This is a genomic window from Streptomyces sp. NPDC050263, from assembly GCF_040655955.1.
GTDB lineage: Bacteria > Actinomycetota > Actinomycetes > Streptomycetales > Streptomycetaceae > Streptomyces.
This window is the reverse complement of sequence record NZ_JBFAKW010000084.1, coordinates 1-40,508: the sequence shown is the minus strand read 5'-3', so window position 1 is coordinate 40,508 and position 40,508 is coordinate 1. Positions and strand designations below refer to the sequence as shown.

The window sequence follows — 40,508 nt, the reverse complement described above, 5'->3', positions numbered from 1 at the left end:
TACGTCCAGTACGAGGACTTCCGGCCGGCACACCGAGAGCACGCACCGGACGCCGCTCCTTGACGGGCAAACGTTGCCTGCCGCGGCACTAGCGGGCGAGGAGGACGGTTGCCTTGGGATCGGCGCGGTTGTACGCGGCCGTCGCGGCGGGGGGTTTCAGAAGGTACGCGACGTATCGGGTGGCCACGGCCGCAGGGGTGTTCACGAACACCGTTTTCGGCCTGATCCTCGTCTACACATACCTGGCGTTGTGGGACGAGCGGCCGCACCTCGGGGGCTACGACCAGGCGCAGGCGGTCACCTATGTGTGGCTGGGGCAGGCGCTGTACGCGACGCTGGCGATACAGGGCGGCGGCTTCGAGACCGACCTCATGGAGCGCATTCGCACGGGTGAGATCGCCATCGACCTGTACCGGCCCGCCGATCTTCAGGCGTGGTGGCTGGCGAGCGACATGGGGCGGGCGCTGTTCCAGTTGCTGGGGCGCGGGGTGATCCCGTTCGCGTTCGGGGCGCTGTTCTTCCCCACCGCGTTGCCGGACGATCCGGTGACCTGGCTGGCGTTCCTGGTGGCGGTCGCCCTTGCGATGCTGGTCAGTTACGGGATCCGGTTCCTGGTGGCGCTCAGCGGGTTCTGGCTGCTGGACGGCACGGGCGCGTTGCAGGTGCTGATGGTGACCGGCATGTTCTGTTCGGGGATGGCGCTGCCGCTGAACGCGTTTCCGCAGCCGTACGGGGACGTCGTGGCGGCGCTGCCGTGGGCGGCGCTGTTGCAGATGCCGGCCGACGTGCTGATGGGCGAGGTCGATCCGCTGCCCGCGTTCGCGTTCCAGGCGGTGTGGGCGGTGGTGCTGCTGGCGGTGGGGCGGCTGGTGCAGGGGGCGGCGACGCGGCGGGTGGTGGTCCAGGGTGGGTGAGCGGGACGAGAGCGGGCGGCTCGCGGAGGGGCTGCGGGCCTATCGGCTGATCGCCGGGATGTGGATCCGGTCGACGATGACCTACCGGGTGTCCTTCGTGATGACCGTGGTGGGCGGGCTGCTGGTGACCGGTCTGGACTTTGTCGCGATCTTGCTGATGTTCTCGCAGGTCGACTCGCTCGGCGGGTACACGCTGCCCGAGATCGCGTTCCTCTACGGGCTGTCGGCGATGTCGTTCGGGCTCGCGGACCTGGTGATCGGGTCGGCGGGCCGGCTGGGCACGCGCGTGCGTGACGGCACGCTGGACACGCTGCTGGTGCGGCCCGCGCCGCTGCTGGCGCAGGTCGCCGCGGACCGGTTCGCGTTGCGCCGTGTCAGCCGGATCATGCAGGGCGCGCTGGTGCTGGGCTATGCGCTGGTGACGATGGACGTGGCGTGGACGCCGGTGAAGGCGCTGCTGGTGCCGGTGACGCTGGTCTGCGGCGGGGTGATCTTCGCCGCGGTGCTGGTGGTGGGCGCGGCCTTCCAGTTCGTGGCGCAGGACGCGTCGGAGGTGCAGTCGGCGTTCACCTACGGCGGCCAGACGCTGTTGCAGTACCCACCGACGGTGTTCGGCAAGGAGCTGGTGCGGGGGGTGACCTTCGTGGTTCCGCTGGCCTTCGTCAACTGGGTGCCCGCCACCTATGTGTTGGGGCGGCCCTGTCCGCTGGGGCTGCCGGAGGGGGCGGCGTTCGCTGCGCCGCTGGTGGCGGCCGCGTGCTGTGCGGTGGCGGGGCTGGCATGGCGGACGGGGCTCAGGTCGTATCGGAGTACGGGGAGTTAGCGACAATGGGCAGCAGGGACACCATGGACGCCTTCATCGAGCTGGATCGCGTCGAGAAGGTCTTCGACGTGCGCAGGAAGACCGGCTTCCTGAAGCGGGAGCTGCGGCAGGTGCGGGCGGTCGACGCGATCTCCTTCACCGTGGCGCGCGGTGAGATGGTCGGCTACATCGGGCCGAACGGCGCCGGGAAGTCGACGACGATCAAGATGCTGACGGGGATCCTGACCCCGAGCGGCGGCCGGCTGCGGGTGGCCGGCATCGACCCGTCCCGCGAGCGGACGCGTCTGGCGCACCGCATCGGGGTGGTGTTCGGACAGCGCACGACCCTGTGGTGGGACCTGCCGCTGATCGACTCCTACCGGCTGATGCACCGCATGTACCGCATCCCTGACGCCCGTTACCGGGAGAACCTCGACAGTCTGGTCGAACTCCTCGACCTCGGCGCCCTGTTGGACGTTCCGGTCCGTCAGCTCTCGCTCGGCCAGCGGATGCGCGGCGACATCGCGGCGGCCCTGCTGCACGATCCCGAGGTGCTCTACCTCGACGAGCCGACGATCGGTCTGGACGTCGTCTCCAAGGCGCGGGTGCGGGAGTTCCTGCGCGAGCTGAACGCCGAGCGCGGCACGACGGTGCTGCTCACCACGCACGACCTCCAGGACATCGAGCAGCTCTGCTCCCGGGTGATGGTCATCGACCACGGCCGGCTGGTCTACGACGGCGCGCTGGCCGGGCTGCACGAGGCGGGCGACAGCGAGCGGACGCTGGTGGTGGACCTGGAGCGGGAGCTGCCGCCGATCGACGTGGGGGAGGCGGCGCGGGTGGTGAAGGTGGACGGTCCGCGGCAGTGGCTGGCGTTCCCGGCGTCGGATTCGGCGGCGCCGCTCGTCGCCCGGATCGCGGCCGAGTATCCCCTGGTGGACCTGTCGGTGCGGGAGCCGGACATCGAGGCCGTGATCGCGAAGATGTACGCGGAGCGGCAGCACGACGGACCGGCGGCCGGCCGGTCCGCCGTAGTGCCGGGGCCCGGGAAATCGTAGGCTGCTGACATGAGTGACGACGCGGTCCCGGGTCCTGCGGAACTCCGTGCCTCCGACGCCGATCGTGAGCGGGTCTCGGAGGTTCTGCGGGATGCCCTCGCGGAGGGCCGTCTCGACATGGCGGAGTTCGAGGAACGACTGGAGCAGACGTACAAGGCGCGCACCTACGGGGAGTTGGCGCCGATCACCCGGGACCTGCCGGTCGCCGGGGTCACGCCTCCGCCGGTCCTGTCGCTGCGCAAGGAGCCGGTACCGGACGGGAGTTGGGACGGGCGGGTGGTGGGCGGCGAGGGTTCGTCGACCTGGGGCGTGGCCGTGCTGTCCGGTTTCCAGCGCAAGGGCCGCTGGACGGTCCCGCGGCGCTTCGACTGCTTCGCCTTCTGGGGCGGCGGCGAGATCGACCTGCGCGAGGCGGACTTCGCCGCCGACGAGGTCGTGATCAACTGCGTCGCGATCATGGGCGGGGTGCAGCTCACCGTGCCGCCGGGCGTCGAGGTGGTGGTCCGCGGCATCGGCGTGATGGGCGGCTTCGACCAGCGGGAGAGCGGGGTCGTGGGGGATCCGGGGGCCCCGCGGGTGATCGTCACGGGGTTCGCCTTCTGGGGCGGGGTCGGCGTCGAGCGCAAGAAGACGCGGGCCGCGCGGCGGCAGGAGAAGCTGGAGCGCAAGGCGGCGAAGCGCGAACTGCGGTCCGGCGAGGACTGAGTCCCCTCCAGCCCTACAGCCGGGCGGGCGCGGATCCCTTCAGCTCGGCCAGGTCGACGGTCTGCGCCATCTTCCGGTAGCCGCGGTCGCTGGGGTGCAGACGGTCTCCGGAGTCGTACTCGGCGCGGAGGCTGCGCGGGTCGTACGGGTCGCGCAGGGCCTTGTCGAAGTCGACGACCTCGTCGAACAGAGTGCCCGTCCGGATCGCCCGGTTGATCTGCTGCCGGACGTCCTCCCGGGCGGCGGTGTAGCGGGCGTGGCCGCGGAACGGCGTGAGGGTGGCGCCGACGACCTTGACGCCGCGGGCGTGGGCGCGGTCGACGAGGGTGCGCAGCCCGGCCACGATCGCCTGCGGGTCGGCGAGGGCCCGGTTGCGCAGGATGTCGTTGACGCCGAGGTCGATGACGACGACCTTCACGTTCGCCCGGTCGAGGACGTCGCGTTCGAAGCGGTGCAGGCCGCGGGCGTCGTCGTCGACGAGGACCTGGTTGCCGCTGATGCCGGCGTTGACGACGCCGTAGCGGGGCGCGTCGCCCTGGGCGTCGGCGGTGGTGCGCAGCCGGTCGGCGAGGACGTCCGGCCAGCGGCGGTTCCGGCCGACGGTGGAGGTGACGCCGGCGGTGATGGAGTCGCCGAACGCGACGACGGTGCCGTCGGCCTCGTCGCCGAGGACGTCCAGCGCGGTCAGATAGCGCCAGCGTGTGCCGGCCGCGGTGAACGCGGCGCCGGTGACGTCCTCGGTGGACTCGCCGACGGCGACATAGCCGGTCTGCCGGGTGTTCGGGTGGTAGGTGACCGGTCCGGCGGAGGTGGGGGAGTAGACGCTGACCAGGACGTCGGCGTCGGCCGGGACGGCGAGGGCCACGGCGTCGCTGACGGCCTGCTCGCCGGCCGGGACGACGACGGTCGTGGCGCCGCCGAAGGTCAGCCGGCGCAGGCGGCCGGGGTCGGCCGCCGCGCTGTTCTCGGCGGCCGCGACGGCGAGCGTGGCGTGGGTGACGGTGAGCGGGCGGGCGCCGTAGAGGTTCGACAGGGTGACACGGGCGCTCGTCCCGCCGACGCTGGTGTGCACGACGTTGCGGACCGTGCGGTCCGCCAGGCCGGCCTCGGTGCCCGGCTCGGCGCCGACGGGCGCGGCGGCCCAGCTGCCGACCCACACACCGGTCGAGACGGGCGCGGCGCGGCCGGAGCCCCCGGCGGCGATGTCCACGCTCCGGCGGTGCCCCGGGCCACGATCGGCGGCGGCCCCGACGTAGTCGGCCCCGACGTATATGGCCGCGGACAGGGCCACGACAAGTGCGACGATCGCCGACAGGAGGGCATAGCCCTGGTGCTTGACGGTCACCACCTGACAGACGTCGGGAACTCTTGATTCGTTCCGGGAGTCGGTCAGGAAGGGACAATGTGCGCGGGATCACCGAACGGGTGGAGCAAATGGAACCTACCGAAGCGGCAGCGGCAGCGGCGGCGGACAGGATGCCGGACGGGGCGCCGGACCGGGGGCCGGGCGGCGCGCCGGGCGGGAAGACGTCCTACAAAGCCATGACCTCCTTCACCCCCGCCGACGAGGAGAAGCAGCGCGGGGTGCGCCGGATGAAACTCACCGCGGCCGGGCTGCTGCTCTTCGTCGCCGTGGTGTACGTGCTCGCCGAGCTGGCCTCCCACCACGGCGCGGGCGCCTGGGCGGGCTATGTGGCGGCGGCCGCGGAGGCGGGCATGGTCGGCGCGCTCGCCGACTGGTTCGCGGTCACCGCGCTGTTCCGTCACCCGCTCGGCCTGCCCATCCCGCACACGGCGATCATCCCGAACAAGAAGGACCAGCTGGGCGTCTCGCTGGGCGAGTTCGTCGGGGAGAACTTCCTCTCCGAGGACGTCGTACGGCAGCGGCTGCGCGCGGTCGGCATCGGCACCCGGCTGGGCGCCTGGCTGGCGGAGCCGGAGCACGCCGACCGGGTGACGGCGGAGCTGGCGACCGCGGTGCGGGGCGCGCTGACGGTGCTGCGCGACTCGGACGTCCAGGCGGTCGTCGGGGAGGCCATCACGCGGCGCGCCGACGCCCAGGAGATCGCGCCGGGCATCGGGAAGCTGCTGGAGCGGATCGTCGCGGACGGCGGTCATCGGCGGGCGGTGGACCTGGTGGTGACGCGCGCCCACGACTGGCTGGTGCTGCACGGCGACTCGGTGATGGACGCGGTGCAGGGCGGCGCGCCCGGCTGGACCCCGCGGTTCGTCGACAAGAAGGTCGGCGAGCGCGTCTACAAGGAGTTGGTGCGCTTCTGCGCGGAGATGCGGGACATGCCCACCCACCCGGCCCGCGGCTCCCTCGACCGCTTCCTCACCGACTTCGCCTCCGACCTGCAGTCCGACACGGAGACCCGCGCGCGGGTGGAGCGGCTCAAGGGCGAGGTGCTGGGCCGGGGCGAGGTCCAGGACCTGATCGCGTCCGTCTGGACCGCCGTCCGCTCCATGATCGTCGCGGCGGCGGAGGACGAGCGCAGTGAGCTGCGCCTGCGTGCGCGGGCCTCCCTGCTGTCGCTGGGCGCGCGGATGGCGACCGAGCGCAAGGTCCAGGACAAGGTCGACAGCTGGGTCGAGGGCGCGGCGGTGCACGTCGTGACGACGTACCGGAAGGAGATCACCTCCCTGATCACCGACACGGTCGCGAGCTGGGACGCGGAGCACACCACCCGCAAGATCGAGGCCAACATCGGCCGTGACCTGCAGTTCATCCGGATCAACGGCACGGTGGTGGGCTCGCTGGCGGGGCTGGTGATCTATACGGTGGCGCGGTGGCTGGGGGCGTAGGGGCGGGCGGAGGGGGGCGGGCTGAGGAGGGCTCCCTGGGCGCTTACTCGGCCGCGTCCCGGGTCCGTCCGCGGCGGCGCAGCAACAGCAGGCCGCCGGCCAGGGCGGTGAGGCCGGTGGTCGCGGTCCAGGCGACGAGGTCGGTGGAGCCGGTGGAGGCGAGATCGCCGGTCTTTCCGGCGGGGGACGGGCCGGTGGCGGGACTTGAGGTGGGGGAGGGTGCGGCGGAGGCGTCAGAGGCGTTCGAGCCGTCCGTGGCCGGGGAGGCGGAGGCGGTGGGCGTCGTGGGGACGGCCGTCGTCGCCCTGCTCTGCGCGTCCCGGGTGAACGCCAGGGTGCCCAAGCCGAGTTGGTCGAAGCCGCCGCTGTTGGGGCCGTAGTCCCCGCCGCCGCCCTCGGGCGCGGCCTTGGCGGCGATGCGGGTGAGGTAGGGCGCGGAGAGCCCCCGGCGCTTGGTGTAGTGGTTGGAGATCATCGCCCAGATGGGCCGGGTCATCGTGGGGTCGACGGCGGCCGCGTCGGAAGCGGTCTCCTTGCCCGACCAGCCTCCGATCGCGCCCTTCCTGCGCGTGTTGGCGGTGTAGGCGACGTCGCCGCCGAGACTCCACTTGGCCACGTACTGGGCGCCCTTGAGGAAGCGGTTGTCGTCGTAGCCGTAGAGGTCGATGCCCTGGTTCCAGGCCATCTCGCAGAAGGTGCCCATGAGGCCGACGCCGAGCAGCGCGTGGCCCTGGTCGCGGCCGGCCTCCAGCCACTCGGCGAGACCGTCGTCGTGCACGACGGGGATGGCGTTCCTGACGGCGCCCAGCCCGGAGCCGCTCTTGAAGTACTCGACGGCCTGTTCCACCTTGGCGCTGTCGTCGCAGAAGACGCCGGTGGCGAGGACGCAGGCCATGGCGGTCAGGTCCCAGTTGGGCCAGTAGTTCGTGACCACGGCGTTGTTGTGGCTGACGAGGAAGCTCTCGCTGAGCGGGGAGAAGACCGTGCTCAGCAGCTTCTGGAAGCGTTCGAGCTCGAAGTCGGGCCGGTCGCGCACGAGTTCGGCGGCGTTGGCGGCCTGGTAGCCGTACAGCCCGGCGGCCAGGAACCGGTCGGCCGACCCCGCGAGCGAAGTGAGCTTCGCCGACCAGGCGTTGAGGATCGCGACGGCCGTGTCGGCGTACCGGCTCTCGCCGCTGACGTGGAAGCGCAGGCCGTTCTGGTAGGCGGCGTGGAGGTCGTTGTAGAGGATCGTGTAGTTCTGGGGCGAGCCCGAGCCCCGGTACACGGTCGCCTGCGGGTTGGCCGTCCAGCCGCTCTGCGCATGCCGGTTGGCGGTCAGCTTGGCGTACCCGGCGGTGTAGGGCGCGGCGCCGGCCTTCACCTTGGCGGCCATCCGGGCCAGATCGGCGCGGGTGTGCAGGAGGCCGGGGTGGGCGTAGCCGGCGGCGGTGGCGGTCGGTGCCGCGGCGTAACCGAGGGCGGTGGCCCCGGCCGCGACGCCCGCGGCCTTCAGCATGCTCCGGCGGCTGACGCCCGTGCTGACGCCCGTGCTGACGCTGTTCTGTCGAGGTCGAGTCAGGTGCATGACCGGGAGACGGGCGCGGGGCGCGCGGATAACGAAAAGTCCGCCCGCGAGTGGGCGCGTCCCGGACAGGCCCTGCGCGCCGGTGGTCGCCCCCGGCCGGACGATCATCAGGATCGTCTCCGTCGCCCACGGCAGGTTGAACACCCTGGTGGACATGGCGATTTGGACGGTCGTCGATCTGTCCGCCTCGACGCCTTCGGCCGGGCGCGGATGCCCGACGGCCGTCCCGCGTACCGGGTCTGCTCGCCGTCCGCCTCCGGGGAGGTGAGCGCGGGGGCGTTCACCGTGCGGGCGCCGTGCGGGCGTCGTACGGGCGTCGTACGGGCGTCGTACGGGCGTCGACGGGCTGGAGGCGTCGGTCAGGGGTACCGGCGGGCGTTCCGGTCGGGGCAGGAACCGGGAACGGAGATCGGGGGAGGCCGCCGGTAAAGATCGGATAAGGTGACCCGTCGTGGCACGTGCGAACACGTGAACCACCGTCACGTACTCGGGGGAGACGTCGCAGTGAACACCAGGCGCACAGGACTGTCGGCCGCGCTGCCCTCCTCGCTCAACCCGTTCAGAGCCGCCGTCGCGATCGCCGCCGCGTCCCGTCCCGACCGCGTCGGCGACCCGGTCGTCCAGCGGCTCCAGTCCGGTCGTACCTGGGCGGGGGTCGTGGCGTCGGTGTGGATGCTGTTCGCCTACCCGCTGGCCGAGAGCGGCCAGGACATCCTGCTGGGCAAGTTGCTGGACGTGCTGATCGGCTGCGGGATCGCCCTCGTCGCCGGGGTGATCACCCTGAGCGTCTTCATCGGCATGGCCGACCCCACGCTCCGCGCCGTCTACGTCCGGCGCCTCACCGGCCCGGGCACGGCGCTCGGCGCCATTCTGCTCGGCGCGGGCGTGTGCGCCGGCGGTGCCCTGCTGATGACGAAGCTGTTGCGAGCGGAGATCATCCCGTGGGCCGACATCCGGGCGGCGGGCACCCTCGCCTGGCTGCTGTCCTTCTTCGTGTTCGTCATCGCCATGCTCATCGCCGCGCTCGTCCTGGGCGTGGTGGCGCTGTTCACCCTGGTCGCCGCGGCGCACGCGCTCAACTGCTGCTTCCGGGTCGGCGACGTCCACGAGCTGCTGCCCGCGCTGATCTCACCGTTCCTGGTGTGGTCCCTGTTCGTCCTGAGCCTGTTCGACGGCCCCGACGTGGCCGCACCCCCGCTGGTCCTCTACAGCTTCCTGCTGGGCGGCCCGCTCTCGGTGACGGCCCTGTCGGTGTGGGAGATCCGGCGGCTGAACGGCCGGTACGGGGTGACGCTGAGGTCGGCCCTCGGACGCGACCCGGAGGACCAGCGGCAGCCCGAGCCGCTGTGGGGCCCGGGTGCGGGGCCGGTCCCGGTCCCGGAGGGAGAACCGGCGCCTCTGACACCGGGCCAGACTCCCGGTTACGGGGTACCGGGCCAGCCCCCCGGTTACGGGGTTCCCGGCCAGACCCCGGGTTACGGGGTTCCGGGCCCGACTCCCGGTTACGGGGCTCCCGGCCATACCCCGGGTTACGGAGTCCCGGCGCAGTCCCCCGGCTATGGGGCAGCCCCGTCCCCGTACGGCGCCTACCCGCCGCACTCCTCCTGAGGCCGTCGGCCGATCAGGCGCCCTTCCGGTCCGCGACCGCCCACGACGCGACCGCCACCGCACCCGCGACCCCGAAGACGGCCGGCCACGCGCCCACCTTCTTCGCCAGCGGATGCGACCCCGCGAAGGCGACGACGTACGCGGCGGTCAGCGCCCCGGCGGCCTTCCCGCCGGCCCGCTGCTGCCACCGCCGCGCCGCAGCGGCCCCCGCGACGGCGAGGACGGCCCCGCCCAGCGGCCGCTGCCTCGTCCACCGGGCCACGCCGTACCCGCCGACCAGTCCACCGGCGGCGATCACCGCACCGGGAACGTCCGCAATTTTCGCGACCTTCGCCATGCCTGTCTGCCTCCTGGTCGGTCCCGTATCGCTTACGCATGCGAGGCTAACGCGCAGGCATGACGCCCCCGGCTCGCGGGGGTGTTGTCCGCGAGCCCCCTACCGTTACACGAGGCGATGACGAACTTCCTGGACGCCACCTCAGAACCGTCCGAGCCATCTGAACGGTCCGAGCCGTCCGAGCCGTCTGAACGGTCCGAGCCGTCCCAGCCGTCTGAACGGTCCGAGCCGTCCGAACCCCCGGAACCCTTCGAGCCGTCCGAACCTCCGGAACACGCCAGGTTCGCCGAGCACCTGCGGGCCCTCGACGCGGCCCCATCGACAGAAGAGGCGCCGCTGATCCGCCGCATCCTCGCCGAGGACCCGGACCGCCAGATGGCCCGAGCGGCGGTGGTCCGACACCTGGACGGACGGGCGGCGAAACTGGCCGGCATCGACGACCGGACGTGGCACACCTGGACAGCCCCGCTGACGGAGGCCATCGGCGACGACCCCTTCCTGACCCTCCGCCTACAGGAGTGGACGCTCGTCCATCAGGCCACCGCCACCCACTCCTGGAGCCCGTCCACCCTGTCCGCCGCCTCCGACTGGCTGCAACGCAGACTCACCGAGACCCCGGGCGTCCCGGCCCCCGTACTGGCCTTCCTGGCGGAACACGGCCGCACGAAACGAGTCCGCGCGGCGGCGAGGCGTCCAAGAACGGAGCCGGACGCCCCCTGACTCCTCCCCGGCTAACTCCTCCCCGCCCGCCGCCGCTCGCCGGGCTCCAGCCCCCGCTTGCCGACGACGGCCCGCTCCAGCACCGCGCTGGTGAACAGGACCGTCCCCGCCTCGGCCCGCTCGGTGTCCCGGCTGAAGACGGTGCGTTCGCCGAGGTAGCCGAGGGTGGTGCGGTCGAAGATCCACTCCGTACGGGTCCCGTCCGCCGTGTCCTCACGGGCGATGGCGATTCCGTGCCGTCCCGCCGCGTCGACGGCGTCGGGCAACTCGGTCACACCGGGAATCCGCGCGGCGGCCCGATAGAAGGCGGCGGCGGTGGCGGGAGGCATGATCTGCTCCCTGATGAGGTTCCCGATCTCATTGAAGACGGCCTGGCCCCGGTCTTTACGGGTCTCGTCCAGGGGCGTCTCCGTGTAGAGCAGCTTCAGCAGCGCCTCGGGATCGGTGGGCAGGGAGGCGAGCCAGGCGTAGGTGGGCCGGTCGATCCCGGCGGGAATCCCGGCGTCCTTCGGATCGGTCCCGTCCACCACGCCCACCTCGATCGGCCAGTCCTGCCCGTCCTCGCGGATCAGCCCGACATCGATCGTGGCCCCCGCCTGCTGCGAGAACCACACCTGCCGCTCCTGCGGCTTCCCCGGCTCGACGGGCCCGTCGAAGACACCTTCGTTCCCGGCCGTCCTGCTCCGCACGTACACGAACTGGTCCTCGCCCACCGCTTCGACGTCGGTCCGCAGGGCGACGGCGGCGATCCGGTCGAGGGTGACGACGGCACTGCGACTGTCACTGCCACCCGTGCCGCTCGCGCCGGGCCGAGCCGCCGTACCCCCGCCGTCGTGCCGTCCCGAGCCGACCCCGACGGTGAGCCCGGCGGCCAACGCGACGGCGACGGCACCGGCGACGAGCGCGGGCCGGGACAACAGGCGAGGCCTGGGTCTGGGCACGGGCAGAGCGCGAACGCCGTTCGTCTCGCGTGCACGATCGCGGTCGATGAGCTGCATCAGAACGTCCTTGTGATGGGAGTGACGCCCGGACGGCAGCCCCCGCTCGACGGGACCGGCCGGCAACAGCCGCTCCAGTTCCCCGAGTTCGTCGAGTTCCTCCGGAGTGGAGTTCATCGGGCTTCCTCCTGAATGGGCAGGACCGCGAACGCGGTCTCACTCTGTACCTCTCCGCGACGCCCCCGGAGTTCCGTGCGCTGACCCGTGCGTTGCTCCTTGCGCTGACCCGTGCGCTGATCCTTGCGCAGATCCGAGCCCTGTTCCGTCGGCTGTTCCGTCCGCTGTTCCGTCCGCTGTTCCGTACGCTCGACGATCTCCCGAAGCCGCGCCCGAGCCCGCGACAGCCGCGACCGGACGGTCCCCACGGGCACCCCCAGAGCCTCGGCGGCCTGCGCGTAGTCGAGCCCGCCCCACACGCACAGGGCGATGACCTCCCGCTCATGCCGCCGCAACCGCTGCATCACCCGCCGCACTTCGGCGAGCCGCCGGGCGTCGTCCACCCGTCCGACGACGTCCTCGGCGAAGTCGTCCATCGTCTCGGCCTCGGTCCGCCGAGCAAGAAAGGCGAGCCGCCGCCGAAGCCCCCGATCGGCGTTCCGCGCCTTGTTGGTGGCGATCCCGAACAACCAGGGCCGCAACGACCCACCCTCGACGGCCACATCCCCCCGCCCCCGCCAGGCGGCAAGAAACGTCTCGGACATGACCTCCTCGGCCACCGACCAGTCACCGGTCAGCCGAAGGGCATGGTGATACACGGCCGTGGCGTACAGCTCGTACAGCTCGGAGAACGCCTCACGCTCCCCACCCCGCACCCGCGCCCGCAAGCGGCCGTCTTCGTCTCTGCCATCGCCAGCGTTGGAACTCACACATGTACCTCTCCGCGGTGGGGGAGGGGGTTCCCGTGGCGCTGGTCACACCCGGGAGGCGTCGGCCCTGACAACACGCCTGTCGGTTGCAGCGAGGAGCAAACAGAACGGTGCCGACTCGCTCGCAGGTGAGTCGGCGCCGAGCCTGTTCTCAGACGTCGATGCGGGCGACCTTGCGGCCCACCTTGAGGTACAGCTCGGATCCTTCGAGTGCCCCGATCTCGCTGACGACTTCGCCGAGGGTCTGCTGAACAGAAGCCTCCGTGAGCGGCATGGGCTGCTGGTCTCCGTTCGATTCGCGGATCAGACGGAGGCCCTTCTGCTGAGCCACGCGGCGCACGGCGGAGATGCTGGGAGCGAAGTCCAGCGTGCGGCTGATCAGCGCCCCGAGCGTGTCTTCGGCGTGGTCCTTCAGGGAGATGACGGGGAGGTTCTGGGTGTCCGCGAAAGAGCGCTTGGAGAAGCGCGCCGTGAACTCCGCGCGAGCGGCGGCAGCAGCGTCCAGGCCGTGGAGGGCGGCGACCACCTCGCCGGCGAGGATGCGCTTGATGGCCATCGGGTGCGCGGTCCCCTCCTCCAGGCGCTTGGTGATTACGCGGATCTCGTCGTCCGTCCACTCGGTGAGCAGCTGGAGGTACGGCTCGGTCAGGTGGTCGGGGATGGACATCAGCCGGCCGTAGACGTCATCAGGCGACGCCGTCAAGCCCACGTAGTTGCCCTTGCTCTTGCTCATCTTGGTGCCCGTGCCGTCGGTGCCCTCGATGAGCGGGGTGGTGATGACGACCTCGGGGTCCTGCTCCGAGATCTCCATGACCTTGCGGCACATCTGGAGGTTCAACAGCTGGTCCACACCGCCGAGTTCGACATCGGCGTCGATGGCCACGGAGTCCCAGGCCATGACGACGGAGTAGACGAACTCGGCGACGGACAGCCCATGGCCATCGGCTAGCCGGGTGCGGAAGTCCTCGCGCTGGAGCGACATGGAGACCGGCACCCGGGCAAGAACCCCGACGAGCTCCGGCAGGGTGACCTTGTTCAGCCACTCGCCGTTGAAGCGCAGGTCGGCCCGCTCGAAGTCGATGAACGGCGTGACCTGCTGCTGGTAGCCGCTCAGGTTGCGGGCGATGTCCTCGTCGGTGAGGGGCGGTCGATCCGAGGACCGTCCCGACGGGTCACCGATCTTGGCCGTCACGTCACCGATGATGAAGACGACGTGGTGGCCCATCCGCTGGAAACGGCTGGCGATGATGATCGGCACCGCGTGGCCGAGGTGGACGTCGGGCGAGGTCGGGTCGATGCCGTACTTGACGACGAACGGGCGTCCGGCGGCCTGCGCGGCTTCGATCTTCTCGGCGAGCACCGCGGCCGAGGGGATCAGGTGGTTCGTGCGCCCCTCGACCAGGGTGGCCTGCTCCTGGGGGGAGAGGTCGGAGAGGTCCAGGGAGCGCCGGGCTGTTGTCTCGTCGAGCAGCTGCGCGACCGTATAGTCCGCGCCCAGGTCCGCTCCATCGAGGATGTGCATGACGCGGGTGACGGACTCGCTCAAACGGCTCATGGCGCTTATACGCTCCTGGGTCGGACAACTGGCCCGACCAGTAGGGATTGGAAGCGGCGATTTTATCATCGCCGCCCTCGTTGCATCGGCAGAATGATCACGATTGAGTCTGCCTTGGTCCGTCGTGAGCCGGACCAGCGGCCGACCCGCGATCGCGCTGGAGAGGGACCGGAGCCACGGGGCTATTGGGTCCCGGGCTCGGAGGGTGGCGATGAGCATTCCCGGAATCAGGATCACGGCGGATAGGCGTTGATTTCGCTGCAGGGCGGATTCCACTCTGTGCCCAGAAGCGAGGGCACGGAAATGCTGGGAGATTCGCCTGAGTTGGCCAGTGGTCGCCCAGGCTGGAGGATTCCCGCACAGAGTGCGGAGCCGATCCGAGAGTCCCAGACACACCTCGGCCCGATAATCCTGTGACAGGCCGGGCGTAATTCGGTCGGTCATGCTGCGCGGGTGCACCCGATAGAAGGTCAACGGGTCCCGGAGGACGGCACCCCGGCCGGCCTCGCGCAGCGCGTGGAAGGAAATCTCGTTACTCACCGGCAGGAGGCTGAGGGCGGTGTCGCGATGGACCACCAACGTGCTCGTGTTTCCGCCCGGGTGGGGCTCCTTCAGCTTCGGATTTCCGTGGGAGTCGACGACGTTCTCCCAGTGCTCGATGAACAGCGTTTCACCCGTCATCGCCTCGGCGCATGTACGCAGCTTCGATGGGTGGAACCAGTCATCGGCGTCGAGCGGAGCCACCCAGTCGCCTGTGCTGAGGAGAAAGGCGTCGGTCAAGGTTTGGCCGAAACCTTGCTGGCTCCTCCGGATGACCTTGACGTTCTTTTCGTGGCGACGGCATACCTCCTCGGTTTCGTCGTTGGATCCGTCGTCGATGACGATGATTTCGTGAAGGACGAATTTTCCGGGCTCCTGTTCCAGACAGCTTGTTATGGCCTGGTCGAGATACCGGCCGTAGTTGTGGCACAGGATCACGCACGAAATACGCGGAGGGGCGCTCACCGGTCACCCCCGTACACGCGGGCGTAGTCGTCCAGGATCGTCCTGTGTTCCTGGGCCCTGTAGTCGAGGAACTCGCGGTCGAGGCGGCGGGGCTTGGAGCCGAGCCGTGCTGCCGCTTTCTCGAGCGCGGTCAGGAACTTCTCTCCGAAGAGGTTGGGATGCCCCTGCGACCAATCGAACCATTCGGGTTCCTCTACGAGCCCCTCGTGCCGCTCGTACTGCTCGGGCAAGTGCCCTGTGAGGGAGCAGACCGGAAGCAGGTTCAGGTCGAAGGCCAGTTCCAGCTGCCCGGAGTGACTCCCCCAGAGGTACGGCAGCAGCAGGGAGTCCGAAACCAGCCCAGCTCTGACCACTTCGTCGTCCGTGGGATACGGGCGCATGGTGAGGCGGATACGGGGGTCGCGCCCGGCGGTCTCCAGGACCAGCGGAGCACGGCCGCGGTCAGCGAAGTCCGCAGGGCTGAACGCGCGCAGAAGGACGTGGAGCGTGCTGTGGGGATCCGTGATCCCCAGGCTCCAGTTGGCCATGGTGGACAACTGGTCCCTGCTGGCCCGGGAGGCACCGAACATGAGGTACCTGGCCCCCGGGCCCCTCGCCTCGCGCTCCACGTCAGCCACCGACTCGGGGGCAACGACGTACCCGTGGGGGATGACCGCTGCATTGGGACTCTCGTCGAGAACCTCCGTCAGCTTTGTAACGGATCCCTCAGTGAGACAGACCCAGCTGACCTCGGCAGATCGGAGCAGCCGCAGCCGCTCGACGAAGCCTTCGGCGTTGCCGACCATGGGCCGGGTGTCGTGGGCCGTGAAGACCACCTTGACTCCGTAGCCCAGGCACGCGTCGAGCAGGCGCTCCAGCGTGGCAAGGTCCTCGAAATCGATGTGGTGCAGGTGCAGGACGTCGAGCCACGTGAGAGGGCCGTGTTCGAGGAGCCATGCGGCGCTGACCGCCTCTGGCACCGTCTCGCCCGTGGGAATCTCTGTCCCGTTCAGGATGTGGAAGTCAGGGCTCTGGAGCTTCCACGCGTACGGGGTACGAGCCGGCAGGTGAACGACGCGCAGGCCCCGGGACCGGGGAACCACCGTCACTGCTCTCCCACCTCCGTCCCTCCCACGCCGACGAGGAGCAGCTGGGTGGACAGACCGTTGGAGGCGTCGTCGCTTCGGGTGAGGCCCGCGTAGTGGATCTCGAATCCGGACGCCCGCAGCAGCGCCTGGAACTCGTCGCTTGCCCACTCCCGCACATGGCTGGGGTTGCGCGGCGGTCCAGAGGTGTCGTAGCCGCTGCGGCACTCACGGGCCGGCGTGGACAGGACGGCAGCGGCGCTGCCCTCCCGCAGCAGTCCCAGGATCAGGGACAGCGTCGGGGCCGGGTCCACCAAGTGCTCAATCACGTCGGAGCAGATCACCACGGACCGGCGGACGAGGTCCGGGTCGAGCGGCAGCCGCTCGGCCGACTCGAGGTCCACCTCCACCCACTGTCCGAATGGGTGGTTGTCGCGGCACCAGCGGAGGTTGTCCCCGAAGTCCACGCCGACGACGGTCCAGTCGGGGTGCGCGGCGGCGAGAGAGGCCAGCTTGCCCGCCTGCCCGCAGCCGATGTCGATCACGACGTCACGGCCGAGCTCCTCGGCCCGCTCGGCGGCGTAGGGATAGACGTCAGGCTGCCAGGTGACGGTGTCGTCCGTCTCGTCAAGGAAGTACTCGACCTCGCTCCGGCTGCGGTAGCCGCGGCGAATGAAGAAGGTCTCAGGGCCGCCTATCGGATGCGAGGACTCGGCGAGGGCCGGGGGCTGCCGGGCATCAGGGCCGGTCAGGGGCTGTGAGGTGGTCGTGGTGTCCGCGTGCACAGTCAGACTCCTTGCTTGCTCGCGTGCTCGGGTGTGTGGTGCGGCAGAGGGCACACGGCTGCTACGGCCGCGGGTTCGGCGCTCCCCCGGAGGGGGGCCTGCTACTTCGGCCAGCAGGAGAACAGCGTGATCAGCCGCTCGACGAGCTCCTCTCGGATCACACGCCACTCCCGGTCTCCGGCGCGCCGCGCGGCGGAGACACGGTCATACTCCGCCTGGCCAACCTCAGGCAGACACGCGTACATCTGGAGTAGGGCCGACCCGTCGTCGGAGGGCGCCGAGTCGGTGTCCGCCGCCAGCAGGGCCCTGATGTCCTCGGCGGGCATGGAGCCATCGATTCCGGAGCCGGGGATGCTCTTGCTCATCTTCGGCAGGCCCCCGAAGCCCGGGATCATCTTGGTGTAGATACCGGCCAGCCGGTCGGCGGGCAGACCCCAGCGTTCGGCCCCACGGCGCGCGAGGGCGACATACTTGTGCTCGTCGACGCCCAGGGACACCAGCACGTGCCGTCCTTCGCGCAGCAGGTGCACGAAGTCAGCGGCCATCAGCAACGTGGCCTGCTTCATGCCGTAGTTGAGGTGGTCGAAGACCCCGTGGTTGCGGTAGAGCCCGGCGAGGTCCTCCTCCGCCCAGTGGAAGTCGTCGTCGTCCAGATGGCGCGAGAGCAGGAACGCGGTGGCCATGACGTCGGTCTCGCCCTCCTGCCGGCGCAGTACACCGCGCCCCGGGTCGAAGCCGAGCCCCAGTGCGAACTCCTCGTACTGGTCGGCCAGGCGGCGCACCGCGTCCAGCGGCGTGCGTCGTGCGTTGTAGGAGTCGAGGTCGCCCAGCACGATCTGCACATCGAGTCCGCACTGCTGGAGCTTGACCGCGCGCAGCAGCTGGAAGAGGGTGCCGGCGTGCGGCGGGCCCCCGAGCCCGACGCCGGTGGTGACGATCGCCGGCCGACCCCCCGCGACGGCGTCCGCGAACTCCCGCGCCCCGGTGTGGCACACCCACTTCGTGAGCAGATCGCCGGGGCTCATCCCCGCAAGGGCGAAGTCGATGGTGCCGAGCCCCAAGTGCTCGTACTGATGCTGGTCGATGACGCTCTCGTAGTACGCGGTGTCGAACTTCATGCGATCCCCTCCAACTGAGGCTGCTCTCGTAGGGCGAAGGCCCGGCGGACCAGCGGCTCGAAGCCGTCGGCCAGCAGGTTCCCGAGCACGGCGTTGCGGGGCGCGGCCACGCTGCCGAGGTCCGCGGTGACCGTTCCGTTGGCGAGAACCCAGACGCGGAACGGGTACGGGTCCTCGGGCGCCCGTGTGGGTTGGGCGAAGATCTCCACCGGGGCGACGGTGCCGCGCACCCCGTCCACGGCTCGGACGAAGTCAGTCCGCTCGAAGCCGTAGAGCTCCGCCTTGCCCGCGCTGGCACGGCCGATGGGCCGGTACTGGGAGATCAGCCAGTACTCGACCTCCGTGCGATCAGCGATGCCGGCGACGAACTCCGCGAGCCGCGGCAGCTCCCGCACGGACGCGGCCGTGGTGAACGAGTTGAAGGCGAGTCGGCGCCGGTCGGCGACGAGGAACTCGACGTTGGACCGGAACCGTTCGAAATAGCCCTGCCCGCGGAACCAGTCGGCCGAGTCCGCCTTCGGACCGTCGACGGCCAGGGAGTAGAGGGTCACGTGGTCGCGCAGTCCCGCGTAACGGTCTCCCAGAAGCAGCCCGTTGGTATGGAGATTGGTCTCGAAGCCGACTTCTCTAGAGTGCTGGAGGGCGACCTCCAAGTGGTTGTCGTACGGCATCACGGGGTCGCCGCCGGTGAACACGACCCGGTGGGCCTCGGACTCGGCGCGGACTTGGTCGATGACCCTGCGGACGGTGTCCGGGTCCGTCTTGACCCGGTTGCGCTCCCGGTAGCAGAACCGGCATACCCCCGGTGAGTCGCTGGTCGGTGCCAGGTCCCAGGCGTTGCAGTCGGTGTTGAGAACCAGGTGGACGATCGCGAGTTCGTCGTGCGTCAGCATGGTGCCTTCTCCTTGCTGTCAGGGCTGACCAGGAGGGCTGTCGGGGAGACGGGCCGCAGAAGCGAGCGGAGTTTGTCCGGGGCGCCACCCGTGAGACGTACGAACTGCTGCAGCGTGTCCAGGCCCGCGCCGACGTCGATGATCGTGAGGGCTGTGTCGATACCGGACTGGATGGTGGGCGCGGCCTCGGACATCAGCATGAGCAGGGCCGCGTTGAGGGCGACCGCGTTCCTCGCCTGGCTGGTGTCCTGCCCTGCCAGTACGCGTATCGCCGCGGCGACGTTCTCCTGCGGGTCCTCGTGCTGGGCGACGGACATCAGGTCCTGCGGCATCGAGGCCGCGCCCTTGCGCACCTCGTCGTTGAAGGTCAGGTCCTCGTGGCCGGCGTTGATTCGGCAAGCCCGAACGGTGCTTTCGGGGATCAGTTCGTCGACCTGGACCGCCTTGCCAAGGCTGGAGTTGATGACTGTCACGTCTGGCAGGCCGAGTCTCGAGAGCAGCCGGGCGGAAGCGCCGACCGCGGGGTGCGAGAGGCCGTACACGTAGGCGGGACAGGTGACCGGGCTGAGGAGGGCGGGGAACGCCAGGCTGAGGGCGTGCACGGCCTGGAATCTGCCTCCGTAGCGGCGATCGAACTCGGGTACGCGGTTCTCGATGGAGAAGAACCCGAAGCCGACCTCTGCCGTGATGTCGACCATCTCTTGGTGCGGCACCGTGTCGCTCGTCGCCCCCACGAGGTCGATGAAGTCACGAGACCCGGTCTTCGACGACGCACTGCGCGATCCGAGTTTCGCGATGTGTGCTCCCCCGGTGGCCGCCACCAGCGCGGCGGCGGTACTGAGGTTGATCGTCTTGAAGGTCTTCTTCCCGCTGCCCGTGTAGCCGACGAACCGCATGCCCTCCGGCGGCTGGTGGAAGTCCCAAGTGTTTCGGTCCAGGGCCGTCGCGGCTCGGACCGCGGCCTCGACCTCCTCCAGCCTCGGTCCCCGCAGAAGCAGTCCTGTCAGGACGCTTCCCAGCATCACGTCGCGCGTGTGGCCTTCCGGTAAAGCGAGAATGCGCGTGATTCCGTCGTGCACGTCCCGGGGTGGGATGTCGGCGGGTGAGTTGATCTTGTGGGCCAGCAATGGCGTTGTGACCGCCATGGCGTGGGCTCCTTTCCATCAGGTGTCGGAAGTTAGTAGGACCTTGAAGGGGCGATGGCGGGCTTCGTTGTTCAGGGCCGCAAGTCCCTGTGGCAGTTCGCTGAGGGGGAATCGGTCTCGGGTCATCAGGGCGGCCCAGTCGCCGCCCTTGGCGATGACGTCGATGGCGTCTCGGAAGTCGTCGTGGCCGTCTGCACGGCAGTACGAGAAGGAGCCGCGCAGGGTGATCGAGCGACGGAAGACGTCCCGCAGGGGGACCGAGAGAACGACGCGGGGCGCGTAGGCGTTCTGGACGAGAACCGTTCCGCCGTCACGCACTGCCTTCAGCGCCTGGCGTATAGGGGAGTCGCTCTGGCCGGACGCGGCGTCCACGACGACGTCGCACGCCGGCAGCTCGGCAGAGTGGAGAGTGATGTGCTGGTCGAGGACGTAGCGCAGTTGATGCGACCGGGAGGGTTCCCTGACCAGCATGTGGACGTCCCACCCCGCCCGTGCCGCGCAGATGGCCGTGCACACCGCCAGGACGCCGCCCCCGATGACGCCGAGCCGCCCCAGAGGCACCCGTAGCCCACAGCGGACTCCGTGCAGAGCCACCGCCATCGGATCGGCGAGGACTCCGTGCGCGGGATCGTGCAGATGGGGAAGCGGGATGATGCTGTCGTGGGGCACTCTCACGCAGTCGGCGAGACCTCCGGGAAGATCCCACCCGATGCGCCGGAGTCGTGGGCAGAGGTGAACATGGCCGCGGTCGCAGTAGTGGCACGAGCGGCAGGAGACCAACGGATCGATTGCGACCCAGCTCCCCGTCTCCGTATCGATGCCGACGATCTCGTGCCCGGGGTACCACGGTTCGGGCAACTGCCCTTGCCACGGGTGATTGAGCTTTGCGACGTCGCTTCCGCACAACCCCGTGTAGCGCGTCTCGACGAGCGTCGTGTCGCGTGCCGGGAACATGGCGACCGGAGCGGGGGGTCGGCAGATGGCGCCGTTCTCAACTGCCCACGCGTACGGGCCGGTCATCGCTGCCCCCAGCCGTCCAGCAAGGTGGGGAGAGCTTCCACGTCGGGTATCGCCCTGCCGGACCAAGCGGTCTCGCCGAACGCGAGGCCGCTCGGCCCACCCCGACGCTCCACGCGCACCGCACCCATCCCGGCCCGCTCCGCGCCGGCCAGCTCGTCGCCGCCGCCATCGCCGCAGTAGAGGGTCTGACGCGGGGCGACCCCGAGTTCTCGCAGGGCCGCGCGGAAAAGCAGGCGGTCGGGCTTCACCGCACCCGCCCGGCAGCTGAACACGACAGCGTCGAAGTGTGGCGCGAGATCGCTGCCGCTCCACACCTCGGCGATGTCCGGGGACGCGTCGCTGAGGACGGCCAGCCTGGCGCCACCGCGTCGAAGCTGCTCCAACGCCCGCAGGAGAGCCGCATCGGCCTGGAGACGGACGTGGGCGAGCCGGGCCAGGAGCATTTCCAGCTCATCCGCACAGGCCGCAGAGGCGTTGCAGCAGGCGACGAGGTGAGCCGCAACCTCGCTAGTGGACGCCAGCTGCCCGTCGTGCCTCGCCTGCCAACTGTCGGACAGCACCGACTCGGCGACCGCCGGGGCTACACGCAGGATGGCGGCGAACTGGGCGGCGGCAGCCCTCCGTTCGACCGTACTCGGGGCTGCGACGAGCGTGCCGAAGAGATCGAGTATCACTGCGGCCGGGCGGGGAGCCGGAGCAGCAGAACTCCGCTGGAGTGAAGTGCCAAGCAGTACGTCGCCCACTGGGTGTGAGGCGATCGCGGACGGACTCGTCGACAAGGGGGTGCACGTCGGCCGATGGCGCATGGTGACGCCCCTCCGATCTCGTACGGATACTGGAGACCGAGGCGGGTAAGCGATCGCCGCGTCGGTGTGACCATGACAGCGGCTCGGAGGTGTGCGGAGTATCACGAGCTGTTGCCGAAGCTGCTCATCAGCAGCTCATGGCCGGTTGGTCTGACTTTTCAACATCCGCTTACACACGGGTTCATGACAGGCAGACTTAGGCTCCGGATCATGACCAGGGATGGGCAGGCGGTAGGCGCGGTGGGTAAGAGTCGCCCGGGGTGGCGCCCGGACAAGTTGAGACAACAACGCGAAGCCCACGGCCTGACGCTCGAAGGCGCGGGCGAGCAGCTGCGCGAGGTGGCCCGGGCTGCGGGGCTCACGGTGCCGGCTGCCAACTTCCAGACGCTGTGGCAGCACGAGCAGGGTGAGGTCTATCCCGGACCGCACTACCGTCGCGCGTACTGCCTGCTGTACCGCGCGACCGAGCCTGAGCTCGGCTTCCGTAACGCTCTGCCCGACGAGGCCACGAAGCTCAGGTTCACCGCGTCGAGCGAACCGCAGAACGGCGCCCACGTTCTGGCCGTGGAACGGGCGTTGCACCAGCTGGCACCGAGCGCGGAGGACGCCGACGGCCTGGGCGTCCAGCAACGGATCCTCGACGCCTGGAAGCGGCGTCACACCGGCGGTGATCCGAACCGGCCGACGCTGATGATGGTCGGCGGCTATGCGGGCAGCGGGAAGTCGGAGTTCGCCCGCTTCGTATCGCAGCTCACCGGATGGCCCGTCCTCGACAAGGACCCGATCACGCGCCCGCTCGTCGAGCGGCTCCTTGTTGAAATGGGCAGCGAGCCCAACGACCGGCACACCGATCTCTACCGGGAGAAGGTCCGCCCGCTGGAGTACCAGTGCCTGCTGGAGACCGCGTACGCGAACGTCGACTGCGCGATCAGCACCGTACTCTCCGCGCCCTTCATCGCCGAGACCACCGATCACCGATGGATGCGACGCCTGATCAACCGCTGTGAAGCGCGTGGCGTCACCGTCGCTGTCGTCTGGATTCAGTGCGACCTCGACACGATGCACGAGTACATCAGCTTCCGGTCCGCCGCCCGGGACAGCTGGAAACTCCAGAACTGGGATACGTACGCCAGCGGAATCGATCTCGAACTGCGGCCCGTAGTACCGCACTTGGTTGTCGACAACCGGCTCGGCTCCGCGATATCGCTCACGGACCAGGTGCGCCAAGTCTTCGGGACGGTGTTCCAGTGAGGCAGGGAATCCTGCTGTACGGGCCGCCAGCGGCAGGCAAAGACACGATCGCGGCGGCACTCACCGAACTCGAAGCGCGGTACGTGCCGTTCACCCGGCTGAAGATCGGAACTGGGAAGACCAAGGGCTACCGGATGGGCACACCGGAGCAGCTGGCCGCCCTAGAAGCACGTGGCGACGTCATCTACCGCAACGACCGGTACGGCAACATCTACATCGTCGACCGGCCCGGCCTCGACCAGGCCATGGAGGGCGGCCGGGCCCCCGTCGTCCACCTCGGCCAGATGGTGGGGATGGAGCAGGTGACCGCCCTCTTCCCGGCGCGCTGGGTGCGCGTTCTGCTGTGGTGCTCCAAGGAGACCACCGCCCGACGATCACCCCAGCGGGGCGACACAGACACGGCCGCTCGCCTGGCCGCGTGGGATGCCACTCAGGCCGATCTCGCTGCTCATCCACGGGCTCAGTGGGAGCTGCGTGTGGACACGGATACGACAGCACCCCGTGAGGCCGCACAGAGGATCGACGACATCGTCCGCACCATGTCACCTCGCTCCTGACAGCCCAGCGGGTTACACCCTGCTCAACTCGGGTTGTCCAGGTCCCCCTCGGCTCGCAAGGCTTCCAGCGCCTCGGCGATATCCAGGCACTCGTCTCTGTTGCTGTCCCACCGGGCGAGCGTCACCGCAGCGGCGCGCATGAGGGAGTCTGGCAGCCCGGCGTCGGCGAGCAGAGCCGCCGCGTCCTCAAGCTCTGGGCCCCAACGCCATGCACGGGCAGCGGTCTTGGGAATGTAGTCGGTCTCCACGAGGTAGCTGCGGGTGCGCTTGGCCGCGATCTCCAGTAGCTCGTCCGCGACACCGTACGAGTCCGCCGCCCCGTACGCGACGGCGGCCAGCACGCGGGAGACCTTCTGGTAGCTGGAGTACGCGAGCTTGAGTGCGGAGGCTTTCCCAATGCTGTCGCCCAGGACGTGGGTCCGCACGTTGGTGCCGGCGAAGAGTTCGGCGATCCGGTCGGCTTTCTCGCCAGGGCCGGACAGATACAGCGTCGGGGACTTGCCGCCCACCGGAGGCGATCCGACCACGGCGGCATCGATGATCGGCATCGGGGCCAAGCGATCGGCGATTCGCTGCACGCGCGACGGTGAGACGGCGTTTGCTTCAACATAAATCGTGCCCACGCCGGCCATGCCGAGCTCGGCTACCTGGGCGGCGGTCTCCTCCGCTGCGGCGGGAGGGCACAGGGAGAGCAGCACGTCGGAGCGGGAGACGAGCTCGGGCAGTGCCTCGGCTTCGAGGTCCGCATGCTCGGCCCGGCGGCGGGTCGTGTCGCTGCGTCCGTCGGGGCACCACAGCACGAGGTGGCCACGAGCGCGCAGCTGGGAGCCGAAGGCGGATCCCATGCTGCCAGGGTGCAACAACCCGACGGTTTCGGTCATGTCGTGGTCCTCGTGTGGTCGGCGGAGTGCAGAAGTAGCAGGTCGATGGCGGCGCGTGCATGCGGCGCCGTGTGGTCGGGCTCGGGATTGCCCAGCGGCCAGGAGCGGTCGTTGCTGATCCAGATGGTGCTCAGCCCAGCGGAGCGTCCGCCGCCGACGTCGTTGACCGGGTTGTCACCGACCATCCAGCCGCCGTCGCCCAGCTTGGTGCCGCAGCGGGTTGCGGCCAGGGCGAAGTGACGGGTCTGCGGCTTGCGCGCGTCGGCCTCCTCGGAGACGAAGACGCCGTCCACGCGCTCGGAGATACCGGTGGCCCGCAGCTTGGAGCGCTGGATGTCCACCGCACCGTTGGTCGCCACCCCCACTCGCCAGCCGGCCACACGCAGCTCGGCCAAGCCGTCGAGGACCTCTGACGGGCACGACCCCAAGGCTGCTATGTCGGCGCAGTATGCGCGCCACAACTCGTCAGCCGACGTGGGCAGCCGATATCGGATGCGGATCGCGTCAAAGGTGGACGGATAGGCCCGTTCGGCCACCATGCCCAGAACGTAAGCCCGCTCCTCGTCCCCCAGTCCATGCCGGGCGGTGAACTCGGCGGCCCATCTGTCGAGCGTTCCCCGCCGGTCCACAAGCGTGTCGTCGAGGTCGAAGAGAACGAGGAGGCGCCGCACATCCCGCACCCTAGTGCGCGGGGTGCTTCGGTGATCCCCCTGGCGTTCAGGCAGTCCCTAGCCTGGCTGTGTGATCTGCGGTGGTCGGGCCAGCGATCCTGGGTTCCGAGTCATGGCTGCTCGTGTACCTCCTTGGACGGCCACAGTCATTGCACAGAGCTACCGGCAAACAAACCTGGCCCAAGCATCGGTCGATACCTTGACACAGGGACCGTCCGGCGTTTTGGAATCCCGCACCAGCACACCTGCCGACACAAAGGCTGCCTCCACACACTCGGTCGTGTTACCGCCGCTGTATGACGACTTGAACCAGATGGGATCGGAGACAGACTGAGGGTCGGTGGACATTCATAGCTCCTTGCGGGCGCGGTGGATCACGGCGGAGGAGGCCTCCATGTCCAACGCTTGTGCTTGGAGGTACTCGAACGCAAGTCTGTATCGCTCAAGTTCCTCGTCCTTCTCCAGGAAGAGGGAGCCCGTGTGGAAGTCGACGTAGACCACATCGAGAGCCGACTCGGTGCCGCCGATGATGACGAAGCTTCCCAGCGCGGCGGCATGGGCTCCCTTGGTGAAGGGCAGCACCTGAAGCGTGATGTGAGGGGACTCGTTCGCTTCGAGTAGTCGGTCGAGCTGCTCCTGCATGATCTGAGGTGACCCGACGACGCGGCGGATCACGGACTCGTCGAGGATGGCCCACAGGCGCAGGGGCACCGGGCGAGCGAGGATCTCCTGCCGCTTCATGCGGATGTCGACCAGGCGCTCGATCTCCGTGGGGGCCAGGGGGACTTCGTTGGCTCTCTGGAGGGCGACGCTGTAAGCACGCGTTTGCAGCAGGCCCGGGACGTAGACGCACGAGAAATGACTCTCACGCACGGCTTCGTCCTCGAGCGTCAGCAGCAGGTTCATGCTCTCCGGGATGGAGTCGGCGAAAGAGCTCCACCATCCCTGCTGCTTGGCGTCCTTAGCGATGTTCACAACGGCCCTGCGCTCGGCCTCAGTTGCCCCGTACTCCCGGCACAACGCATCGACGACCAGCCACTTGACCGGCCCGGCCTGCGTCTCGTACCGGCTGACTGTTGCCTTGGACACCCCGACGAGCCGGCCGGCCTCCTCCAGAGTCAGCCCCTTGCGTGCGCGCAACTTACGCATCGTCGCGCCCAGTTGACGGCGGCGGGTTGTGGTCCGTTCGGACATGCGACTCCTTCGCCAGAGCCGGGCAGCGGGCCCGGAGATGCTCATCAGGCTAGGCAGTCGGGAGGTTGCCTCACCATCAGATTCACTCGATGGATTCTCGTGAGAAGTTACACAGCAAGACTTCTCCATGCCATGCTCCTTCTTAGATCGCTACGCAGTGCAGTCGTACGGATACGACAGGCGCAGCATGTGCGTGGCCTGGGAGGGAGGAGTGGCCATGGCTGGCTACGAAATCACCGAACCCCGACTCCGCTGTGTCCTGCCATTCGAGGCGGTGCCGGCGGAAGTGGGCCTTCTCCGGAGAGCAGCTGCCAGGCAGCTGAGCCAGTGGGGCATGCCCGTCGCGGTCGATGAAGCGGAGCTGCTTGTCACCGAACTGGCGACCAACGTGGTCAAGCATGTAGGGGAGGGCGTCTCGGCGACCTTGATCCTTGAATGGAGAGGTGAGCGGCTGCGTGTAGAAATGCACGATAAGGGCCGTGCGATCCCGGACCCCAAGTCGGTGAGGTGGGATGACGAACGCGGCCGAGGCCTGCACCTCCTTGCGACGCTCGCTGTGGACTGGGGGACGGTTGTGAGTGCGGTGGGCAAGGCGGTCTGGTGCGAGATCCCGCTCAGCGTAGGGAAGTCCTGCGCACGTATTGAACGAGCGGTTGAAACGCTGGAGTCCTATCAGGGCGGCTATGCCGGCCGTCAGGGGGGACGGCCGGCGGCAAGCCTCGAAGAGTCCGCGATTGAGCTGATCGCGGACCTGCTCCACTGGACAGCCGTCCGCGGTCATGACCCGGACGACATCCTCGACCGGGCACAGATGCACTACGAGGCTGAAGTGGACGCGGCCTGACGGTCAGGCGCGTAACCGTCACGGCGGTGACCGTTGCACTGGTGCCTGGTGTGGCCTATGCGTGCCGGCCGCTACCTCAACGCAGCTCGCAGTATGGCGCCGGCATCGTCTACCGCTCCCTCTGCATGCAGTTCCAGTGCGACCTGCATGACGTCCCGATCTCCTTGATCTCGGCCATAGACGTGGATCAGGTCGTCGGCCAGGTGGTCTCGCTCCTGTTGCCTCAGTTCCACCATGACCAGCGCAGTCTCCGACGGATTCAGCAACTCTGTCGTGCCGTGCCGAAGAAGGATGAGTGCCGAGTCCTCCTTCCCTGCGCCGTCCAGTTCGCCTGCTTGCGCCGCGAGCTGTCGTGCCACAGCCCTTTCTTTCGCGCTCCGCTGCCGGTCCCCCTTCCGAAGGGGGACCGGCAGCGGAGCTTTGGAAGCAATGGCCATCGCCAGACGTGCCCGCAGGCCGGCTTCGGTGGCCTCCCTTTCCTGCACCGCTATCCGCATGGCCGCGACTTCGCCCCTCATGGCCTGTAGCTCGACGGCGTTCCTGTCCTGCTCCCGCTGGTACACCGCGCATGAAGGGCAGGGTGTGTTGACCTGCCGGGTAAGCGAATCGATTCGTCTGCCCAACTCTGCGCAGCGCTGACAGCGGCCCCGTGTCTCGGCATCGGCAAGGGTGCGCAGGACCCGCAAGGCTTCAAGGGTGATGCCGACGTCCCCGCCGCTGGTAGCGGCATCCATGCAGGCTGCCTTGTGGAGATCCTCAATGAAGGCCTGAGTGGGAACCCTGGGGTCCTGAGGGTTCACGTACCGCGACAGGGAACTTCCTTCCCTGTGTAGCCGTTTAGCTGCTTCCGCCTGACTGATCAGGGTATTTCCTGATTCGGCCGAATCCTCCGGTTTGAGCAGACGGAACAAGTGCTGAAGGGCTAGCGCGAGTTCCAGCTTCCGCGGGCGTCGACCGTCGCCCGCCACTTCCTTCTCCAGCCACTTGCCCGCGCGCGACTGGCCTCCCTCGGGTGCCACGTGAGTCTTCCTCCTGCTCCCTGAGCTGCCCGGATGCCCTGGGAGCCAACTCCTCAAGGCTGGTCTGTCGTTCGGCAATTGTGCCCGATGGGCCCTGCTGCGACACCCGCCTTTCCTTAGCATTCTGGTGAGCAGACTTGCTATTTACCGAGCAAGTCCGAGGGCGCTCACTTGCTTTACCCGAGCAAGCGGGAAAGGGCTGGACTTTCATCTGGGGCATGGTGTGAGCTGCTGGTTAGCCGCTGAGGAGCGGGGGAATGCGGAGTTCTGGCGAGCACTGCCTGTAGCGGCGCTCGCACACTCCGAAACTGACGGCGTGTCTGGACGGCACATGTTCGGGGAGGCTTTAGTGGAAGAAATTCCGTCTTATCGGGACAAGAAGTTCGGAACCATGGTGCGGGCCGCGCTGTGGTTGCTCGCCGAGGTCGGGGAGGGGGAGGTCTTCACCAAGGCGGAGCTTCGTGAGGCTTTCCCGGACGTCGCGCAGATCGACCGCAGGCTCCGCGACTTGCGGGATCACGGCTGGAGGATCGACACGAGCCGCGACGACCCCTCCCTGCTCCAGCAGGAACAGCGGTTCGTGACCAGGGGGGCCGATGTCTGGATCCCGGGCAAGTCGAAGGCACCGAAGCACAAGAGCAGCCTGACCGCCGCCCAGCGCGCCAAGGTTCTGCACGACGACAACTACCTCTGCCGGTCGTGCGGCGTCGGAGCCGGCGAGGCGTACGAGGACGGCGGTGGGATTGACCTTGCCAAGCTCAACGTTTCCCGGCGGAAGGTGCTGCACTCCGATGAGGGTGATGCGGTGGAATACCAGCTCGTCACCGAGTGCAAGAGGTGCGGAACCGGGGGAGGTCCTGACCGGGAGGTGGACCTCGGCGCGCTGCTGGAACTCGTAGAGGCTCTTTCCCCCCTGGAGCAGCGCCTCTTCGCCAAGTGGATCGACGCCGACCAGCGCACGTTCAGCCCGATCGAGAAGGTCTGGGGCATCTACCGGACCCTGCCGCAGGAGTCGCGTTCCGAGGTGGCCCAGGCCATCGACGACATGGCCGGCTGACGGGCAACCGGCAACGCAAGACGGACAGGACCGGCAACAGAAAACGAGGGGAAGAGTCATGCTGCGGGAATTCCCGCCGCCGCCGCGCGCGGACGAGTTCAGCGAACTGATCAAGCAGAGGCTGGAGGAGGTGAGGGCCGCTGGAGGTACCCGGGAGACGGCCACTGTGGAATGGAACGGGCAGCAGATCCACGTCGACGTCATCGACCTCCCGCTGAGCGGTCTGTACCTCAACCCCGGCACCCACCGGATCCGTGCCCAGCGCAGTCACCATCCGGACCAGGACCGGAATCTGGACAAGGACCCCTTCGGGGAGGTCGGCCAGGTGTACCTGGCCGGGTTGCTCAAGGCCCGACCGTCGAACCCGGACCTGCGGGACCCCGACTTCGACAAGCTGAAGGAGGACCTGAGCCAGTTCGGGCAGAACGACCCTGGCCTGGTCACCCACCACGGCGTGCTGGTGAACGGCAACACGCGTGCCGTCGCGCTGCGGGAACTCGGCAAGCAGTCGATGCGGGTGGGCGTGCTCCCCCCGTCGTTCACCCAGGCCGACATCGACGCGGTGGAGTTGGCGCTCCAGCTGCGTCAGGACCAGCGTCGCGACTACTCGTACATCAACCGTCTCCTTGCCATGGAGGAACAGGCGACGCTGGGCCGGACGCCTGAGCAGATCGCCAAGGAGTTCCGCATCCGGACGGCGACGTATCACCAGGAGCGGTGGATCCTCAGCGTGATCAAGGAGCTCAACGACCGCAGTGCGAGTGGTGGGGGCGTGGCGCTGCGGCTGGTCGACTGGGAGGGGGCGCAGGAGCGGCTCAAGGAACTCCAGCGCCTTTACGTGAAGCTGGAGAGCCTCGACCGGGATCAGGCCGAAATCCTGAAGGAATGGCGTCTGGCAGCGATCTTGCTGGACTTCTCGAAGACGGACGTGCGCCATATCGACGAGGTGTTCCTGGACGAGGGCTACCTGGGGAAGGTACTGCCGGTGGACTTGGCGGACAGTGGGGGGGCTGCGCAGGCCGAGTCCGTCTCCATTCCCGGTCTTGGCCTGGACGTGCCGGCCGCCTCGACGGCAGTGTCGGCGGCACGTGCTCTGAACGACCGCATCCTCCGGGCGGCGGCCACCGTCCGCAACACGAGCGCGGGACTTGCTGACAGCCAGAAGGCTGAAGCCCAGACGGTGCTTGACGGGGCGAAGGACGCTTTCGACAAGGCGATCGACAGTCACGGTCGTGATGCCCGGGTCCGCAAGCGCAAGCAGCTTGCGCCGGCCCGGCTCGCGGACGCGTGCGCCAACATCGACCAGTGCGTCGTCGAGCTGGTGCAGGCCCGCACCTCGAACAGCTTGGACGAAGAGGCCTTCGACGAGGCCGTGCTCAAGCTCCAGGGCAGTATGCGCAAGCTCGCCCAGCAGGCCGGACGCGGGATGCCGAACCCCGGTGACGGCGTCTCCTGGCTCCTCGCCGCGGTCACCGCGGAGGGTTCCCGGTGACGGAAACGTCCCTGCACCTTGGGTTCGACGACACGCGCACCCGTGTGGTCCTGCGGACCACCGATCAGTACCGCCAGGACCTTGTTCAGCTGGCCGCCCGGTTTCGTACCGGCGGCCAGCTGGGCCCCCTGTCCGCCTCGGTGGCCCTGGACGAACTTCTCGCGGATCTGACAGTCCTCAGCGGCTGGCCTCACCCCACAAGCGTCGAGTGGACCCCGGAACTCCGGAATCTTGTGTCCGGCGTGGTCCGGGACTCCCGGTTGGTCGAGGAACGACTGTCCGGCTCCGGGGCCACTTCGGAAGTCGTCGCTGACGAGGTATTGAGTCTGCTTGGGAGCACCTGGGGGGCTGATCTCAACGCGTTCCAACGGCGGGATATCGCCAAGCTGCTCTCCCTGGGGCATGGGGCGAACTTCAGCGTGCCCGGAGCGGGCAAGACCCGGGTGGCGCTTGCCGTGTACGCCGCGCAGCGGGCCCAGGGGGGTGCCAGCAGACTGCTGGTCGTCTGCCCCAAGTCGGCTTACGAGTCCTGGCGTTACGAGACGGCTGTCTGTTTCAGTTACCCGCTGCGCACGCACGTACTGGATGGCTCCCTGGACCAATGGGCAGAGGTCCTCATCGTCAACTACGAGAGGCTGGACCGCTCGCTGCCGCTGCTTGCGAACTGGCTGAAGGCCGCCCCTTCGATGATCATCCTCGACGAGGCGCACCGGATGAAGCTTGGTGCGCGTGGCACGTACGGGGCTGCGTGCATGGCATTGGGGCCGCTCGCGGAGCGCCGGCTGATCCTGACCGGGACGCCGGCCCCGAACGGTTCCAAAGACCTGGAGAACCTGTTGGGCTTCGTATGGCCGGGCCATGGACAGCGCACGGTGACCCGGGCGGTGGCGGGCGGCGACCTCGCCTACGCGAGTACGGTCCTGCGGCCGCTGTTCACTCGTACGACCAAGCAGGAACTCGGCCTGCCACCGATGACCCTGCGGATGCGTTACGTCGATATGCCGGATCTGCACGCTGAGATCTACAGCTCGCTGGTGGGCGGCATGTCCACGGGGACAGCTCGTGAGGACCTCAGTGCCCTGGGCAAGACCGCGCTGCGCCTCCTCATGGCGGCGACCAGTCCCGCCCTGCTTCTGGAAGGCGCCACCAAATACGAGCCGTTGGCCTACCAGCTGCCCCCGCTGGACATTCCGGCCGGCAGCTCGCTGTACTCGCTGATGCAGAACCTTCCTGACTACGAGCTGTCACCGAAGTACAAGGAAGCGCTGGCGATCGTCGCCGAGAACGCTGCTCAGGGCCGTAAGACGCTGGTCTGGACGACATTCGTACGCAGTCTGACGACTTTGGCGCAGATGCTGGACAAGTACAGTCCGGCCGTTGTGTACGGGGGTACGCCTGACCGGGATGAGCAGCTGCGCCGATTCCGTGAAGACCCCAGCTGCATGGTGCTGATCTCCAACCCCGCGACCCTGGGAGAGGGGATCAGCCTCCATCACGTGTGCCACGACGCCGTTTACGTGGACCGCGACTTCATGGCTGGCCGCTACCTCCAGAGTCTTGACCGGATTCACCGGCTTGGCCTCGCCCCCGACACGGAGACGAGGGTCACTGTGATCGCGGCGCGCAAGACGATCGATGAAGTGGTCGAGGTACGTCTGGACCAGAAGCTCGAATTCATGGGCAAGATCCTTGACGACCCCACGGTCCAGCAACTGGCGGACTTGGAGGAGGAGCCTTCCGTGGCGGCCGGACTCGCGCCCGGTGACATCGAGGCGCTGCTGCGGCATATCAGACACGGATAGCCTGTCGGTTTGGACAGGCCAGGTTGGCCGGTTGCCTGGCCAATGCGTCGTCTGCGGGCTGAGGGCGCCTGACTCGCCTGGCCCCACTCCCCGGCAACAGCCGTCACAAGAAGGGTGGAGAAGGAAAGGGGAGGACACGCGTTCCTTGGCTCACCGCTGGCCCCCGCAGTGGCCAGTGGTGGCACAGTGGGAGACTTGCGGGTGTCGAGTGCTCAAGAGCCAGCACGTTTGATCATGGCCTCTGGGACACTTGGCATCAGTTTTGAGTCACTCCTGGAAGGAGCGCTATGAGCGCCAGCGGTCGAGAGCGTCCGCAGTTCGCCCGGCCACTGACCTCGCTGGAGATCTGTGCCGGTGCGGGCGGACAAGCCGTTGGTCTGCACAATGCGGGGTTTGACCACTTGGCTCTCGTCGAGTGGGACCCGCATGCGGTGGCTACCCTCCGGGCGAACGTGGACGGTTGGCCGGGGTGGAGCCAGGGGCAAATCGATGCTCTTGAGCCCATGGATGTGAAGGAGTTTCTTACCTCCGATGTGCGCAGGAATCTCGCCATCGGCGATGAGAAACTAGACTTGCTGGCTGGAGGCGTGCCGTGTCCGCCGTTTTCGCTCGCAGGGAAGCGGCTAGGGAAAGATGACGAGCGTGATCTTTTTCCGGACGCTTTGAAAATTATTGACGATTTCAGACCGAGAGCAGTAATGATCGAAAATGTCCGGGGTATCCTGGAGCCCCCGGAGGTTTTTATCGATTATCGCAGAGATATTTTGGGCGAGCTTCGCGGTCTTGGTTATGTTGTTCCAGAAATCAAGAAGAGCTGGTCAGCTGAAGACCAGGACCGTGCGATGCGGAAAGTCTGGCGTCGGATTGACGCGAGCAATTTTGGTGTTCCTCAGCTCCGCCCGCGAGCTATCTTGGTTGTGATCCATGAAGATGAATTGAATTCCTCCGGTGCTGACTTTGTCTGGCCGTCCAGGATCAAAGGCCAACAGGCGACTGTGGTTGGGGAACTTGCTGTCAGCATGGAGGCCCGCTGCCGGAAGTACTGGACGAAGAATAAGTACGGAGAGCGGGCCAAGCCGGGCGAGCGTACGGGGAAGCAAGTCTTCCAGGACTGGGAGCGTGCGGCTTCTAAGGCGGCTGAACTGGGCAGGGGAGTCGCTCCGACCTTGGTCGGAGGGTCGAAGAAGCATGGTGGAGCGGACCTCGGGCCGACTAGGGCTAAGCGGGCATGGGGGGCCCTGGGGGTTGACGGGATGGGTGTTGCCAATGAGCCGGACAACTGTGACCCAGAGCGTGACCTTTTCCGGCCCGCTGGCCCGATGCTGACGGTCGAGCAGGCCGCGCTCATTCAAGGATTCCCTGCGGACTGGAAATTCCAGGGACGGAAGACTGCTCAGTACCGTCAGGTTGGAAATGCCTTTCCGCCTCCGGTTGCTGAAGCGATAGGGCGTGCTATCGCCGCCGTACTCCGACCGGAGTGCGGCGGAAAGCTCCTTGACGGGTATGCGGTGGACTCCGATGTTTCCGATTCCGGCCTGCCGAAGTCGGAACAGATGGCCCTTCCGGTATCAGTCAGGTCGGGGCTCAACGCGGCGCCGTCTTCGGCTAACCACCGTGGTGATCTTGTCCGCGCAGGCGTCTGACGGCTCGTGCTCCCAGAAGCGGAGCACGAGCCACCCCGCTTTTTCCAGTTGTTGGTCGGTGTCACGGTCTCGCGTAACATTGCGGAGGACCTTGTCTGACCAATAGCCGGAATTTGTTTTCGGTGGAACGTAATGTTCCGGGCAGCCGTGCCAGTAGCAGCCGTCGATGAATACAGCCACCTTTGCCGGACGGAATACCAGATCCGCTGTCCGCCGAAGGCCCGGGAGAGGGCGGGCCGCGACGCGGTACCGCAGTCCTTGGGCATGCACGAGCTGCCGGATCAGCTTCTCGGGCTTCGTGTCACGGCTGCGGATCGCCTGCATGTTGCGGCGGCGGGCTGCCGAGGAAGCCCAGGAACCTTCTGGAGCGACCCACGGGAGATCTTCGGACACACCGCTGAGCGTAGTACCGGCGGGGAGCCGTCGGCACCCAGATCAGCAGTCCTGAGCCTCAGAGGTTCTCCGGCACCAGAATCATCAGCGACCTGTCCGCCTCCGCCTGCTCGATCCGCGAGTTGTACTCGTTGAGCAGCTCGCGAAGTCGCTCCCGTACGCCGCTCTTCGAGAAGCCCGCGACCTCCTCGATGTTGGTGCCCACGAAGTCCTCGATGGACTGGATGGCGACGCGTTCGGCCAGGCCGTAGTTCTCGGCGAGTTGGACGGCGGCGGCGACGCGGCCCTCGGGGACGAGGACGCGGGGGCGGTAGCCGTGGTTCAGGTTGTCGACGCAGCGGTCGAGGAAGACCTTCTCGCCGGGGGACATCGTCACGTGGATGGCGGTGTCGCCGATCTGGTAGTCGCCGGCGCGGCCGGTCTGGACGTCGGCGGTGGTGTAGCTCTCGACGTTGACGTCCTCCTCGGGGAAGCGGATCTTCAGCTTGGCGCCGACCAGGTGCTGGGCTATCGCGCCCGCCGTGTTGCCCCCGCGCAGGCGGCCGGCCTCGATGAGGGCGGCCACCGTGGTGCGGACGGGGTTGTCGGGGTTGATCTCCGCCTCGATGCGCTTGCGGCCGAAGAAGTCCTCTTGGACTCGTTCGACGAACCATGCCTGCAGCAGCGTGGCCAGCGCGGCGCGTTCGCTCGCCGTGAAGTCACTCAGCGCCGCCTTGTCTCCCTCGGCGTTGAGGAGGCGGGCCAGGGCGTTGGCGTGGTCGAGGGTGGCGCGGGAGGTGCGGCCGCCCTCGCTCGTGAACTTGCGCTCCTCGCCGTGCTGGGCGAGCAGCTTCTGGGCCTGCTTGCCGCTGGCGGTCTTCACTTGCGAGCGGGTCGTGTAGTGCTCGGATTTGAGGGGGAAGTGCTCGGCCAGGAACTCCGTCATGTACAGGCCTGCGCACATGACGTTGGAGTTCACGTTGCCCTTGGCATCGCGCTGCTTCTCGTACCAGGTCGCGAGCGCGTCCATGAACGCCTGCGCCGCCTCCTCCACCGGTGTGCTGACAGCGTTCGGCGACGGCGACGTGACCATGGGTGCCTCCTGGCATACGGGAGTGGCAGACGGGAGTGTTGGGGCGGTAGCGGTGGGGTGGTGACGGGCGGCGGGTGGGCGCAGGGGGCGCTGCGTGCGAGCGCCGCCGTCGCTGAGCCCCTCTACTGAGAGGACGCGGCTCGCTGTGCCGGGACCGGCCCCCCTGAAAGGGCGCCCGTCATCAGCGGCTGGAGATAGTGCTCCGCGAGCCAGGCCACCGCGTCGACGCACACCGCGTCGCCGAAGCCCATGATCGCCTGGTTGCGCTTCTCGGGCAGGGTGTACTTCGGGGCGCCCATGAGCTTGGAGTACTCCCGGGCGGTCATCCAGCGCACGCGCATCTCCTCGCCCTTCTGCATGCGCACGACAGCCTGCTTGGAGGAGCCGCCGCGGGCGGTGCGCAGGCAGCCGGCCACGTCGTCGTCGCGGATCTCCCAGGCGGGGATGCCGTTGCGGGTGCGACGGTACGCGGTTCGGTAGGACGGTTCGGGTTCGCGGCTGAGCTGCTCGACGCGGGCCTTGTTGAGGTCGGAGAGCTGGCCCTTGAAGTGAGTGACCCGCTTTTCGTCCCACCACTGGACGTACTCGTCGTTGTCCGGGTCGACGAGGTCGGTCCAGCCGGTGGTGCGCAGGGCAGGGGGCTCGTCGAGCAGGGTGCGGTGGGTCTTCAGATCCTTGTCGTCGAGAACGCGGTCGAGCCAGGAGGGGCGCAGGGCGGTGTCACGGCGATCGTCGGCGGGGGGCTTGGTCAGTTCCTCTTGCACGGCGACGACGAAGAGCCGGGGCCTGGACTGTGCGACGAAGCGACGGGCGTCCAGGGTGACCACGTCGGCCCAGTAGCCGAGGCCGTTCAACCGCTCGATCGCGGCCTTCATGTCGGCGCCGTTGTGGCTGGTGGCGAAGCCGTTCACGTTCTCCAGCGCGATCACGGAGGGCAGGTCGCCGCCATCGCGCTCGCCCATGGCCTTGATGACGTCGGTGAAGTCCCAGAACGTGCTGGAGTGCTTTCCGGCGAGGCCCGAGCGTCCTCCGGCCAGGGAGAGGTCCGTGCAGGGGAAGGACGCCCAGGCGAGGTCGACTCGGCCTGGGGCCAGCTCGGAGCGGATGTCGCCCGCGATCTCACGGATGTCCCGCAGGACGTAGTGATCCTCGGCGTCGGCGAAGTGGCCTTTGTACATGTCGTGCTTCTGGGCGTCCAAGTCGTTCGCCCACGTGACCTTGAAGCCTCCCGCACGCTCCAGTCCCAGCCGGGCGAGGCCGATTCCGGCGAAGAACTCGGCGACCTCGAAGGGCGCGGACGCGGCGGTCGAGGCGGTGGAGTCAAGATCAGACGGAAGCACTGTGGTCACCCGGCGATGGTACGGGAGGGCACCGACAATCACGGTGTGCATGGCGAGCACTGACCGTTTTCGGGAGTCTCCTGGGACGAAGGCCTCAAGCCCGGACTACGGTGTGGTCATGGATGGGGAAGAGCCCGAGGCCGTTGAGAAGGGCACGATGGCCGCGAGGGGATCCTGGGCCTCCTCCGACGCCGTGCGGGCCAGCATGCGCGCCAACAAGAGCCGCGACACCAAGCCGGAGCTGGCCCTGCGGCGGGCGGTGCACGCGCGCGGGCTGCGTTATCGCGTCGCCGCCCGCCCGATCAAGGAACTGCGCCGCACTGCGGATCTGGTGTTCACCAAGGCCCGTGTCGCGGTCTTCCTCGACGGGTGTTTCTGGCACGGCTGCCCGGAGCACCACACCGTCGCTGTGCGCAACGGCGGTTACTGGGCGTCGAAGGTCGAGCGCAACCGGACGCGCGACGTGGACACGGACCGGCGACTCGCGGAGGCGGGCTGGACGGTCGTCCGAGTATGGGAGCACGAGGACCCGGTTCAGGCGGCGACCCGGGTCGAGAAGAGCGTGGCGGAGGCACGGCGAACGCAGCAGCGCCGGACCGCGACGCCCCCGGAAAGACCTCAAAGCCCGGAAACCGACTGACTGGCCTCTGACGGCCTCGGCACACTGCGATGCGTACTTCATGATCAGACGTATGCAGGGGTGAAGCGCTCTCAGCCACCCCCTGCCGTCCCGCCCGCCCTCCACAACTGTTCGGATTCGCCGCTGTCACACGTGGTCACCATGACCTGCTTCGCGCCGCCGAAGGCGGGGGTGGCGATCTCCAGGCAATGGCCTGTCGTCGTGTTCTTCAGGGTCTTGCCTGTTGAGGCAGTCGCCCCGAACTGCCATTGCACGTAGCCGGTTCCTCCGGGGCTGTCGCAGGCTTCGATCTGGGCTGCGTAGTCGTTGTTGAACGGCGCCGACAGGCATTTTCCGCTTGCGTGGTTGACCAGTTCGAAGGTGCTGCCGCCGGTGGAGCGCAACGTCCATGTGTAGACGTCGCTGGAACCGCACGCGCCGAAGCCGGGGTAGACGTCCCCCTCGTTGCCGAACACGCACTGGTCGTTGGAGGCGTTCCGGAGGGTCGACGCGGACGTCGGAGAGAGGGTGCTTGTCGTCCCGGACTTCGCGGACGAGGGGGTCCCCGCGTCACGGGTGCCCCCCGCACCGGTCTGTGCCGGCTGGGCCACCGCCTCCGCGGGGCCGGTCGCGTGTGCGGCCGGGATCGACGGGGAGCTGCCGGCGGACGGGGATCCGGACGGCGGTCGCGACGGGGAGAGGGGGAGCGAGGGGGGTGGGGACGTCCGATCCGGAGCTGTCTGAGGGGGTGAGTCCCGTGCGCCCGGCAGGAGGGTGATGGCTGTGATCGTTCCGGCCGTCACCACTATGGGGACGATCAGCAGCCGCACGCGGCGGGCACGTCGTTCCCGGATGTCGATGCGGTCGACGTGGCTGATCGCTATGCCTCCGTGGGAGGCGACAGCAGAGGTGTGGGTGGGAGTGGGGGTGGCGGTGTGCGGGGCCCGGGCTTCACTGCTGGTGCTGGGCGTGCCGAGGCCCAGAAGACGCAGCAGGCGTCCCCAGCGCGCGCTGTCGGTGCCTCGCTGTGGACCTGACAAGCCGGGGGCGGTCAGTCCTGGGCCGGCCCCGGCTGCGGAGGGTCCATGTGCATGCCGCCGTTCACCGTGACCGCGGCCATCGACCCACGGGTGGCCCTGACCGTCACGTCGCCGCCGACGACCGCCACACCACCGGCGCCGGCCGAGGCGCCGGAGTGGGAACCGTGTTGCTGGACGTGCTCGACCAGCGACCGCAGCTCCTCGGCGGCCTCGTCCCTCTCCGCTTCCGGGAGGTCCTGGAGGAGGTCCCGGAAACGCGTCGTCCAGGACCCGGACTCCTCGGCGCGCAGCTGTTCCAGCACTCCCTGCGCGTCCTCGGCGGCTGTCTGGGTCAGGTCGGCGGCGGTCCGGTCGAGGCGCTGCAGCACCGTTTCCTCCCGTTGGCCGTCTCGGCCCAGGAGCCGGGCCACCGTTGTCCTGGTCTCGGCCCAGGCATCGGTTCCCGCCGCCGTCACCACTGCCGTTCCACCCGAAGCGGCGAGCGTGACCAACACTTCCGACAACATTCAGAGCCCCCATGACCAGTTGAGTGACGGATCTTCGGCCAGGCCATTGAACCGTCAACGCCCCTCGCCTGGCGACGGATCGACGAATCCGGCGAATCCGGGTGAGGAGACGACTCCTCCCGCGCCGCCTGGCCGAGCCGCCTGGCCGAGCCGCCTAGGCCCCGTGGCAGCTCTCATAAGCCGACCCCGACCCGCACCAACACCCAGCCCCCCGCTCCGGAGGCCAAGCCGCCGCCCGCCCCCGCGCCGCCAGCGTCGTCGCGTACTGCGGCAGCAGGTCCGTGTCGGCCGGGGACGCGCCCTCCGAGGCTGCGAAGGCTTCGTAGGACGGCACTGTGCCGGTGACGATGCCGAGGTTGGCCGTGCCCGAGGCGGCCAGTTCGGTCAGGGACGCCTCTATGCCGGTCAGGTGCTCCTCGTGGGACGGGTACTCCTCCGCCAGCGTCGGGTACGCGGCCACCAGCTCCGCCAGTTCGCCCGTCGGCCAGTGCAGGACCGCCACCGGGAACGGGCGGGACAGTTCCTCGCGGTATGCGCCCAGCTCGGCGCGGAGGCGGGAGATCTCCGCCTCCAGTTCCGCCGGGTTGTCCGAGCCCAGGGACCAGACGCGCTTGGGGTCGTGGAGCTCGTCCAGCGAGACGGGGGAGGAGTGGAGGGTGTCCGCGAGGACGTCCCAGTCGTCGTGGGCGGCGCCCAGCATGCGGCGGACGCGGTGGCGGCCGAAGAGGAGGGGGTGGGCGGCGTGCGGGGGCTCCGCCCCGTTCGTGAGGAGTGCCGTCGTCCCCTCGGTGAACGTCTCCTGCGCCGCTTCCAGCTCGTCGTGGGATTCGAGGGACTCCGCGACGATCACCCAGGGGGCCGGGTCGCGGGGCGCCGCGGCGCGGATGCCGTCGATGATCGCTCGGGCCTCCGCCTCGTGGCCGTACTCCCACAGGTTCGAGGCCTTCAGGGCTCGGACCAGGTGGACGTTGTCCAGCCCGTCGGGGGCGGACAGCAGACGGTCGTAGAGGGTCGTCGCGGCGGGGCGGTCGCCGGCCAGTTCCAGGTGGGCCGCGGCCTGCAGCAGCAGGGCTTCCGCGTCCTCGGGATACAGGCCGGCGGTCCGCTCCAGGCGTGCCGCTTCGGTGGTGTGGTCGACGTTCTCGGCAGGCGTGTCGGGGCGCATGGGGGACACGGTAGCGCCGCCGGGTGACAAAGGAGAGATATCTGCAGGCCAGGGGAGCCGGGGCAGGCATCGGGCCTGCCTCAGCTCTCCCAGCGGAACTAGTGCCGCGGCAGGCAACGTTCGCCCCGTCGCGACGCCCGGCACGCACTCTCGCCGCACCGGCCGAAAGCCCAAGTACGTCCAGTACGAGG

The 40,508-nt window shown here is 68.6% G+C and carries 39 protein-coding genes; 15 read left to right on the top strand and 24 right to left on the bottom strand.

The window, feature by feature from the left end; translation table 11 throughout:
* The first annotated feature begins 113 nt into the window (after nucleotides 1–113).
* The 4 genes from AB0J04_RS30605 to AB0J04_RS30590 are packed head-to-tail and all read left to right on the top strand — an operon-like array spanning nucleotide 114 to nucleotide 3,479.
* Nucleotides 114–914 (top strand): ABC-2 family transporter protein, encoded by an 801-nt coding sequence (locus tag AB0J04_RS30605; RefSeq protein WP_363171816.1) that lies wholly within the window; start codon nucleotides 114–116, stop codon nucleotides 912–914.
* A 58-nt stretch (nucleotides 915–972) separates the two neighbouring features.
* Complete coding sequence (locus AB0J04_RS30600) at nucleotides 973–1,737, top strand: ABC transporter permease (protein ID WP_363171824.1); 765 nt, start codon at nucleotides 973–975, stop codon at nucleotides 1,735–1,737.
* A 5-nt stretch (nucleotides 1,738–1,742) separates the two neighbouring features.
* On the top strand, nucleotides 1,743–2,774 hold the full coding sequence (locus AB0J04_RS30595; RefSeq protein ID WP_363171815.1) for an ABC transporter ATP-binding protein: 1,032 nt from the start codon (nucleotides 1,743–1,745) through the stop codon (nucleotides 2,772–2,774).
* A 9-nt stretch (nucleotides 2,775–2,783) separates the two neighbouring features.
* Nucleotides 2,784–3,479: a DUF1707 domain-containing protein gene (locus tag AB0J04_RS30590; RefSeq protein ID WP_363171814.1), complete on the top strand. Its 696-nt coding sequence runs from the start codon at nucleotides 2,784–2,786 to the stop codon at nucleotides 3,477–3,479.
* A 13-nt stretch (nucleotides 3,480–3,492) separates the two neighbouring features.
* Here the strand turns inward: AB0J04_RS30590 and AB0J04_RS30585 are convergent, their stop codons facing one another.
* Nucleotides 3,493–4,824 carry an SGNH/GDSL hydrolase family protein gene (locus tag AB0J04_RS30585; RefSeq protein WP_363171812.1) on the bottom strand — a complete coding sequence of 444 codons (1,332 nt, stop codon included), beginning with the start codon at nucleotides 4,822–4,824 and terminating at the stop codon, nucleotides 3,493–3,495.
* 131 nt (nucleotides 4,825–4,955) lie between these two features.
* On the opposite strand from AB0J04_RS30585, the gene AB0J04_RS30580 reads away from it, so the two are divergent.
* Entirely contained in the window at nucleotides 4,956–6,284 is a 1,329-nt protein-coding gene (locus AB0J04_RS30580) for a DUF445 domain-containing protein (protein ID WP_363171823.1), read from the top strand.
* 43 nt (nucleotides 6,285–6,327) lie between these two features.
* Here AB0J04_RS30580 and AB0J04_RS30575 read toward each other — a convergent pair whose 3' ends face one another.
* Nucleotides 6,328–7,782 carry an alginate lyase family protein gene (locus tag AB0J04_RS30575; RefSeq protein ID WP_363171822.1) on the bottom strand — a complete coding sequence of 485 codons (1,455 nt, stop codon included), beginning with the start codon at nucleotides 7,780–7,782 and terminating at the stop codon, nucleotides 6,328–6,330.
* Between the two features lie 573 nt (nucleotides 7,783–8,355).
* Here AB0J04_RS30575 and AB0J04_RS30570 point away from each other — a divergent pair.
* A complete protein-coding gene (locus AB0J04_RS30570; RefSeq protein WP_363171811.1) occupies nucleotides 8,356–9,459 on the top strand; it encodes a hypothetical protein in 1,104 nt (367 codons plus the stop codon).
* A 13-nt stretch (nucleotides 9,460–9,472) separates the two neighbouring features.
* Here AB0J04_RS30570 and AB0J04_RS30565 read toward each other — a convergent pair whose 3' ends face one another.
* Nucleotides 9,473–9,778 (bottom strand): hypothetical protein, encoded by a 306-nt coding sequence (locus tag AB0J04_RS30565; RefSeq protein WP_363171821.1) that lies wholly within the window; start codon nucleotides 9,776–9,778, stop codon nucleotides 9,473–9,475.
* A 135-nt stretch (nucleotides 9,779–9,913) separates the two neighbouring features.
* On the opposite strand from AB0J04_RS30565, the gene AB0J04_RS30560 reads away from it, so the two are divergent.
* A complete protein-coding gene (locus AB0J04_RS30560; protein ID WP_363171810.1) occupies nucleotides 9,914–10,516 on the top strand; it encodes a hypothetical protein in 603 nt (200 codons plus the stop codon).
* Nucleotides 10,517–10,527: 11 nt separating this feature from the next.
* Here the strand turns inward: AB0J04_RS30560 and AB0J04_RS30555 are convergent, their stop codons facing one another.
* The 10 genes from AB0J04_RS30555 to AB0J04_RS30510 form a co-directional block, all read right to left on the bottom strand.
* Nucleotides 10,528–11,631, bottom strand: coding sequence for a CU044_5270 family protein (locus tag AB0J04_RS30555; protein ID WP_363171809.1), 1,104 nt, complete (start codon nucleotides 11,629–11,631; stop codon nucleotides 10,528–10,530).
* Nucleotides 11,628–12,338, bottom strand: coding sequence for an RNA polymerase sigma factor (locus AB0J04_RS30550; protein WP_363171820.1), 711 nt, complete (start codon nucleotides 12,336–12,338; stop codon nucleotides 11,628–11,630). The genes AB0J04_RS30555 and AB0J04_RS30550 overlap by 4 nt, the downstream gene beginning before the upstream one ends.
* A gap of 193 nt (nucleotides 12,339–12,531) precedes the next feature.
* Nucleotides 12,532–14,940 carry a tyrosine--tRNA ligase gene (tyrS, locus tag AB0J04_RS30545; protein WP_363171808.1) on the bottom strand — a complete coding sequence of 803 codons (2,409 nt, stop codon included), beginning with the start codon at nucleotides 14,938–14,940 and terminating at the stop codon, nucleotides 12,532–12,534.
* Nucleotides 14,937–16,028: a hypothetical protein gene (locus tag AB0J04_RS30540; protein WP_363171807.1), complete on the bottom strand. Its 1,092-nt coding sequence runs from the start codon at nucleotides 16,026–16,028 to the stop codon at nucleotides 14,937–14,939. Before AB0J04_RS30540 ends, tyrS begins: the two co-directional genes overlap by 4 nt.
* A complete protein-coding gene (locus AB0J04_RS30535) occupies nucleotides 16,025–16,789 on the bottom strand; it encodes a methyltransferase domain-containing protein (protein ID WP_363171806.1) in 765 nt (254 codons plus the stop codon). The genes AB0J04_RS30540 and AB0J04_RS30535 overlap by 4 nt, the downstream gene beginning before the upstream one ends.
* 101 nt (nucleotides 16,790–16,890) lie before the next feature.
* A complete protein-coding gene (locus AB0J04_RS30530; protein WP_363171805.1) occupies nucleotides 16,891–17,907 on the bottom strand; it encodes a hypothetical protein in 1,017 nt (338 codons plus the stop codon).
* Complete coding sequence (locus tag AB0J04_RS30525; protein ID WP_363171804.1) at nucleotides 17,904–18,800, bottom strand: radical SAM protein; 897 nt, start codon at nucleotides 18,798–18,800, stop codon at nucleotides 17,904–17,906. The genes AB0J04_RS30530 and AB0J04_RS30525 overlap by 4 nt, the downstream gene beginning before the upstream one ends.
* Nucleotides 18,794–19,945: a hypothetical protein gene (locus AB0J04_RS30520; protein ID WP_363171803.1), complete on the bottom strand. Its 1,152-nt coding sequence runs from the start codon at nucleotides 19,943–19,945 to the stop codon at nucleotides 18,794–18,796. The genes AB0J04_RS30525 and AB0J04_RS30520 overlap by 7 nt, the downstream gene beginning before the upstream one ends.
* An 18-nt stretch (nucleotides 19,946–19,963) precedes the next feature.
* Nucleotides 19,964–20,899: an alcohol dehydrogenase catalytic domain-containing protein gene (locus AB0J04_RS30515; RefSeq protein WP_363171819.1), complete on the bottom strand. Its 936-nt coding sequence runs from the start codon at nucleotides 20,897–20,899 to the stop codon at nucleotides 19,964–19,966.
* A gap of 62 nt (nucleotides 20,900–20,961) precedes the next feature.
* Nucleotides 20,962–21,639 carry an HAD family hydrolase gene (locus AB0J04_RS30510; RefSeq protein WP_363171802.1) on the bottom strand — a complete coding sequence of 226 codons (678 nt, stop codon included), beginning with the start codon at nucleotides 21,637–21,639 and terminating at the stop codon, nucleotides 20,962–20,964.
* 342 nt (nucleotides 21,640–21,981) lie between these two features.
* Between AB0J04_RS30510 and AB0J04_RS30505 the strand changes: the two genes are divergently transcribed.
* Both AB0J04_RS30505 and AB0J04_RS30500 read left to right on the top strand, forming a co-directional pair.
* Complete coding sequence (locus tag AB0J04_RS30505; protein ID WP_363171818.1) at nucleotides 21,982–23,022, top strand: AAA family ATPase; 1,041 nt, start codon at nucleotides 21,982–21,984, stop codon at nucleotides 23,020–23,022.
* Nucleotides 23,019–23,579: a guanylate kinase gene (locus AB0J04_RS30500; protein ID WP_363171801.1), complete on the top strand. Its 561-nt coding sequence runs from the start codon at nucleotides 23,019–23,021 to the stop codon at nucleotides 23,577–23,579. The genes AB0J04_RS30505 and AB0J04_RS30500 overlap by 4 nt, the downstream gene beginning before the upstream one ends.
* Nucleotides 23,580–23,602: 23 nt before the next feature.
* On the opposite strand, the gene AB0J04_RS30495 is transcribed toward AB0J04_RS30500, so the two are convergent.
* The 4 genes from AB0J04_RS30495 to AB0J04_RS30480 form a co-directional block, all read right to left on the bottom strand.
* Nucleotides 23,603–24,460 (bottom strand): DUF1932 domain-containing protein, encoded by an 858-nt coding sequence (locus AB0J04_RS30495; protein ID WP_363171800.1) that lies wholly within the window; start codon nucleotides 24,458–24,460, stop codon nucleotides 23,603–23,605.
* Nucleotides 24,457–25,131 (bottom strand): HAD-IA family hydrolase, encoded by a 675-nt coding sequence (locus AB0J04_RS30490; protein ID WP_363171798.1) that lies wholly within the window; start codon nucleotides 25,129–25,131, stop codon nucleotides 24,457–24,459. Before AB0J04_RS30490 ends, AB0J04_RS30495 begins: the two co-directional genes overlap by 4 nt.
* A 159-nt stretch (nucleotides 25,132–25,290) precedes the next feature.
* Nucleotides 25,291–25,479, bottom strand: coding sequence for a DUF397 domain-containing protein (locus AB0J04_RS30485; RefSeq protein ID WP_363171796.1), 189 nt, complete (start codon nucleotides 25,477–25,479; stop codon nucleotides 25,291–25,293).
* Nucleotides 25,480–26,325 carry a helix-turn-helix transcriptional regulator gene (locus tag AB0J04_RS30480; protein WP_363171795.1) on the bottom strand — a complete coding sequence of 282 codons (846 nt, stop codon included), beginning with the start codon at nucleotides 26,323–26,325 and terminating at the stop codon, nucleotides 25,480–25,482.
* Nucleotides 26,326–26,542: 217 nt separating this feature from the next.
* On the opposite strand from AB0J04_RS30480, the gene AB0J04_RS30475 reads away from it, so the two are divergent.
* On the top strand, nucleotides 26,543–27,169 hold the full coding sequence (locus AB0J04_RS30475; RefSeq protein WP_363171794.1) for an ATP-binding protein: 627 nt from the start codon (nucleotides 26,543–26,545) through the stop codon (nucleotides 27,167–27,169).
* Between the two features lie 71 nt (nucleotides 27,170–27,240).
* On the opposite strand, the gene AB0J04_RS30470 is transcribed toward AB0J04_RS30475, so the two are convergent.
* Nucleotides 27,241–28,188, bottom strand: a complete 948-nt coding sequence (locus tag AB0J04_RS30470; protein WP_363171793.1) for a hypothetical protein — start codon at nucleotides 28,186–28,188, stop codon at nucleotides 27,241–27,243.
* A gap of 331 nt (nucleotides 28,189–28,519) precedes the next feature.
* On the opposite strand from AB0J04_RS30470, the gene AB0J04_RS30465 reads away from it, so the two are divergent.
* From AB0J04_RS30465 to dcm, 4 genes are all read left to right on the top strand, one after another.
* Nucleotides 28,520–29,245, top strand: a complete 726-nt coding sequence (locus tag AB0J04_RS30465) for a hypothetical protein (protein WP_363171792.1) — start codon at nucleotides 28,520–28,522, stop codon at nucleotides 29,243–29,245.
* 58 nt (nucleotides 29,246–29,303) lie between these two features.
* A complete protein-coding gene (locus AB0J04_RS30460) occupies nucleotides 29,304–30,737 on the top strand; it encodes a hypothetical protein (protein WP_363171791.1) in 1,434 nt (477 codons plus the stop codon).
* Nucleotides 30,734–32,539: a DEAD/DEAH box helicase gene (locus AB0J04_RS30455; protein WP_363171790.1), complete on the top strand. Its 1,806-nt coding sequence runs from the start codon at nucleotides 30,734–30,736 to the stop codon at nucleotides 32,537–32,539. Before AB0J04_RS30460 ends, AB0J04_RS30455 begins: the two co-directional genes overlap by 4 nt.
* A gap of 287 nt (nucleotides 32,540–32,826) precedes the next feature.
* Nucleotides 32,827–34,182 (top strand): DNA (cytosine-5-)-methyltransferase, encoded by a 1,356-nt coding sequence (dcm, locus tag AB0J04_RS30450; RefSeq protein ID WP_363171789.1) that lies wholly within the window; start codon nucleotides 32,827–32,829, stop codon nucleotides 34,180–34,182.
* Here dcm and AB0J04_RS30445 read toward each other — a convergent pair.
* From AB0J04_RS30445 to AB0J04_RS30435, 3 genes are all read right to left on the bottom strand, one after another.
* Nucleotides 34,108–34,575: a very short patch repair endonuclease gene (locus tag AB0J04_RS30445; protein ID WP_363171788.1), complete on the bottom strand. Its 468-nt coding sequence runs from the start codon at nucleotides 34,573–34,575 to the stop codon at nucleotides 34,108–34,110. The two genes, dcm and AB0J04_RS30445, sit on opposite strands and share 75 nt — an antisense overlap.
* 58 nt (nucleotides 34,576–34,633) lie before the next feature.
* The gene (locus tag AB0J04_RS30440) at nucleotides 34,634–35,647 is read right to left on the bottom strand and encodes a DUF4928 family protein (protein ID WP_363171787.1); all 1,014 of its coding nucleotides are present in this window, start codon (nucleotides 35,645–35,647) and stop codon (nucleotides 34,634–34,636) included.
* Between the two features lie 122 nt (nucleotides 35,648–35,769).
* On the bottom strand, nucleotides 35,770–36,996 hold the full coding sequence (locus AB0J04_RS30435) for a DNA cytosine methyltransferase (protein WP_363171786.1): 1,227 nt from the start codon (nucleotides 36,994–36,996) through the stop codon (nucleotides 35,770–35,772).
* Nucleotides 36,997–37,105: 109 nt separating this feature from the next.
* On the opposite strand from AB0J04_RS30435, the gene AB0J04_RS30430 reads away from it, so the two are divergent.
* Nucleotides 37,106–37,627, top strand: a complete 522-nt coding sequence (locus AB0J04_RS30430) for a very short patch repair endonuclease (RefSeq protein ID WP_363171785.1) — start codon at nucleotides 37,106–37,108, stop codon at nucleotides 37,625–37,627.
* A 71-nt stretch (nucleotides 37,628–37,698) separates the two neighbouring features.
* Here AB0J04_RS30430 and AB0J04_RS30425 read toward each other — a convergent pair whose 3' ends face one another.
* The 3 genes from AB0J04_RS30425 to AB0J04_RS30415 all read right to left on the bottom strand — a co-directional run bounded on the left by AB0J04_RS30425 (nucleotide 37,699) and on the right by AB0J04_RS30415 (nucleotide 40,317).
* Nucleotides 37,699–38,217, bottom strand: a complete 519-nt coding sequence (locus AB0J04_RS30425; RefSeq protein ID WP_363171817.1) for a ricin-type beta-trefoil lectin domain protein — start codon at nucleotides 38,215–38,217, stop codon at nucleotides 37,699–37,701.
* A gap of 440 nt (nucleotides 38,218–38,657) precedes the next feature.
* Nucleotides 38,658–39,014 carry a hypothetical protein gene (locus tag AB0J04_RS30420; RefSeq protein WP_363171784.1) on the bottom strand — a complete coding sequence of 119 codons (357 nt, stop codon included), beginning with the start codon at nucleotides 39,012–39,014 and terminating at the stop codon, nucleotides 38,658–38,660.
* Nucleotides 39,015–39,306: 292 nt separating this feature from the next.
* Nucleotides 39,307–40,317, bottom strand: a complete 1,011-nt coding sequence (locus AB0J04_RS30415; RefSeq protein ID WP_363171783.1) for an SEC-C domain-containing protein — start codon at nucleotides 40,315–40,317, stop codon at nucleotides 39,307–39,309.
* Between the last annotated feature and the right edge of the window lie 191 nt (nucleotides 40,318–40,508).

Bases quoted from the DNA above. Each gene is read 5' to 3' on its own strand.
- AB0J04_RS30590 (WP_363171814.1), top strand. From the start codon at position 2,784: ATGAGTGACGACGCGGTCCCGGGTCCTGCGGAACTCCGTGCCTCCGAC.
- AB0J04_RS30595 (WP_363171815.1), top strand. From the start codon at position 1,743: ATGGGCAGCAGGGACACCATGGACGCCTTCATCGAGCTGGATCGCGTC.
- AB0J04_RS30475 (WP_363171794.1), top strand. From the start codon at position 26,543: ATGGCTGGCTACGAAATCACCGAACCCCGACTCCGCTGTGTCCTGCCA.
- AB0J04_RS30525 (WP_363171804.1), bottom strand. From the start codon at position 18,800: ATGCTGACGCACGACGAACTCGCGATCGTCCACCTGGTTCTCAACACC.
- AB0J04_RS30495 (WP_363171800.1), bottom strand. From the start codon at position 24,460: ATGACCGAAACCGTCGGGTTGTTGCACCCTGGCAGCATGGGATCCGCC.
- AB0J04_RS30465 (WP_363171792.1), top strand. From the start codon at position 28,520: ATGTTCGGGGAGGCTTTAGTGGAAGAAATTCCGTCTTATCGGGACAAG.
- AB0J04_RS30515 (WP_363171819.1), bottom strand. From the start codon at position 20,899: ATGTTCCCGGCACGCGACACGACGCTCGTCGAGACGCGCTACACGGGG.
- AB0J04_RS30520 (WP_363171803.1), bottom strand. From the start codon at position 19,945: ATGGCGGTCACAACGCCATTGCTGGCCCACAAGATCAACTCACCCGCC.
- AB0J04_RS30575 (WP_363171822.1), bottom strand. From the start codon at position 7,782: ATGCTGAAGGCCGCGGGCGTCGCGGCCGGGGCCACCGCCCTCGGTTAC.
- AB0J04_RS30430 (WP_363171785.1), top strand. From the start codon at position 37,106: ATGGATGGGGAAGAGCCCGAGGCCGTTGAGAAGGGCACGATGGCCGCG.
- AB0J04_RS30555 (WP_363171809.1), bottom strand. From the start codon at position 11,631: ATGAACTCCACTCCGGAGGAACTCGACGAACTCGGGGAACTGGAGCGG.
- dcm (WP_363171789.1), top strand. From the start codon at position 32,827: ATGAGCGCCAGCGGTCGAGAGCGTCCGCAGTTCGCCCGGCCACTGACC.
- AB0J04_RS30600 (WP_363171824.1), top strand. From the start codon at position 973: ATGTGGATCCGGTCGACGATGACCTACCGGGTGTCCTTCGTGATGACC.
- AB0J04_RS30580 (WP_363171823.1), top strand. From the start codon at position 4,956: ATGCCGGACGGGGCGCCGGACCGGGGGCCGGGCGGCGCGCCGGGCGGG.
- AB0J04_RS30460 (WP_363171791.1), top strand. From the start codon at position 29,304: ATGCTGCGGGAATTCCCGCCGCCGCCGCGCGCGGACGAGTTCAGCGAA.
- AB0J04_RS30530 (WP_363171805.1), bottom strand. From the start codon at position 17,907: ATGAAGTTCGACACCGCGTACTACGAGAGCGTCATCGACCAGCATCAG.
- AB0J04_RS30415 (WP_363171783.1), bottom strand. From the start codon at position 40,317: ATGCGCCCCGACACGCCTGCCGAGAACGTCGACCACACCACCGAAGCG.
- AB0J04_RS30505 (WP_363171818.1), top strand. From the start codon at position 21,982: ATGACCAGGGATGGGCAGGCGGTAGGCGCGGTGGGTAAGAGTCGCCCG.
- AB0J04_RS30485 (WP_363171796.1), bottom strand. From the start codon at position 25,479: ATGTCCACCGACCCTCAGTCTGTCTCCGATCCCATCTGGTTCAAGTCG.
- AB0J04_RS30480 (WP_363171795.1), bottom strand. From the start codon at position 26,325: ATGTCCGAACGGACCACAACCCGCCGCCGTCAACTGGGCGCGACGATG.
- AB0J04_RS30560 (WP_363171810.1), top strand. From the start codon at position 9,914: ATGACGAACTTCCTGGACGCCACCTCAGAACCGTCCGAGCCATCTGAA.
- AB0J04_RS30440 (WP_363171787.1), bottom strand. From the start codon at position 35,647: ATGGTCACGTCGCCGTCGCCGAACGCTGTCAGCACACCGGTGGAGGAG.